The sequence below is a fragment of the Streptomyces sp. NPDC006326 genome (assembly GCF_040612915.1).
In the GTDB taxonomy this organism is placed as follows: Bacteria; Actinomycetota; Actinomycetes; order Streptomycetales; family Streptomycetaceae; genus Streptomyces.
This window is the reverse complement of record NZ_JBEXRC010000009.1, coordinates 57,672-115,342: the sequence shown is the minus strand read 5'-3', so window position 1 is coordinate 115,342 and position 57,671 is coordinate 57,672. Positions and strand designations below refer to the sequence as shown.

The 57,671-nt window shown below is 68.2% G+C and carries 47 protein-coding genes, 2 pseudogenes and 1 CRISPR repeat array (2 of these 50 cut by a window edge); of the genes and pseudogenes, 30 read left to right on the top strand and 19 right to left on the bottom strand.

The genetic code is table 11. The features are described 5' to 3' along the window. The 3 genes from ABZ128_RS10250 to ABZ128_RS10240 all read left to right on the top strand — a co-directional run. Positions 1-1,006, top strand: partial view of a type III polyketide synthase gene (locus tag ABZ128_RS10250; RefSeq protein ID WP_356847346.1) — the 3' portion only. Its footprint begins 107 nt before the window's first position; the window shows 1,006 of its 1,113 coding nt (coding positions 108-1,113); the start codon falls outside the window, past its left edge; the stop codon is at positions 1,004-1,006. 58 nt (positions 1,007-1,064) lie between these two features. Continuing rightward, positions 1,065-1,997 (top strand): acyl-ACP desaturase, encoded by a 933-nt coding sequence (locus ABZ128_RS10245; protein WP_356847345.1) that lies wholly within the window; start codon positions 1,065-1,067, stop codon positions 1,995-1,997. A gap of 68 nt (positions 1,998-2,065) precedes the next feature. Further along, positions 2,066-2,668 (top strand): isoprenylcysteine carboxyl methyltransferase family protein, encoded by a 603-nt coding sequence (locus tag ABZ128_RS10240; protein WP_356847344.1) that lies wholly within the window; start codon positions 2,066-2,068, stop codon positions 2,666-2,668. Between the two features lie 106 nt (positions 2,669-2,774). Here the strand turns inward: ABZ128_RS10240 and ABZ128_RS10235 are convergent, their stop codons facing one another. Next, a complete protein-coding gene (locus ABZ128_RS10235; protein ID WP_356847343.1) occupies positions 2,775-4,118 on the bottom strand; it encodes a hypothetical protein in 1,344 nt (447 codons plus the stop codon). A gap of 145 nt (positions 4,119-4,263) precedes the next feature. On the opposite strand from ABZ128_RS10235, the gene ABZ128_RS10230 reads away from it, so the two are divergent. From ABZ128_RS10230 to ABZ128_RS10205, 6 genes are all read left to right on the top strand, one after another. Then, positions 4,264-4,749: a hypothetical protein gene (locus ABZ128_RS10230; RefSeq protein ID WP_356847342.1), complete on the top strand. Its 486-nt coding sequence runs from the start codon at positions 4,264-4,266 to the stop codon at positions 4,747-4,749. Positions 4,750-4,931: 182 nt separating this feature from the next. Continuing rightward, positions 4,932-5,792: a hypothetical protein gene (locus tag ABZ128_RS10225; protein ID WP_356847341.1), complete on the top strand. Its 861-nt coding sequence runs from the start codon at positions 4,932-4,934 to the stop codon at positions 5,790-5,792. Continuing rightward, the gene (locus ABZ128_RS10220; RefSeq protein WP_356847339.1) at positions 5,737-7,251 is read left to right on the top strand and encodes a radical SAM protein; all 1,515 of its coding nucleotides are present in this window, start codon (positions 5,737-5,739) and stop codon (positions 7,249-7,251) included. The genes ABZ128_RS10225 and ABZ128_RS10220 overlap by 56 nt, the downstream gene beginning before the upstream one ends. Beyond that, positions 7,248-7,910, top strand: a complete 663-nt coding sequence (locus tag ABZ128_RS10215) for a dTMP kinase (RefSeq protein WP_356847338.1) — start codon at positions 7,248-7,250, stop codon at positions 7,908-7,910. The genes ABZ128_RS10220 and ABZ128_RS10215 overlap by 4 nt, the downstream gene beginning before the upstream one ends. Positions 7,911-7,914: 4 nt before the next feature. Continuing rightward, the gene (locus ABZ128_RS10210) at positions 7,915-8,358 is read left to right on the top strand and encodes an NUDIX domain-containing protein (RefSeq protein WP_356847337.1); all 444 of its coding nucleotides are present in this window, start codon (positions 7,915-7,917) and stop codon (positions 8,356-8,358) included. 278 nt (positions 8,359-8,636) lie between these two features. After that, a CRISPR array of direct repeats spans positions 8,637-9,335; the repeat unit is 29 nt; unit sequence CTGCTCCCCGCACGCGCGGGGATGACCCC. Positions 9,336-9,573: 238 nt separating this feature from the next. Then, positions 9,574-11,241: a VCBS repeat-containing protein gene (locus ABZ128_RS10205; RefSeq protein WP_356847335.1), complete on the top strand. Its 1,668-nt coding sequence runs from the start codon at positions 9,574-9,576 to the stop codon at positions 11,239-11,241. Positions 11,242-11,552: 311 nt separating this feature from the next. Here the strand turns inward: ABZ128_RS10205 and ABZ128_RS10200 are convergent, their stop codons facing one another. Next, positions 11,553-14,762: a DNRLRE domain-containing protein gene (locus ABZ128_RS10200; RefSeq protein WP_356847334.1), complete on the bottom strand. Its 3,210-nt coding sequence runs from the start codon at positions 14,760-14,762 to the stop codon at positions 11,553-11,555. 483 nt (positions 14,763-15,245) lie between these two features. Here ABZ128_RS10200 and ABZ128_RS10195 point away from each other — a divergent pair, with 483 nt between their 5' ends. From ABZ128_RS10195 to ABZ128_RS10185, 3 genes are all read left to right on the top strand, one after another. After that, positions 15,246-22,589, top strand: a complete 7,344-nt coding sequence (locus ABZ128_RS10195) for a ricin-type beta-trefoil lectin domain protein (protein WP_356847423.1) — start codon at positions 15,246-15,248, stop codon at positions 22,587-22,589. Positions 22,590-22,663: 74 nt separating this feature from the next. Next, on the top strand, positions 22,664-23,338 hold the full coding sequence (locus tag ABZ128_RS10190; RefSeq protein ID WP_356847332.1) for a hypothetical protein: 675 nt from the start codon (positions 22,664-22,666) through the stop codon (positions 23,336-23,338). Between the two features lie 203 nt (positions 23,339-23,541). After that, a complete protein-coding gene (locus ABZ128_RS10185; protein WP_356847331.1) occupies positions 23,542-24,291 on the top strand; it encodes a transposase family protein in 750 nt (249 codons plus the stop codon). Between the two features lie 42 nt (positions 24,292-24,333). Here the strand turns inward: ABZ128_RS10185 and ABZ128_RS10180 are convergent. The 5 genes and pseudogenes from ABZ128_RS10180 to ABZ128_RS10160 all read right to left on the bottom strand — a co-directional run. Next, positions 24,334-24,972: pseudogene (locus ABZ128_RS10180) on the bottom strand (site-specific integrase); the annotation flags it as partial. A 153-nt stretch (positions 24,973-25,125) separates the two neighbouring features. After that, entirely contained in the window at positions 25,126-26,334 is a 1,209-nt protein-coding gene (locus ABZ128_RS10175) for an integrase (RefSeq protein WP_356847330.1), read from the bottom strand. Between the two features lie 262 nt (positions 26,335-26,596). Next, on the bottom strand, positions 26,597-26,977 hold the full coding sequence (locus ABZ128_RS10170; RefSeq protein WP_356847328.1) for a hypothetical protein: 381 nt from the start codon (positions 26,975-26,977) through the stop codon (positions 26,597-26,599). After that, positions 26,971-27,837: an MFS transporter gene (locus tag ABZ128_RS10165; protein ID WP_356847327.1), complete on the bottom strand. Its 867-nt coding sequence runs from the start codon at positions 27,835-27,837 to the stop codon at positions 26,971-26,973. Before ABZ128_RS10165 ends, ABZ128_RS10170 begins: the two co-directional genes overlap by 7 nt. A 668-nt stretch (positions 27,838-28,505) precedes the next feature. Beyond that, a complete protein-coding gene (locus ABZ128_RS10160; protein WP_356847326.1) occupies positions 28,506-28,748 on the bottom strand; it encodes a hypothetical protein in 243 nt (80 codons plus the stop codon). 83 nt (positions 28,749-28,831) lie between these two features. Between ABZ128_RS10160 and ABZ128_RS10155 the strand changes: the two genes are divergently transcribed. The 5 genes from ABZ128_RS10155 (at position 28,832) to ABZ128_RS10135 (ending at position 32,785) form a co-directional block, all read left to right on the top strand. Beyond that, positions 28,832-29,521: a hypothetical protein gene (locus ABZ128_RS10155; RefSeq protein WP_356847325.1), complete on the top strand. Its 690-nt coding sequence runs from the start codon at positions 28,832-28,834 to the stop codon at positions 29,519-29,521. Then, a complete protein-coding gene (locus ABZ128_RS10150) occupies positions 29,481-30,089 on the top strand; it encodes a hypothetical protein (protein ID WP_356847324.1) in 609 nt (202 codons plus the stop codon). Before ABZ128_RS10155 ends, ABZ128_RS10150 begins: the two co-directional genes overlap by 41 nt. 542 nt (positions 30,090-30,631) lie before the next feature. Further along, positions 30,632-31,633: a Ku protein gene (locus ABZ128_RS10145; RefSeq protein WP_356847322.1), complete on the top strand. Its 1,002-nt coding sequence runs from the start codon at positions 30,632-30,634 to the stop codon at positions 31,631-31,633. A gap of 425 nt (positions 31,634-32,058) precedes the next feature. Beyond that, the gene (locus tag ABZ128_RS10140) at positions 32,059-32,424 is read left to right on the top strand and encodes a hypothetical protein (RefSeq protein WP_356847321.1); all 366 of its coding nucleotides are present in this window, start codon (positions 32,059-32,061) and stop codon (positions 32,422-32,424) included. Between the two features lie 4 nt (positions 32,425-32,428). Beyond that, entirely contained in the window at positions 32,429-32,785 is a 357-nt protein-coding gene (locus ABZ128_RS10135; protein ID WP_356847320.1) for a DUF6233 domain-containing protein, read from the top strand. A gap of 755 nt (positions 32,786-33,540) precedes the next feature. Here the strand turns inward: ABZ128_RS10135 and ABZ128_RS10130 are convergent. The 4 genes from ABZ128_RS10130 to ABZ128_RS10115 all read right to left on the bottom strand — a co-directional run bounded on the left by ABZ128_RS10130 (position 33,541) and on the right by ABZ128_RS10115 (position 37,009). Further along, on the bottom strand, positions 33,541-34,164 hold the full coding sequence (locus ABZ128_RS10130) for a hypothetical protein (protein WP_356847318.1): 624 nt from the start codon (positions 34,162-34,164) through the stop codon (positions 33,541-33,543). A gap of 288 nt (positions 34,165-34,452) precedes the next feature. Next, the gene (locus ABZ128_RS10125) at positions 34,453-34,830 is read right to left on the bottom strand and encodes a hypothetical protein (RefSeq protein ID WP_356847317.1); all 378 of its coding nucleotides are present in this window, start codon (positions 34,828-34,830) and stop codon (positions 34,453-34,455) included. Positions 34,831-35,551: 721 nt separating this feature from the next. Next, positions 35,552-36,721 (bottom strand): hypothetical protein, encoded by a 1,170-nt coding sequence (locus ABZ128_RS10120; protein ID WP_356847315.1) that lies wholly within the window; start codon positions 36,719-36,721, stop codon positions 35,552-35,554. A gap of 60 nt (positions 36,722-36,781) precedes the next feature. Next, a complete protein-coding gene (locus ABZ128_RS10115; protein WP_356847313.1) occupies positions 36,782-37,009 on the bottom strand; it encodes a hypothetical protein in 228 nt (75 codons plus the stop codon). Between the two features lie 370 nt (positions 37,010-37,379). Between ABZ128_RS10115 and ABZ128_RS10110 the strand changes: the two genes are divergently transcribed. After that, positions 37,380-37,856 carry a hypothetical protein gene (locus ABZ128_RS10110; RefSeq protein ID WP_356847312.1) on the top strand — a complete coding sequence of 159 codons (477 nt, stop codon included), beginning with the start codon at positions 37,380-37,382 and terminating at the stop codon, positions 37,854-37,856. Between the two features lie 104 nt (positions 37,857-37,960). On the opposite strand, the gene ABZ128_RS10105 is transcribed toward ABZ128_RS10110, so the two are convergent. Together ABZ128_RS10105 and ABZ128_RS10100 are read right to left on the bottom strand one after the other, a co-directional pair. Then, on the bottom strand, positions 37,961-38,365 hold the full coding sequence (locus ABZ128_RS10105; RefSeq protein ID WP_356847310.1) for a hypothetical protein: 405 nt from the start codon (positions 38,363-38,365) through the stop codon (positions 37,961-37,963). Between the two features lie 650 nt (positions 38,366-39,015). Then, positions 39,016-39,717, bottom strand: a complete 702-nt coding sequence (locus ABZ128_RS10100; RefSeq protein WP_356847308.1) for a transferase — start codon at positions 39,715-39,717, stop codon at positions 39,016-39,018. Positions 39,718-39,803: 86 nt separating this feature from the next. Between ABZ128_RS10100 and ABZ128_RS10095 the strand changes: the two genes are divergently transcribed. Further along, positions 39,804-40,679: a glycosyltransferase gene (locus ABZ128_RS10095; protein WP_356847307.1), complete on the top strand. Its 876-nt coding sequence runs from the start codon at positions 39,804-39,806 to the stop codon at positions 40,677-40,679. On the opposite strand, the gene ABZ128_RS10090 is transcribed toward ABZ128_RS10095, so the two are convergent. Beyond that, on the bottom strand, positions 40,676-41,770 hold the full coding sequence (locus ABZ128_RS10090) for an NAD-dependent epimerase/dehydratase family protein (RefSeq protein WP_356847305.1): 1,095 nt from the start codon (positions 41,768-41,770) through the stop codon (positions 40,676-40,678). The two genes, ABZ128_RS10095 and ABZ128_RS10090, sit on opposite strands and share 4 nt — an antisense overlap. Before the next feature lie 228 nt (positions 41,771-41,998). Here ABZ128_RS10090 and ABZ128_RS10085 point away from each other — a divergent pair, with 228 nt between their 5' ends. Both ABZ128_RS10085 and ABZ128_RS10080 read left to right on the top strand, forming a co-directional pair. Further along, complete coding sequence (locus ABZ128_RS10085) at positions 41,999-42,466, top strand: hypothetical protein (RefSeq protein ID WP_356847304.1); 468 nt, start codon at positions 41,999-42,001, stop codon at positions 42,464-42,466. A 145-nt stretch (positions 42,467-42,611) separates the two neighbouring features. Next, a complete protein-coding gene (locus ABZ128_RS10080; protein ID WP_356847303.1) occupies positions 42,612-43,544 on the top strand; it encodes a hypothetical protein in 933 nt (310 codons plus the stop codon). 1,274 nt (positions 43,545-44,818) lie between these two features. Here the strand turns inward: ABZ128_RS10080 and ABZ128_RS10075 are convergent. Then, on the bottom strand, positions 44,819-45,793 hold the full coding sequence (locus ABZ128_RS10075; protein ID WP_356847302.1) for a hypothetical protein: 975 nt from the start codon (positions 45,791-45,793) through the stop codon (positions 44,819-44,821). Between the two features lie 320 nt (positions 45,794-46,113). Here ABZ128_RS10075 and ABZ128_RS10070 point away from each other — a divergent pair, with 320 nt between their 5' ends. Then, positions 46,114-46,758 (top strand): hypothetical protein, encoded by a 645-nt coding sequence (locus ABZ128_RS10070; RefSeq protein WP_356847301.1) that lies wholly within the window; start codon positions 46,114-46,116, stop codon positions 46,756-46,758. A gap of 665 nt (positions 46,759-47,423) precedes the next feature. Here the strand turns inward: ABZ128_RS10070 and ABZ128_RS10065 are convergent. Next, on the bottom strand, positions 47,424-47,867 hold the full coding sequence (locus ABZ128_RS10065; protein ID WP_356847299.1) for a hypothetical protein: 444 nt from the start codon (positions 47,865-47,867) through the stop codon (positions 47,424-47,426). A gap of 329 nt (positions 47,868-48,196) precedes the next feature. On the opposite strand from ABZ128_RS10065, the gene ABZ128_RS10060 reads away from it, so the two are divergent. Both ABZ128_RS10060 and ABZ128_RS10055 read left to right on the top strand, forming a co-directional pair. Further along, positions 48,197-48,631 carry a hypothetical protein gene (locus ABZ128_RS10060; protein WP_356847298.1) on the top strand — a complete coding sequence of 145 codons (435 nt, stop codon included), beginning with the start codon at positions 48,197-48,199 and terminating at the stop codon, positions 48,629-48,631. Positions 48,632-48,762: 131 nt separating this feature from the next. Continuing rightward, the gene (locus ABZ128_RS10055; RefSeq protein ID WP_356847297.1) at positions 48,763-51,906 is read left to right on the top strand and encodes a tetratricopeptide repeat protein; all 3,144 of its coding nucleotides are present in this window, start codon (positions 48,763-48,765) and stop codon (positions 51,904-51,906) included. On the opposite strand, the gene ABZ128_RS10050 is transcribed toward ABZ128_RS10055, so the two are convergent. Beyond that, positions 51,876-52,436 (bottom strand): SsgA family sporulation/cell division regulator, encoded by a 561-nt coding sequence (locus ABZ128_RS10050; RefSeq protein ID WP_356847295.1) that lies wholly within the window; start codon positions 52,434-52,436, stop codon positions 51,876-51,878. The two genes, ABZ128_RS10055 and ABZ128_RS10050, sit on opposite strands and share 31 nt — an antisense overlap. Here ABZ128_RS10050 and ABZ128_RS10045 point away from each other — a divergent pair. Together ABZ128_RS10045 and ABZ128_RS10040 are read left to right on the top strand one after the other, a co-directional pair. Further along, on the top strand, positions 52,363-52,713 hold the full coding sequence (locus ABZ128_RS10045; protein ID WP_356847430.1) for a hypothetical protein: 351 nt from the start codon (positions 52,363-52,365) through the stop codon (positions 52,711-52,713). The two genes, ABZ128_RS10050 and ABZ128_RS10045, sit on opposite strands and share 74 nt — an antisense overlap. Positions 52,714-52,802: 89 nt before the next feature. Then, on the top strand, positions 52,803-53,168 hold the full coding sequence (locus ABZ128_RS10040; RefSeq protein WP_356847294.1) for a hypothetical protein: 366 nt from the start codon (positions 52,803-52,805) through the stop codon (positions 53,166-53,168). On the opposite strand, the gene ABZ128_RS10035 is transcribed toward ABZ128_RS10040, so the two are convergent. Together ABZ128_RS10035 and ABZ128_RS10030 are read right to left on the bottom strand one after the other, a co-directional pair. Beyond that, entirely contained in the window at positions 53,128-53,601 is a 474-nt protein-coding gene (locus tag ABZ128_RS10035; RefSeq protein WP_356847428.1) for a hypothetical protein, read from the bottom strand. The genes ABZ128_RS10040 and ABZ128_RS10035 overlap by 41 nt on opposite strands. 416 nt (positions 53,602-54,017) lie before the next feature. Beyond that, positions 54,018-54,923 (bottom strand): annotated as a pseudogene (locus ABZ128_RS10030) (IS481 family transposase); the annotation flags it as partial. A gap of 152 nt (positions 54,924-55,075) precedes the next feature. Here ABZ128_RS10030 and ABZ128_RS10025 point away from each other — a divergent pair. The 4 genes from ABZ128_RS10025 to ABZ128_RS10010 form a co-directional block, all read left to right on the top strand. Then, the gene (locus tag ABZ128_RS10025; protein ID WP_356847292.1) at positions 55,076-55,261 is read left to right on the top strand and encodes a hypothetical protein; all 186 of its coding nucleotides are present in this window, start codon (positions 55,076-55,078) and stop codon (positions 55,259-55,261) included. Between the two features lie 80 nt (positions 55,262-55,341). Beyond that, positions 55,342-55,686 (top strand): hypothetical protein, encoded by a 345-nt coding sequence (locus ABZ128_RS10020; protein WP_356847290.1) that lies wholly within the window; start codon positions 55,342-55,344, stop codon positions 55,684-55,686. 51 nt (positions 55,687-55,737) lie between these two features. Further along, positions 55,738-55,962, top strand: coding sequence for a hypothetical protein (locus ABZ128_RS10015; RefSeq protein WP_356847288.1), 225 nt, complete (start codon positions 55,738-55,740; stop codon positions 55,960-55,962). A 766-nt stretch (positions 55,963-56,728) separates the two neighbouring features. Continuing rightward, a protein-coding gene (locus ABZ128_RS10010) for a response regulator (protein ID WP_356847422.1) crosses the window boundary here: on the top strand, positions 56,729-57,671 show its 5' portion. It continues 122 nt past the right edge of the window; 943 of the gene's 1,065 nt are visible here — the first part of the coding sequence; its start codon is at positions 56,729-56,731; the stop codon falls past the right edge of the window.

Below are 57,671 nucleotides of genomic sequence, written 5' to 3'. Positions count from 1 at the left end.
CCTGGCCGCTCTGGCCCGCACGACGCTGCTGGAGTCCGAGATGGGCGCTCTGGTACTCCGCAAGATTAAGGCCAGCTCGGGTGTGGAGACCCGCTCGCTGGCCCTGCCGTTGGACAAGCTCGTCGATCTCGCCCGCCGGGAGGACTTCACCGAGCAGAACCGCGTCTGGCTGGACACCGCCATGGACCTGGGGGAACGGGCGCTGACCGGCGCGCTGCGCACCGCAGGGGTCCGGCCGGAGGAGGTCGACGCGGTGATCAGCACCACCGTCACCGGGCTGGCCGTGCCGTCGCTGGAGGCTCGGCTCGCCCACCGGGTCGGGCTGCGGCAGGACGTCAAACGTATCCCGCTGTTCGGCAGCGGCTGCGCCGGAGGCGCTGCAGGTCTGGCCCGGCTCCACGACTACCTACTGGCCCACCCCGACCACGTGGCCGTCCTGCTCGCCGTGGAACTGTGCACACTGGCCTACCAGCTCAAGGACGGCTCCGTGGCGAACATCGTCGCCGGCAGCCTCTTCGGGGACGGCGCGGCCGCCGTCGTGGCCGTCGGAGCCCACCGGGACGGCGGCCCGGCCGGGCCTGAGCTGGTGGACACCCACAGCCTGCTGGTCCCCGGCACCGAGGACGTCCTTGGCTGGGACATCGGCTCCCACGGCTTCCGGATCCTGCTGTCCCCCGAGGTCCCGACGCTCACGGAGAAGCACTTGCCCACGGCCGTCCAAGGCCTCCTCGCGCGCCACGCACTGACCCCGCACCAGATCACGAGCTGGATCATCCACGGTGGCGGACCGAAGGTCTTCACCGCTGTGGAGCAGGCCCTGGACCTGCAGCCTGGCGCCCTGGAGCTCACCCGGCGCTCCGTGGCCGAGCGGGGCAACCTCTCGTCCGTCTCCGTACTGGACATCCTGCACGCGGCCATGGAAACACCGCCCCCCGCGAACGCACCCGGCCTGGTCGCCGCCATGGGGCCGGGGTTCGCCGTCGAACTGGTCCTCCTCCGCTGGTAGGGGCCGCCCGCCGCCACCGAAACCTGCCGACCGCATGACAAGAAAGGTGTCACGGACCGTGCCCGCCATCCCCGCAGACGTACGCATCCTGATCGACCTCGAACCGGTGGTCACCGACGCCCTCGACACGCACTTCCGGACCAGCGTCGACTGGTACCCCCACCAGTACGTCCCGTGGAGCCAGGGCCGTGACTACGACGGTCTCCTCGAAGGGGAGCCATGGGACCCCTCCCAGCAGACACTGAACGCGGCCGCTCGGGACGGCCTCCTCTACAGTCTGCTCGCCGAAGAAAACCTGCCCAGTTACCACCGCGTGATCGGGGAAATGCTGTCCCTCGACGGCCCTTGGGGCACCTGGGTCAATCGATGGACCGTGGAGGAGGCCAGGCACGGCACCGCCATCCGCGACTACCTCGTGGTCACCCGCAGTGCCGATCCGGTGCTCTTGGAGGACGCCCGCGCCGCGCATGTGCAGCACGGCTACGAGATCGACTACCGCGGCGACCTCATCGCCTCTCTGGTCTACGTCACCATCCAGGAACTCGGCACCCGCGTCAGCTACCAGGGAATCCGCCGACTGTGCGACGAACCGGTGTGCGAGGCCCTGATGCAGCGCATCGCCCATGACGAGAACCGGCACATGCTCTTCTACCGGACCGTCCTGCAGGCGTGTATGCGGATGCACCCCGACCGAACGCTTCAGGCCGTGGCCAAAGTCCTCACGACATTCCGTCCCCCCGCCCACGCCGCACCCGGCTCCGGGCGGCTGATCAGCTCCATGGCCAGGTCGGGCATCCTCTCACCGGAGAACTACTACACGGACATCGCCCTTCCCTTCGTCCGCATGCTCGGCGCCCTCGACACCACCGGACTCACACCGGTCGGGCAGCACGCCCAGGAACAGATCGCCGCCCACATGGAGGAATCAGCGGACCGTGCCGGCAGATACCGCGCCCTGGCCGAACGCCTCGACCGACTCGCGAATGCGTAAGACGCGGATTCCGCCGTCCTGAAGTGAGAGGACCATCCGGCATGTCCCTGGGCTGGCTAACGATCCCCGTGAGTCTGTTCGTTCTCGTGACCGCTGTGGCCGTCGTGCGCCTGGTCGAACTGACAAAGGCCCGCCGCAACGCGCGCTGGGCCATCGACCGCGGCGGCATCGAGTACGGGCAACGCCATTACCCCGTCATGATCGCCCTTCATGTCTGTCTGCTCGTCGGGATCGTTGCAGAGGTCGCCCTCGCCGACCGCGCCTTCGTCCCTCTGATCGGCTGGCCGGCACTGGCCGTCCTCGTCCTCGTGCAGGCAGGCCGCGCCTGGTGCATGAGGGCGCTCGGCCCCCGATGGAACACCCGCGTGATCGTCGTGCCCGGGTTACCGCTGGTCACCACCGGGCCCTACCGCTGGATGCGACACCCCAACTACCTCATCGTCCTGTTCGAAGGCATCGCCCTGCCCCTCGTCCACACCGCATGGATTACCGCCATGCTCTTCACCATCGCCAACACGCCTTGGCTCGTCGTCCGCGTCCGCACGGAGAACGCCGTGCTATGGCCTGCGGTGGGGCGAGCGGAGCAGGGCAGTTCGCGGAGCCTTTCGCCGACCTCGTCGACGGACCCCTGCTGTTCGCGCGGTGCGTCTCCTACCCCCACATCGTCGTGAGCGTCGACCGGCGAGGCCCCTGCGCGTGGACCTGCGGGACGCATTCGGCCGGTGCGCGCGGGCCGAGTCGGCCTGCCGCCCCGACAGTGAAGGCGCGGCCCCCGGGTCATCCCTTGAGTGCGCCCACCAGCTGGGCTCGTTCCCGCAGGTCTCGTACCGCGCGGACGCTGCCATAGGGACGCAGGCGCAGGTTCATCACCTCGAAGTGTTCGTCACCGCGGGCCGATGACAGGGCTTCGTAGTCGTCGAGGAACTTTCCCCAGGACTCGCAGGCCGCCTCGACATGGCCGATGGCGAGCTGGCGCTGCGCCAGCAGTCCGTACGCGTGAAGGCGGCCCTGCCGTTCGTTCGCGGGCTGGACGCGGATCGACTCCCGCAGCGTGCGCACCGACCCCGGCATGTCCTTGGTCGCCGCCTGTACATGGGCCACGTGGAAGAGGTAGGCGGTGCGGTCGTAGCCGCCCACGGACTCGCGCCGGTCATCCGCGCGTGCGAGGGCTTCTTCCGCTTCCCGGAGCCGGGTGAAGGCCTGTCGCGTGTCCCCGACCATGGCGGCTCCGTGTGCCTGTTGGCCGCGGAGGAACGCGACCAGCCGGGGCCCCGCGGACGGCGCCGCCTCCGCGGCCGAGTCGGCCAGTTCCAGAGCGCGCCGCCCGTAGCCCAGGTTCGACGCCTGCAGGGACATGCCGCGCAGGGTGCGGCAGTACGTCACGTGCTCCTCCGCCTCTCCTGCCAGTCGCAGCGCGGACACGTAGTACTCCTGTCCGAGCCTGTGCTGCCGCTCGTACATGGCCATCCACCCCGTCAGGTAGACGAGGTCAGAGGCCGCGGCGAGCATGTTGCGCCTGACCGGCGCGGCCGCCTCGGCCTTGAGCCAGGGGCCGACCGTGTTGACGAGGAAGGCCGCCGCCATGGGGCGCGCGTGGCCTGCGCCCAGCTCGTCGAGGATGTCGGCGATGCGGTCCGTCATGGTCTGGATGGCCGCGACCTGTGCCTGGCCCACGCGGGTCGTGGCTTTCCCTGGCCGTATCGGATCGGGGCTGTCGGCCCGGGCGAGCGAGGGGAACAGGGGGATGGCGAGCGCTGCGGAGAAGACTCCGGCCGCGATGACGCGGCGTCGGGACGGATCCATGTCGGCCCTTCCGAGGTCTACGAGGTCCCGGACAGTGTCCGCCTCCTGGAGGCCGTCCGGCGGCGTGAGCCCGGCCTCCGCGTAGGTGACGGGACGTCCCAGCTTCCGCTCGAAAGCCTCGATGATCAGGGCCCTGACCTGCGTACGGGGCTGATGACCGGCCACCCACTGGGACACGGCAGGCTGGCCGTACTTCAGGGCGAGGCCGGCCTCGGCGCCCATGCGATTGATGATCGAGGCGAACTGCGCCCGAGACCATTTCGCCTGCTCAAGCAGCGTATCCAGGTGGGGGTTCGGTGTGCGTGAGTGGCGCGCCATGTGCATCTCCCGACAAGTGCATGGCTTGCATACTTCTCCGACTCCCCAACGGTACTCGCGGTACGTGGTCGTGCGGTTACCTCTTCGTACCCAGCAGCCGGCGGAAGGGATTTCCCGCCCGCTTATGACGGTAGGGAGTTCCCTCATGGCCGAAAGCACCACCTCTGATTGGTACGCGCACAGCCTTGCCGACCCGGAAGACGCTTACGCCGAGTGGAAGGCTCACGGGGTCGCCGTCCTGCCGCTCGGCGAGTTCTTCGAGGCGGTGCGCATCCCCGAGGAGCTGGCCAACGCGGCAGCAGACAGCGATGCGACGGCCGTGGTCAACTACGCCCTCGCGGAACTGGAAGGGCCCGTCATCCACGACTCCCGTAACCGCAACTACTACGCCCTGGTCGAGCCCGGCACGCGGGACCACTGGTCCCCGCGGCACGAGGTCGAATGCCTCGGCCACGGGACACAGCTCGGAGTGCCGGAGCTCGACCGGCACCGGCCCGACCCGAGCCATCCGATCTACTGGGCCGCCGCCCCGGGGCCTGGCGCCTTCTTCTGCCGGGTAGCTGCGCTGAAACTCCTGATCCGGATCGGTACCACGCGGCTCGCGGACCGGGAAGGACAGGTCGTCCGGTGACGCAGCAGACGGCCGTTCGCGCGGGGCGCGTTGCCGGTCAATCTCGGCCGTCCTATACGTCCCGTCCGCAGGCCGCGCCGTGCTCGACGGTGTGATGAGTCGGTAAACGCCGGAGCGCCCGGCTTCTGCCGCAGCAGACTGTGAAGGCCCATCCCCGCACCACCGGAACGGACATCGCACTCATGCGGACGACACTCATCACCGAACACCCCGCGTGGCGCAAGACGCCCCAGGGCGAGCCCGTGCGGATCATCGAGCACCTGGACACCGCATGGCTCGCCCGCTGGGACCCGCACCACGAGCAGCTGCTGCTGTCCCCTCTGACCGGCGACCGGCACGGTCCGGCGCAGCCTCCCGTCGCCTACACGTCCGCCGTCGAACTGCCGGCTGCCCCTGAAGGGGCCGTCCCCCTGTTCGACGCGTTGGGGCGCCTCGGCACCGTTGCGCGGCTCACCAATCCCTCGTTGTGGGACGCGATGGTGACGGCGATCCTCCGCCAAGTCGTGACGGCGAAGCAGGCCAAGAAGCGGCACCAGTCGTTCTACGCCTCATACGGGCGCAGCTTCGCGACCGCGGCGGGCGAGCTGTCGCTCGTACCGACCCCTGACAGGGTGCTCAGGCTCAGTGACGAGGAATTCGCCGCCGTTGGGGCCAAGTTCAACCGCACCGCCCTGCAGGCCGCCGCAAAGGCCTACCTCGACCGCGGGGAGCACTGGTCCGCCCTCGATGCCGAAAGCCTGATCAAAGAACTTCTCGAAGTGCCCCGTATCGGCCCCTGGACCGCGGCCGCTGCCGCGGCCGACTTCACCGGCGACCACTCGGTCTACCCGCACGGTGACCTCGCCGTACGCACCTGGGCGGCCAAGGCCGCACCGGGCCTCACCCTCCCGGGTTCCGAGCGCGAGTTCGAGGCCCTGTGGCGCCACTGGGCGCCCGCCCGCACCCACCTCCACGCCCTGACTCTCTTCACTCTCACCTGGGGGAGCAATGACCGCATTACCGGCCCCGGCCCCGGCCCCGAAGGACGTACGCCCAGCCCTTGATCTGATCGTCGCCGGTGCCGATCCGCACCGCGTGCTCGACGCCGTGTTCGTCAACGCTCCGCTGCGCGACTACTCGGTCAGGCCGCGCACCAACGACTACACCCTGCCCGTACTCGGCCTCGGCTACATCGCGACCTACGCCGAGCAGCAGGGGTTCAACGTCGGCGTACTGGACGCCGAGGCCCACGGACTCGGCGTCGACGAGACGGCCGCGCTGATCAACCGGTTACGGCCGCGGTGGGTCGGCATGAACCTGCTGGCACCCACGTACGAGATGTCGGCCCGGATCGCCGAGAGCCTCGACGACGGGATCGCTCTGATGGTCGGCGGACACCACGCCCGCGCCATGCCCGACCGCATCCTCGCCGACCCCAGGATGCGCCTCCTTCGCGCGCTCGTGATCGGCGAGGGCGAGACGCGCGTCGCCGCGCTGCTCGGCGACGAGCGGCGCCGCGCCGAACTGCCGGGGGTCATGTGGCGCGACCGCCTGCTCGGCACCCACGCCGCGGGCATCGCACGCGGCGCCACAGCGCAATGGCTCGGTCCGGACATCGACGCGCTGCCGTTCGTGGACAGGAAGTTCCTGCCGCAGGACCCCTACCTCGCCGAGGACGGCCGGGTCGAGGCGAACATCGTCGGCTCGCGCGGGTGCCCGTACGACTGCGGCTTCTGCGGCGCGGCCGTATCGGCGAACCCCGAGGTGAAGATCCGCGCCCGCTCTCCGCAGAGCATCGTCGCCGAGCTCGACCACCTCCACGCCACGTACGGTGCGACCGCGTTCCGGTTCGTCGACGACCTCTTCCTCGGCGCGCGGAGGGTGATCGTCCCGCAGATGAGGGCGTTCGGCGAACACAAGATCGGCGAGCGGTACGTGTGGGACGCCACCGGCCGGATCAACGTCCTGCACCGGCTCGACGACGACATGCTCGACGTCCTGAAGGCGTGCGGTCTGCGCGAGGTCGCCCTCGGCATCGAGTCGGGCAGCGACCGCGTGCTGGCCGGCATGGACAAGCGCATCACCGCCGAGATGACCGAAACCGTCGCGCACCGCTTGCTCGAACGCGGGATCGGCGTGAAGGGGTACTTCATCCTCGGCTACCCGGGCGAGCAGCGCGACGACCTCGACGCCACGGTGCGCCATATCCACAACCTCTGGGGTATCGCCGACCGCCTCGGCCGCGGCAGGTTCCGGGCGAGCGTGTTCGAGTTCCGCCCCTACCCCGGTACCCCGATCTGGCAGAAGCTGATCACAGGTGGCCACGGACCCGAGCAGCTCCTCGCGTACGGCGACGTCGACCTCACCGCCGACGGCGCCGACGAGTCGATGAGGCAGCGCGACGAGTTCAATTTCTCGGTCGGAATCCAGTTCGGCGGCACCCCCCTTCCCGAGCTGCGCGCCACCCTCGCGAACCTCACCCGGGAGCAGCACGACCGGAACCGCATGGGAGTCGCCGCGTGAACGGGCACGCACACCACGGGCACCCCGGCCTCTTCATCTCGGTCGACGGCCCGAGCGCGGTCGGCAAGTCGACCACGGTCACCGAGCTCGGCCGCCTGCTCGCCGGCCGCGGCGGCAGCGTCCACACGACGACCGAGCCCTCGACGAGCGAGCTCGGAAGTTTCACCCGGGCCAAGGCGGATCACATCCGCGGACGTGCCCTCGCCTGCCTGGTCGCGGCGAACCGGTACGAGCACATCGAGAACGAGCTCGCTCCGCTGCTCAGGACCGGCGAGACGGTGGTCTGCGACCGCTACCTCGCCTCCAGCCTCGTACTCCAGCAGCTCGACGGCGTGCCCGAGCCGTTCGTACTCGCGCTGAACCGGCACGTCCTGCTGCCCGACCTCGCCGTGATCCTCACGGCGGCTCCGGACACCATCGCAGCCCGGCTCGCCGAGCGCGGGCGGCGGCACCGCTTCCACGACGACCCTGGAGGGCCGGCCCGCGAGGTCGAGCTTTACGGCGAGGCGGCGGAGACCCTGGCGACCCTTGGCGTGAGGGTCCTCGTACTCGACTGCACGCGGTCCACCCCTACGGACGTAGCGCAGCAAATCGCCGACACCCTCCCGCAGTCGGCGGTAGCGTCGACAGCCCCACCAGACCCGACGACCACACGGTGAACCCATGAACGCAGCACCAGCAACGCCCGTCATCGACACGCACGTGATCCTGCGCGACGGCGACAAGATCCTGCTGTCACAGCGCGGCGGACCGTACGGCTATGGCAGGTGGCACGCCCCCTCGGGCAAGCTCGACCAGGGCGAGCCGCTCAGCCGGGGCGCCGCGCGGGAGCTGCGTGAGGAGACCGGCGTCGAGGTCGATCCCGACCATCTGCGGCTCGTGCACGTGGTCCACCACAAGCAGAGCACCGCGGTGGAGCGCATCGGCCTGTTCTTCGAAGCGACCGAGTGGCAAGGCGAGCCCGTCAACCGCGAGCCCGAGAAGTGTCTCGACCTCCGGTGGTGGTCTGTCCACGAGCTCCCAGAAGACATCATCGAGTACCCCGCCGCCGGCCTCCTCGGCTACCTCGGCGGCGCACAGGCGCTGACGGAACACGGCTGGCAGTGACTTCCCCGTCAGCTGTAGGGGCATCTATTGGGCTACAGGGAGTGTCCAGGCCGAAGGTCCGGCAACGGCCCTGGCACCGTCACGGAGACGTGGTGCCCCAGGCGGCCATGGAGCAGCAGCTAGCAGTCCATACCGGCGCCCAGCCATTCTCACGACTCGCAGCGAAATCTCCCCAGCATGGGAGGACGGCTCGATCATGCGATATGCCAGAAAAGCCCGATCCGGTGAAAGTGATTCAGAATGGCCTCATCCCTGCATAACGTTGCAGGTCGGCAAGCCTGCTCCCCGCACGCGCGGGGATGACCCCACGCCGACCCCAGGCCGGCCACCCACCACGGCTGCTCCCCGCACGCGCGGGGATGACCCCTACGAGGACCACACCGTCACTGGCACCCACCCCTGCTCCCCGCACGCGCGGGGATGACCCCTCGTCGGCCGTCGGCTGACGCTTCAGGCGGGTCTGCTCCCCGCACGCGCGGGGATGACCCCGCCCGGAAGCAGGCCGACGCCAATTGGGCCGACTGCTCCCCGCACGCGCGGGGATGACCCCGAGGGATCGGGTTTTTTCGGCGATCCGCCGGGCTGCTCCCCGCACGCGCGGGGATGACCCCTGAACTGCGCCCAGCTTTCCGGCGCCGGTGAACTGCTCCCCGCACACGCGGGGATGACCCCAACCCGGCCGTGCAGGCACTCCTTGCCCAGCACTGCTCCCCGCACACACGGGGATGACCCCGAGAACCGGATCTACGCGTACTGGCGCGACTCCTGCTCCCCGCACACGCGGGGATGACCCCCTGTCGCAGGCACCCGGCCAGGTCATCACAGCCTGCTCCCCGCACACGCGGGGATGACCCCGCCCAGTGGACGCAGTACGCGACCACGCAACTCTGCTCCCCGCACACGCGGGGATGACCCCTCCTTGATTGCCTTGTGGATCATGCTCACAGACTGCTCCCCGCACACGCGGGGACGACCCCGGGTTCCAACCAAGTTCGCCAGGTTCCGCCCGGTGTCCGTTGGCGTCCGCGGGGATGACTGACCCGGCGAACGAGGAGACGCGTAGGCTCCCAGCATCTGCGGAGATGAGCTGGAGCTGCGGACGAAGACTGCGCGCACGGCCACCGACGTCCGTAAACCCTCTGGCATGCTCCATGGGTCCTGTTGTCCCCTTGGGCTCGTACTGATCATCAGTCACTTCTTTGGGGGGAATGCACCATGCACCGTGCCCGCACACTCGCGGCGGCGATGCTTGCGCTGGCGCTCGGCCAGGCCGTCGCTTCGCCGGCTTCCGCAGCCGGCGAAGATCCAGCAGCGCCGAGAACCATCGCGCCCCGTACCAGCCCCACGCCCGGTTTCGCCGGCGAAGACCGCTTCTCCGACTGCGACACCGATCCGTACTCCGGATCCGGTGCCGGCTGGATCGGCCACGGGGACGTCACCTTCCGGGCCACCACCACTTCCGCGTCGGCCACCCAGCTCCAGACGACCTTCCAGCTCTGGGACACTTCGTACGGCGGTCCGCGCACCGACTACACAACGTTGTGGGCACCGCCGGGTGAGGCGCGCGCGGACATCCCGCGCGACCGTTTGACGGACGGCGGGCTGTACGCCTGGCGTGCCCGCACCGCCGACGGCAAGCTGACCGGCTCCTACACCGCGTGGTGCTACTTCCGCGTGGATCACACCTCGCCGACGGCGGACGTCACGACGGACGCGACGCCCAAGAAGGTGGGCGAGGAGGCCGTCTTCACGCTGCATGGCTCCGACACCGGCTCGGGAATCGCCTGCGCACGCTGGCGGACAACGAGCACGCCAAGTGTGGGCTGGCGCTGCTCAAACGAAGCGACCGACAACCACGTCGTCCGCCTCACCGACGGCTCGCTGGACATCAAGGTCACACCGGCTACCTGGGGCAGCCAGTCCGTCTACCTTGAGACGATGGACAACGCGGGCAACGTGTCACAGTCGGCCCGGGTGGACTACTACGCCCAGCCGTCCACCGCCCGCGCCTCCTTCGGCGACATCGACGCCGACGGCAAGCCCGACGTTCTGGTCCCGGACGCCGACGGCAACCTGCGCAAGCCGGGATCCGACCCCCGGGCAACTGCGAACGCGCGCCACGCGGCAGCTCCTGGCGGCAGCGGCAGTTGGGCGGACGTCCAGTACACCCACCGCGGCACGCTGAGCGGCGATCAGGTTGACGACCTGATCGCCCATGTGCCAGGCGGCTCTGCCCTGTACCTGTTCCGCAACGACGGAGGCGGTCGCTTCACCGATCAGGGCCCGGTGCTCCTGCGGAAGCCCCGCACATGCCAGGACGTGGCGGGCCAGGTCATCGGCTGCGCACAGCACGGTTTCGGCCCCGACTGGACACAGGTCACGCAGATCGCGGCGTACGGATCGCCCCAGGGGGACACCGCGGTGGACGGCATACTGCCCCCCACCTCCCTGTTGTCGGTGGAGAACGGCCGTCTGTGGCTGACGCAGACGGGCGGCGTGGGTCTGGCTTGGGAATCCACCCTCATCTCGCCCGACGACGACAGGTGGGCAGGGTACGAACTGCTCACCCCGGGGACTGCGCAGGGCACGGCATTTCCGACCCTCTGGGCCCGCTCCCGGGCGGACGGGACGATCCGCGCCTTCTCCGTCAAGGGAAGCCCGGACGCGCCGGACTTCTCCGCCTTCGCCGACCCCGCCGCCGGGCCTGTCCTGGCCACGATGCCGACTGCCGCAAACCCGCGCATCGGCTCGGACGGAGACCTCACAGGTGACGGTCTTCCCGACCTGTGGTCCGCGGATCCCTCCGGCAAGCTCACCGTCTTCCCCGGCGTGGGAATCGCCGGCCCCCACCCGACAGTGACAAGCTTCGGGCCGGCCGTCTGATCGCTGCGCGTGTGTGCCGGAAGCCGCGCAACTCTGTCTTGTAAACCTGCCTCAGTTCGGCGTAGTCAACCTACGGTGGCAGCTCAGCAGCACTGCTCCCCGCGTCCGCGGGGATGAAGGTGCCGTTCGTTCGGCTCATCTATCCGATTACTCCCGTATCCCGGAGTGCGGCTGCCATTCGATGTCGCCCGCACGTGTGTACGAGTATCGTGGAGCATCGGTCGATGCGTCCCTGAAACGGGGCGACGCCCGGCCGGGACTGGTGTCCCGGCCGGGCGCCGTTGGGGTTGTGCCGTGATGTCGTGGAGCGGCTATCCGATGGTGAGGAACTTGTTCCAGCCGTCCTCGTCCCTGCCTGCCGCCGCACCGAGTGTCGTGGATCCCCCTTGGAAGAGCCACTCGTTGCCGAGGCTGTCCACGGCCCAGATGTCGGGGATGCCGTCGCCGGTGGCGTCGGATGTGCCGAGAATCCGGGGCATGGCGTCGCGGCCCCAGCCGGTGGTGGCGTAGGTGTAGTCCTGGGCGCCTTCGGCGTTGGCGGCGGCGGACAGGGAGGCGAGGTCGACTCCGCCGTTCGTGCCGGCCTTGCCCTTGCGCAGGAGGAGGCCCTTGCTGGCGTTGGCGTTGTCCCGGAAGATCAGGTCGGGGACCTTGTCTCCTGAAACGTCGCGGACGCCGACGAGGTCGCGGGGGTCCCAGACGACGCCGGCCATCTTCTTCTGCTTGGTGAAGCTGGCACCGGTGTATCCGGAGAAGGACCAGAGACCGTCCGGGTTGAGTGCGAACATGTCGGCGAAGCCGTCACCGTCGATGTCTTCCGTGGCGATGATCTGTCGGAACGACGCAGGGTCGGGTGCACCGGCAGGGAGAAGGATTTCCATACGGCGGCCGACATCGACTTGGCCGGTACCGATGCCCGGGTACATGTAGAGCTTGCCGTCGGGCATGCGGGCGATGAGATCGGTCAGACCGTCGCCGGGGAACCAGTCGGTGGAGTGGCCGATGAGTACCGGCCTGTCGTTGGCGGTCTTCCAATAGCCGTCTTCCACCGGCACGCCGTCCCTGACCGCGCCGCGGATGTAGTCGTCTGTGTCGCCGGCGGCGTCGCCGGCGTAGGTGCGGAGGTTTCCGTCCCCGTCGACGGCGAAGAGGTCGGGGTGTCCGTCGCCGGTGGCATCCCCGGGCTTGTCCTGGCCGGGCCTGGGGCTTACGAGGAACGGGTAGGTCGCATAGTCCGAGATGTTGCCGTACTTGTTCACGGTGCGCGCATAGAGGACGTTCGGGCCGCTGATGTCCACCTGGATGTTGAAAGTACCGAGAGCGTCCACCCCGGCAGGGACGACCTTCTTGTCGAACAGGGGCCTGTTGAGGCTCCACTGGTATTCCCGGATGTCCTCGACCTTGGTGCCGTTGCCCCGGAGCTCGAACACCTGGTTCGGTGTGCTCGCGGGATTGACACTCCACTCCGTGTGCTGGTCGCCGCGGGGCGGGAAGTGCGGCGAGGAGATCGCAGGGCTGGTGGGCACGTCATGGTTGACAGTGAAGGTGCACCAGCCGCCGCCTCCCGAGTCGAGCGGACCGCTGCCAGGAGAGTTCCAGTTGTCCGCGTCGGTCGTGCGGGAGAGCCAGTAGTACTTCCTGCCCGAGGTGAATTTGTCCATGGGCACTTCCACGGAGAGCACACCGTCGCTGTTGGGCGGCAGCACATCGTTGCGGATCTGCGCACCGCTCTCGGCGTCCCACACCTCGATCTGGACCGTCTTGAGGGTGTCGGCTCCGTCGCGGTCGGTGCCCTTGACCTGGAAGGTCACATTCGTCTTGCCGATACTGGTACCCGGGCTGGTGGTCTGGCACGGGCCTCCGGGAAACGTCTGCATGTTCGCCGCGATGGGGACGTCCGGCGGGTGGTTGTAGAGGATCTCGATGTACGGGGCGGTCTCACCGTTGGCGAGCAGCTTCTTCCAGTAGTACGAGTCCGACTCGTTCGGTGCGGCAAAGCCCAGCGACAGGGCGCCCCAGCCGCTGGCGGCCGCGTCGGCCACCAGGCCCTTGATGTCGGTCGCGATCCAGTTGTCAGGGCACGAGCTGTTGTACCCGTACCCGGCGTACTCGGTGGCGACCCTCCGGCCCCAATACGCCGCCGTGTTCGTGTTGTTCCACGTACTCGACGAGGTGATGTACGGAGTCGAGTAGATGTCCATCGCTTTTCGGTCACACGACCATGAATACGTCTGCAAAGCCCGAACGCTTGCGGAAATGATGCCGGTGCCGTAGAGCTCGCTGCCGAAGTCGAAATTGAATATGGAGCGGGAAGTTCCGCCCGTGGTCGACTCGTACCCGACGCGAGCCTCGTTCGTGCCGCTCGCGTTGTAGTTCTGCCCGTTGTAGAAGCTGGAGTTGCCCTCCGTCTTGTAGAGCAGTGTCCAGGAGTGCTTGTGGCCCTTGAAAGAGGGGTCGATGAATACCGGGAACACCGTCTCCGCGGCGTTCAACAGGGAGCTGTCCGGCGTCACGGAAAGCACGTTCTCCGCCAGGGCGACCTGGGCGGGCTTCAGGCGCGCGCCTTCGGCGCCTGCCAGGCCAGGCAGGGCGAGTGTCGGATGCTGCGCGGCCACAGTGGTCGGCTCCCAGGCCGGCTCACTGTCGGTGGTGGCCACCTTGCCGCTGGAATCCCACATCATCGGGGTCGGTGAACCGGCGACTTCCACATCCTGGGCGTTGCGGGCGCTGACCGCTCCCGACTCGGCGTCCAGCTTGAAGGCCATGTCGGGCGAGGCGAGACGGTACTTCAGCTGCCCCACAAGCGGATCTGCTGCGGCCTGCTTGTCCTTGACGACCAGCAGGTGCGAGTAGCCGCCGTCTTGTGCCGTCAGCACCAGGTCTATGCCCGGCCTCACGTTTTCGTACAGCGCCCGCGGACCGTCGATGACGGGCTCGGGCAGGAGGCCCGGCCAGCTGACCACCATGTCGTGCCCGTCGGCGGTCAGCCGGACCAGGTCGGTCCACGCCTCACCAGGGGTGTCCCGCTTCAGCGCCACGCGGCTCACGCTGCGCGAGGACCGCTGGCCTGCGGCCGACGGCTGCTTGGAGCCGGCGCTGAAGACGACACGGCCGTTGACGGCCTTGGGGGCATAGCCGCCCTCGACCCGCTCCAGGCGGGTGTCGATCGGCTGCCACCGGCCATCCGCCTTGGCGCGGAAGGCAGCGCTGAAGACCTGCTTGCGGAACGTCCCGTCAGGCTTCGCCCACGTCGTCGTGTTCGCGCTGCGCGCGGCAGTGACCTCGACCTCCTTGCCGGTCTTCTCCGCCAGCCGGCGAGCTTCCGGTTCCGCGACAGGCGCCTTGTCGGCCGACCCGGCCTGAGGCCTGTAACCGTCGGCCACATGCACGCCGACTGGCAGCGCGACAGCCACCGCGAGGAGCGCGGCGAGTCCGCCCAGTGCCTTCCGGCGCTTGAACCACCGGGTTGCCGGTGCAGCAACTTCTTTTTCCGCAGCCGCAGTTGGCGGGCTGCCGTCCACGGATTCACCAACAGACACGAATGTACTTCTCCCCCCTCGGGCGCGTGCGTCCGCGGCCCTCGGTACTCATTAGTGGTTCGGGCTCGCCCCGGCAACGTGAAAAGGTCCGCTCCCCGCTCGCCTTTCACGCGATGGCGTGCGAGCTGAGCATGAGCCATCAGACGCCGATCGTCACGCCAGCGCGGCACGCAGTAGCCCGCCGTTTTCCACCTATCTGAGCCGTTCGTCCTGAGATTCGCTGACGATAAAGTGATTAAGGCCACACTGACGGGCTGTTTGGTGGCTTTTCAGCTTCAGGAACCACAGAATCAGCTGGCAATTTGTCAGTCTCCTGCCGTACGCGCGCGATACGTCGCCACGGCAGAGCGTGGGGGGTCCAACATGTCGCCGTTGTCGGCGGACAGTTTTCGCCTGCCCGGAAATAGAAAGGCGCGTGCACTCCGCTCGCGCCTGGCCGGGCGAACCGGTATCACCTTGTCCGTGATGCTGGTCGCATCTCTTTTGCCCGTTCAAGCCTGGGCGGCGCCACCGGGCGACCGCACGGGCGTCACTCTGCCGGGCCTTCAGCAAGACCTCAAAGCGAAGCTCGACAAGCTCGAAGCCGCCAAACTCGAAGGCTGGGCCGGGACGCCATCTGCGCCGCCGCCAGGGTATGAACCGTCCAAGGTGACTCCACCCGCCGGCGCTCCCGTGGACGTGCCGCTGACGACCGCCACGGGCGACCAACTGGTCCAAGCAGGGTCGCTACCCGTCAGCATTGGCAAGGCGTCACCGACTGAGAGCAACCCCACGCCACCAGCACCGTCGGGGACGTGGTCGGTGGCGGTAGAGGCTCGCGCTGCGACTGAAGCGGCAGACGTCGATGGTGCGATCATCACGGTAACGCCGCCGTCCGGTGGCTCGACTCCAGTCGACGTTCAGTTGGACTACAAGCAGTTCAAGGACCTCTTCGGCACCGAGTGGTCGACGCGACTCCAGATCAAGCAGCTGCCACAGTGCTTCCTCAGCACCCCGACCCTGCCCGAATGCTCCGTCGCCAAGGATGTCCCGAGCAGCAACGACCCGGGCAGCGGGACGGTGCGGGCAACAGTCGACCCGGCGACGGCACCCAACCAGGGTCTGCGCACCATGGCAGTCGGAGGCGGTGGTCCGGTAGTTCTAGCTGCCTCTGACAGCGGATCGGGGGCGGGCGGCACCTACACGGCCACGCCCCTGGCCGCTACCGGCAGCTGGACTGCTGGAGGCAGCGGCGGCGGTTTCACGTGGAGCTACCCGCTCAGTGTCCCCGCTCCGCCCGCAGGACCGTCCCCGAGTATCGCCTTCTCATATTCCTCGCAGGCCGTCGACGGCAGGACGTCAGTGAGCAACGGCCAGGCCTCCTGGATCGGCGACGGCTGGGACTACGAGCCGGGCTTCATCGAACGCCGGTACCGTTCCTGCTCGCAGGACAGGAAGGCCTCTCCGAGCGCGCCTAACAACGACAACAGCGCAGACAAGAAGAAGAGCGACCTGTGCTGGGCCGGGGACAACGTGGTGATGTCGCTTGGCGGCAGCAGCACGGAGCTCGTCCACGATGCAAGCAGTGGACGGTGGATACCTGCCTCGGATGATGGCTCCCGCATCGAACTCAAGACCGATACCACCGTGCCCAACGGTGCCAAGGACGGCGAATACTGGGTTGTCACTACACGGGACGGCACACGCTACTTCTTCGGACGACATGACGTGGACGGCGCGGGAACCCGGCCCGTGACCAACTCCGTCTTCACGGTGCCGGTCTTTGGTAACCACCCGGGAGAGCCCTGCTACAAGCCGGCCTTCGCCGACTCGTCCTGCACCCAGGGTTGGCGGTGGAACCTCGACTACGTCGAAGACGTCAATGGCAACGCCATGATCATCGACTGGAAGCCTGAAACCAACTACTACGCGAAGAACGAGAAGTCCAAGGAGAAGGTCCCGTACGTGCGCGGCGGCTACCCGGCACAGATCACGTACGGCCTGCGCGCTGGCAGCCTGAACGGCCCTCCGGCGGCCAAGGTTGACTTCGGCGTGGACGAGCGTTGCATCCAAGAGGGCGGAGTCAAATGCGGCGACCCCCAGTTCGAGTCCAAGAACTACGCTGACAAGCAGCCCTGGTGGGACACCCCTTCCACCCTCAACTGCAAGTCAGATGTTAAGGACTGCTACGTATCCGCACCCACCTTCTGGACACGCAAGCGCCTGACCGCGGTCACCACCTCTGCACAGCGCACTCCCGGGTCCACCGAGCTGTCCCTCGTCGACAAGTGGCAGCTGACCCAGTCCTTCCCAAAGCAGCGCACCGACACGCATCCGCCGCTGTGGCTGGAGTCGATCACCCGGACGGGTTACGGCACGGCCAAGGATGTTGCCGGCAATCAGCTGAGCACGAAGCTGCCGGCCGTTTCCTTCCTGGCGAACGTGAAGGACATGCCAAACCGCGTCGCCAAGAGCGCAACCGACGCCACCCCGGACTTCGACCGCCTGCGGGTGGAGACCATCCGGAACGAGACCGGCGGCGAGGTGTACATCGACTACTCCGACCCCTGCCCGGTCGGTAGCTCCCACCCCAAGCCGGAAGAAAACACCACCCGCTGCTACCCAGCGCACTGGTCCCCGGACAGCGACCTGGAGACCCCGCCTCTGGAGTGGTTCAACAAGTATGTCGTCGAGAAGGTCGTCGAGAAGGACCGCGTAGCGCGACAGCCCGATGTAACGACCAGCTACGCCTACGAGGGGGGTGCCGCCTGGGCCAAGGACAACGACGAATTCACCAAGCCCGAGCTGCGTACCTACAACCAGTGGCGCGGCTACGCCTCCGTCGTGACACACAAGGGCGTGACAGCCAATACGGGCAAGACCAACGCCACAGAGGAGTCCCAGACCCAGACCCGGTACTTCCGCGGCATGTCCGGCGACGCCGGCCGCCCGAAGATCACGGTGAAAGACTCCACCAACAAAGAGGATCTCGGCGAGGACCTGCCCCAGCTACAGGGCCTGGCCGCGGAGACCATCACCTACGCTAAGACCGGCGGCGATGTCGTCACCCGGCAACTGACCTGGCCCATGAGTGAGAAGACCGGCTCACGTCCCAGGGACGGCACCACCGCTTTGGACGCCTTCCGTTCCGGCACGTCTCGAACCGATGAGATCGAGTCGATCAGCCAGGGTCGGACCCGTGTGGTGCGCACACGCAACGAGTACGACAAGACTTACGGCCTGCTGGAAAAGACGCAGGTCGAAGCCCTCACGTCGAACGGCACCGGCTGGACCACATCCGAGACGAGTTGCACTGCCACCTCGTATGTGAACAACCCGGACAAGAACATCATCGGTCTTGCTCAGCGGGTGCGCGTCACCGCCGGTGACTGCACGAAGACCGCTACCGGGTCCGTCCTGTCCGATACCCGCACGTCGTACGACGCTCTGAACGCCTTCGGCACGCCGCCGGTGAAGGGGCTGCCCGTCCAGATAGACACCATCGACGCCGCCGGCACCGGCTGGATCCCAACAAGCAGAACCGACTACGACGCTCTCGGCCGGCCGGTGAAGGTTCTCGACGCCGCAGGCAACCCCACCACTACCAGCTACAGTCCCGCCACCGGTCCCGCCTTCAGCACGACGGCAACCAACCCCCTGGGCCACGCGGCCACAACCAAGGTCGATCCGGGACGCGGCAGCATCCTCGAGATCACCGATGCCAACAGCCGCAAGGTGACCTCGGCCTACGACAACCTGGGCCGCCTTACCTCCGTGTGGACCCCGTCCCAAAAGCCGACCGACAAGCCCGCGCACGCGTTCGCGTACCAGATAACCGAGCACGAGCCGCCAGTCGTCATCAGCAGCACACTGCGCGACAACGGCACCTACGAGAACGCCCTCGCCATCTACGACGGTCTGCTCCGGCCCCGTCAGACCCAGAAAGAAGGCCTCGGCGGGGGACGTCTGATCACCGATACCCTGTACAGCGAAAACGGGACCGTCAGCCGAACGAAGAACAACTACTACGCGGAAGGCGAACCCGAAAGCAAGATCTTCGTACCGGAGACGGACTTCCACGTCCCCAACTCCACCGACACGGCGTACGACGGCATGGGACGCGTCGTCCGCTCGACCACCCTCTACAGCGATCCGGCGGAGAAGCCAACCTCCACGACGATCGAGTACGGCGGCGACTGGACACTCACCCGCACCGGCATGTCGGCAGACACCGTACCCGTACCCCTCCAGGGCTCCCGCGCCGTCAAATCCACGACTGACGCGTTGGGCCGCACCACACTCATCCAGCATGCCGCGACCGTCACCAGTCCCATGACCTGGCGGGACACCGCATACACCTACGACAACCGCGGGCAGCTCACCCGCGTCACCGACCCCGCCGGCAACAACTGGACGTACGCGTACGATGCCCGCGGACGCCGCACCGGCTCCAGCGACCCCGACATGGGAGCGTCGTCCTTCGGCTTCGACAACCTCGACCGGCAGATCTGGACCAAGGACGCTGCCGGCCGCGCCCGCTACACGAGCTATGACGCCCTTGGCCGACCCACCGAACTCCGCGACGACGCAGCCGATGGTCCGCTCGTTTCCTCCTGGACCTACGACTCACTTCTCGGAGCGAAGGGCCAGCCCGTCGCCTCCATCCGCTACGAGGGTGGCGCGCAGTTCAAAAACGAGGTCACCGGATACGACGCCGAGTACCGTCCCACCGGCACGAAGATCACTATCCCCGACGTTCCTGTAGCCAAAGGCCTGGCGGGGACCTACGCCTATAGCACCACATACACCGCCACAGGCAACGTTCAGTCCACGACGCTGCCAGCCACCCCCGGCGGCCTGGCAGCAGAAAAGCTGATTAACCGTTACAACGCCGACGGCGCGCTCCAGAGCATGTCAGGCCTCTCGTGGTACACCGCCGATACCATCTACAGTCCGTTCGGCGACGTCCTGCGCACCACTTCGGGTGACGCCCCCAACCGGGTCTGGTCGACCAACCTCTACAACCCAAATACAGGCCGAGTCCGCGAATCCACCACCGACCGGGAGACCACGAACTTCAACCTGGTCTCCCAGCTCTCCTACCAGTACGACCCGGTCGGCAACATCACCTCGGTTACTGACACACAGCCCCAAGGTCGCGTCGACCGTCAGTGCTTCACTTACGATCCCCTGGGTCAGCTCACCCAGGCCTGGACGGGCAAGACCTGCACCGGCGCGGTCAAGGACGACGTCACGGCAGGGCCCGACAAAGACGGCTTCTGGAAACAGTACTCATTCGACACCATCGGCAACCGGACCAAGCTCATCGACCACGACCTGGTCGATCCGGCGCTGGACGACGAGCAGACCTATACCTACGGTGCGCAGCCGCACGCCCTGGCCAAGGTCGACACGGTGACCCGGAAGCCGGGCACCACCATCACTTCCCAGTCGACGTACGCCTACGACTCGTCGGGCAACACCATCCGGCGCACCATCGGCGGCGACACCCAGACGCTGAACTGGGACCGCAGCAACAAGCTGACCTCGGCCGCAGGGGCCGGCGTCGGCGCAGTGGCTGTGACCGGCCTGTCAGGCAAATGCCTGGACGTCGAAGGCGGCAACGCTACCGACGGCACAGCAGTCCAGCTGTGGTCATGCAAGGAGGTCAACGCCCAGGAGTGGCGTCTGACAGGCGACACCGTCAGAGCACTCGGCCAGTGCCTGACTGCCGAAAGCGGCCGGGCACGCCTGTTCACCTGTGACGGCAGCGAGCGGCAGAAGTTCGTCTACAGGGCAGCTGACAAGTCGCTCTACAACCCCGCTGCGAACGCGTGCCTCGACGTTCCCGCTTGGGACGCAACCGACGGCAACGACCTGCTTGTCTACGCCTGCTCCAGCGGAGCCGCGAACCAGCAGTGGAATGTAGCGGACACGACGACCAAGTACATCTACGATGCCGCAGGCAATCGGCTCCTCGAAGAGACCGGCACCTCGCGCACCCTCTACCTGGGTGAAACCGAGATCACTGTCAACAAGGCAGGTGAGGCGATCGATGCCGTCCGGTACTACGGCAGTCCGGGCAGCCCGACCACGATCCGCCGGACAGAAGGCAGGTCACAAAGCCACCAGCTCAGCGTCCTGGTGGCCGACCATCACAACACTGCCACGGCCAGCATCGACCAAAACGCAAACCAGAAGGTCACTCGCCGCAAGAACGACCCCTACGGCAACCCACGGGGTAACCCGACGGCGAACTGGTCCGGTGACCGCACCTTCCTAGGGGTGGGCGTCGAGGACGCCAGCACGGGCCTGACCCACATCGGTGCCCGCGAATACGACCCCACCACAGGCCGCTTCATCTCCGCCGACCCCATCATCGACATCAGCGACCCGCTTCAAATGAACGGGTATACCTATGCCAACGGCGATCCGATCAACCGGGCAGACCCGACTGGCCTCTGCCAGGGTAGGGACGCGCACGGCTCCGGTTGTTCCGCAGCCACCCCTGGGAAGGACTACGTAACACCCGACAACCCGGCCACCACCAAGCCCCCCAAGGGCAACAGTGGCGGGAAGAGCACGGTCGTCATTCAGAAGAGTGGCAAGTCGATCGTGGTCAACAATGTCTATATCCCGACACACGATCAACTGGTGGCGCAGTACAAGTGGGCCACCAAGAATCACACTTACGCTCAGGACCTGGAGACCTGGACCCGCTCGCAGTGCCAGCCTGCCTCGGTGCCAGAGGGCAACGAATCATTCTGCGGCGCCGCAAGCGCAATGGGTTGGATGGGGTCCACCCAGGACGCCGACATCCTGGAAATCATCGGACTTCGAAACCAATATGATTGCCTGGGGGGAGATGGTGGAGCATGTAATGACGCGGCGACTGACGCAGCTGTAGACTACGCCATCACCGTGCTCACCAGAGGTTTGGGGAAAGCGGGGACGATTCTTTTCAAGATGATCAAAACGGGAATGAAAAAGGGAGACAATCTTCCCGTTGAGTGCCTCGCGAAGGCGTTGAACAGCTTTCCGGCGGGCACGCTCGTACAGCTTTCCGATGGCACGGTCAAGCCTATTGAAGCCCTTGAAAACGGTGACGAGGTACTCGCCACCGACCCGGAGACTGGAGAGACAGCAGGCCAGTCCGTCACCGCGATCATCGTCTCGGACACAGACAAGCACTACGTCGAGCTGACGCTGGCCGGCGATGGCGCTTCTGTCGTCACGACGGACCACCACCCCTTCTGGTCGGAATCGGAAAAAGCTTGGGTTGACGCAGGCTCCCTCAAGGCGGGCATGCAGCTCCGTACCGACGATGGATCCGTGAGGGCCGTTGCGGCAACGCGAGCGTTCGATACCCGCGGGCTGACCTACAACCTGACCGTGGCTGACGTCCACACGTACTATGTCCTCGCGGGGACGACACCGGTATTGGTGCATAACACCAGTCCTGTTGGGCCTGGATGTGGTACAGGTAAGGCTCCGCGTACGCCTGATGGCAAATTCTCGAAGCGAAATGGGGAGCCAGGAACGGATGGTTCTCTCGATGAGAGAACAGTCTTGGATCAGCTTGAACTGGATGGTGCTCCGGTAATTCGGGGCCAGGTTTATGCAAGGGTTCCAGGATTCCCTCTGCGTAAGTATGACGGTGCTGTTCAGATCGATGGGCGCTGGCTTGGTGTGGAGACAAAGGGGGGAACTTCACCCTTGACTCCGCCGCAGAGGGCATTTGATAACTGGCTGAACACGCCGGGGAACTCGGTTACGACCAGCGGGGGCATCACCCTGGAGGGGACCTTCAACGCCTGGGTGCCAAGGTGATTGGCCGGGGGCAGCCTACCTAGGTAGGCTGCCCCCGGCAGCGCCGAGTGGTTGTCTCTACAGGGAGTGATCTCGTGAGCTTTGATCTTGGATTTTGGTGGGAGGCGCAGCCCGTCTCTTCCGCTGAAGCGGGGCAGAAGTACCTTGCCATGGCTGAAGGCGGGACTGGCATCGTGCACGAGCACTCCGCCCTGGCGACCTTCTACAACGAGCTGACCAGCCAGTTTCCAGACTTGTCGGAGGAGAACATGGACACCTCTCCTTGGGCTTCGTCCTTGTATCGCACCGACGAATGCGTGATTGTTTCGATCTCTTACCCCCGAAAGCTGGAAATGTCCAGCTTCCTGTTTGGGCTCGCCAGTAGGTGCGGGCTCACGTGTTACGACCCGCAGGAAAGCAGGGTGCATTTCCCCGAGGGCGGGAATGCGGCAAGCCTGGAACTGGCCGATGGATCAATCGTCGACAGTCCGAGTCGAGACGATGTGGCCCGAGCGCTTAATGGGCTTTCGCTGGACGACTGGTATGTCATCGTTGAACTTGAGCCTGGGTGGTTTATTCAGGTGGGCTTCGGTGTCGCTGCTGGAGTTCCAGAAGGGTTCTATGCTTTGGAGGTTCGAGAAGGCGCCAAGGAAAGGCACTTCCGGGCCGTAGTGGGAGAGCTGGCGCGAGTCGTTGACGCCTTCGACCGGTTCATTGCGGGCGATTCCTCCTGGCAGGCAGGGCTCCAGTTCTCCCCGGTTTCCTATTGAGCATCAGCGCCGTCGGATGAGTCATTAGATCCAATTTGGTTCCGCAAATAGCAATGGGCCCCTTCCAGAAGATGGAAGGGGCCCATTGAGCTCTTTCAGAGTGGCCACTGATCGGGTGACGGGCCGGCGTCCCGCAACGCACGAGGCTCCCGCGCCGTTGAGAGAGGTGTTCGACGTCTCAACTCATCAGCGCAGGAGCCTCGTTGGTTCCCTATCCTGCCGCACTTGACCTGCCTCACGCCCTGGTCGAGTGGGTATACATGCTCATCGTCACCCGCGAGGGTGACCGCCGCTGCAAGCTCCCGCCTCACCAGCGCGCTCTCGTGGGCCTTGTCTACCTCCGCCGGCATGACACGCTCACGCAGATCGCCGCCGGCTTCGGCATATCCGTCGGCACCGCCCACGCCTACGTCGCGGCCGTCGTCGATCACCTGTCCCACCGGGCACCCGGACTCCTGCGTGTCCTGCGAGAGGCCGATCCTGATCACGTCCTGCTCGACGGGACCCTCGCCGAGTGCGACCGCGTCGGCGACGGCCGGGCCGACTTCTCCCAGAAGCACCGCCGCCACGGCGTGAACGTGCAGGTCGTGGCCGATCCCGCGGGCAAGCTGCTGTGGATCTCGCCCGCGCTGCCTGGCCGCACCCACGACCTGACCGCGGCCCGCTCCCACCGCATCATCCGGATCTGCGAACGCCAAGGCGTCCCCGTCCTCGCCGACCGCGCCTACATCGGGGCCGGCCCCTGGGTGACCACACCGATCAGACGGCTTCCCCATCAGGACCTCACCACGACCCAGCGGACGATCAACCGGGCCCTGTCCGCGGCACGAGCACCGGTCGAACGAAGCATCGCGCGACTGAAGTCCTGGCGCGTCTTCCGCAAAGCACGCTGCAGTCCAAACCGCATGACCGTCATCGCCGCAGCCGTCCTCACCCTGGAGCGTCAACGCTGAAAAGGCTCATTGATCGTTTGACGGCAGTAGTTGACGGCAACGTCAGCGGAGGTGCTGCACAAAGTCGCGCTGGAGGCGAAGCCGGACGTGTGCGTAGACGGTGGCGGTGACGCCGATGTGGGCGCGGCCGAGGAGTTCCTTGGTGACGACGAGTTCGACGCCCTGCTCCAGGAGGAGGGTCGCGGTCGAGTGCCTCAGGTCGTGGAAGCGGATCTGGCGGAGGTGCGCTCGGCGGAGGAGTGCGTTGAAGTGGCGGGTGAGGGTGGCAGGCTCGATGGGGTGGCCGTTGGGCCGGGTGAAGACGTGGCCGCTGTTCACCTAGCCCGCGCCGGCCTTCTCCTTCTCTTGGGCCTGCTGCATCCGGTGGGCGCGGAGTGAGAGCAGGCAGGGGGCCGGGAGGGCGATGCGGCGTTCGGAGCTGGCTGTCTTGGTGGGGAGGGTGGTCAGGCCCGCCGGTGCGGGTGCGCTGGAGGGTGCGGCGGACGCTGGCCGTGCTGGCGTCCAGGTCGAGGTCTTCCCAGCGCAGCCCGAGGAGTTCGCCCTTGCGTAGTCCGGTGCGGAGGGCGAGTTCGAACAGGGCGTGGAGGCGGTGGCGGTGAGGAAGGTGCGGGCCTCGTCGGCGGTGAGGGGTTCGAAGCGGCGGGGCCGGGGTGTGCCGGTGCGGACGTTGCGGGCGACGTTAAGGATGGCTACGAGCAGCCGTTGTACCACTTGGAGCCGATGCTCCCTGAGGTTCGCTTCGATGAGACACGACCAAACTTCAGCGGGACGAGACACCGGTAAATTAGGACAAGCTCAGTAGGCTCAGGGGAACTCATGCGATGTCGCACAGACCTACGGCTCCCCATCAGGTTCCAGCGTGCCCCGCATATGGACCTTGTGCCACGGGTTCTGGGCGCGGGACTGTGCGCGGTCGAGGTACTCCCGCTTTACCGTTGCCGAGCCGGGTTTCCAGCGGCCCTGCTGGGTGGGGTCGCCGCCGGCGTCCGCGATTTGCTGGGCGCCGCCGCGGCGTAGGCCGTGTGAGGTGATCAGGTGCCAGCCGGGCAGTCCTGCGAGGTAGGCGCGGTGGCGGATCCAGTCGTTGAGGGCGTCGCCCGTGACGTAGTCGCCCCGGGTGGTTGCGGCAGTGCGGTTCTGGAGCCTGCCCTTCGAGGTGAGGGCGCGCATCAGCGGGCCGTCGTGGACCCCCATGCGGTGCAGGCAGTGCAGCCAGTCCCGTACGGCCGACACCGGGTCGTACAGCGTGGGACCCGCGGGGTCGGCCGGGATGAACGTGCTCTCGCCCTTTCCCTCATGATCCGTCTTGGAGTACGCGATCCAGAGGTCGACGCCGCTGTCCTCCACCTCGACGTCGTCGATGTCCAGGTCTGCCAGCTCGATACGGCGGTTCAGCGCTCCCCGGCCCACCAGGAGCGCGCACCGGTCCCTGAGTCCTGCCGGTGTGCGCAGGTCACAGGTGTCGACCATGGCGCGCAGCATCGGTTCGGTGATGGGCGGGGCCTTGCGTACGCGGTTCCGCTTGCCCCACTCCTTGCGGTACTCGGCCAGCATGCCGCGGGCCTCGCTGGTGCCCGGACGCTGGTCCTCCGGCATCCACGTACGGACGCCCGACATGTACGTCCGGATCGTGTTGGGGGCCATGCCCCGGGCGATGAGGCCGGCGACCCATTCCACGTACGTGGCCGTCGTGCACGGGCGTGCCACGCGCCCCATCGCCTCGCACCATTCGGCGAAGTTCTTGCGCTGGCTGCTGTAGTTGCGGTTGGTGTTGGCCGGCGCGGCCTTGTTCTTCAGACGCTCCGCCGTGGCCGGCGACACCTCGAAGTCCCGGCGTGTGTAGGTCGGGGCGTCCGCCTCGGTGGGTACGGATTCGCCGGGGTGGAGGATGGTGTGCCGGTCGAGCAGTGGGCGGAGCGCGGCAGCCGAGGGGATGGTGGCGGGCAGCAGCGCTTCGTCGACGAGCTCCGCCTCGAACACCTCGGTGTCCTCGTCGACCACCGCCATCGACGCCTCGCCCGCCGAACCCTGATGCGCGGTCATGCGGCCCTCCCCTGACGATCGTTCCTGGACAATCACCCTTGTATAAGCAAACTTATACGAGGGTGGCTTCACATTCGGTCGGAAGACCGCCGTCGGGACGTGATATCCCACCCGGGACCGTCTTGCCCAGGGGGTCGTCTGAGGGCCCAGCCTTGCCCTCCACGATGGAACCGGCATGCAGGTGGGCGTCGTAGCCCGTCGACGGTCGGCCAGAGGGGCGCCGGTATCCGCCCGCACGTCCTGGCCGACCCGCCCGTCCGCCTCAGGCAGTCGCCGCGGCCTCCTTCGCCGTGTCCCCGGGCCGGGCCGTGCCCGCGTAGCCGCGGCGTCGGGCCCAGGCCACGGCCGGCGGGGCGGCCAGGCCCGTCACGGCGAACAGCGCGCCCACCACGTACCAGCCGGGCCGCCCCCAGGTAATGCACAGGGAGATCAGCAGGGCCGGCCCTACCGCTTCGGCGAGGCCGGCGCCGAGGCCGAAGACGCCGAGGTACTGACCGGTGGCGTGCCGCGGGGCCAGCGCGAAGGAGATCTCGAACCCGGCGGCGGAGTGCCACAGTTCGCCGAGGGTGTGGACGGCGACAGCGGCGAGCAGCAGCGCCGCCGCGGCCCAGGCCGGGATCCCGGCGGACAGGGAGATCAGCACGCAGGCGGCGAGGAAGGCGACGCCGGAGCGGCGGTAGGCGAGGGCGCCCGCCGCCGGGTTTCGATGCTGCGGCTGGCCCGTACCTGGCAGGTGACGACCAGGACGGTGTTCAGGAGCATGGTCCCCGAGATCAGCCACGGCGGCGCGTCCGTGGCGGCGACCAGCCACAGCGGGATGGCGACGGTCAGCACCTTGAACTGGATGGCCATGATGCCGTCAAGCGCGGTGAGGGCGAGGTAGGGCCGGTCGCGCAGCGCGATCCAGCGCCGGCCGTCGGCGGCCGGTTCGGGCGCGACGGGCCGCAGGCGCAACACGATCACCGCCGAGGCCGCGAAGGCGAGGGCGTTGCCGATGACAAGGAGGCGGTACGCGTTCTGCGTTCCGGCCTGGACCGCCCAGCCTGCCAGCACGGCACCGAGGGAGATGCCGATGTTGGTCACGGCCCGCAGGTAGGCGCGGAACTCCTGCGGCCGCTCGCCCCCGTGGTGGCGGATGATCGGGCTGCGCGCCGCCAACCCCGCACCCTTCGCCGCGGTGGCCGCGCAGACCGCGGCCACGAACGGCCAGAAGCTGTCCGCCAGCAGGAAGCCGGCCGTGGCGAACGCCTGCACCACGAGCGTGGCGGCGTACACGCCGCGCGCCCCGCGCCGGTCCGCGAGATGGCCGGCGGCGATGCCGACCGCGAGGGCGAGGAGCCCGGCGATGCCGAGCCCGAGGCCGACCTGGGCCGCCGGGAGCCGGACGGCCTCGGTGAAGTAGAGGACGCCCGCGGTCAGGTAGAGACCGCTGCCGACGGTGTAGACGAAGTTCGAGGCGGCGATGGTGCGCTGCGGTCCGGGCTCCGGCAGCAGGTGGGGCATGGTGCGCTCCGTATCCTGACAGGACTGACGGTAAGGGGCGTTGGTCGAGGGCTGAGGTTACAACTACCGTCATTGGATTGCATGGTGGTTGCTATTGCCAGAGTTACGCAACAAGAGTGGTGCCGTGGGCCCCGGTTGACGAAGCCGCAATTGCGCCCTGAGAGGTGCGTGGGCGGCAAGCCGAACCCGCCGAGTCCGGCTGCCTGCGGTGAGTCGGCCATGATGGAGCGGTGAACCCTCGACCTCGACCTCGTCATCGCCGCAGCCCATGCCGTCGGTCCGTGCCCGCCGGGCGAGGAAGCGGACTGGACGGACCGCGTCCGCGAACGTGCCGTCAGCCTCTACGTCCTCGGGGACACGGTCGGTCAGGACATCGCCCGGCTGGATGCCGCGAAGCAGTTCACGGCGACGCTGCTGGACGTACGGGTGGAGGCGTCCAGCACACGCGGTGTCCTGGTGCTGCGCAACACCTCCGGGGAGCTGGAACAGCCCATCCGCACCGACCGCGGTGACTTCGAGGCCGGCCGGGCGATGATCGAACGCGCCCGGTCCCTGATCGGCCACCGGGTCCGCGTGTACCGCCTCAACGAGCGGATGGCATCCAATCCGAAGCTGGAGGTACGCATCGTCGTCCATCTCGCGGACTTCGGCCTCGACATCGACCTGATCTACGAGAACAGCGCCAGCTCGTCGCGACCCGCCGAGGCAAAGCCAAGATCGGAACCCCCGAGGACGTCCCCTGGCTGTTTCCCGGCGGTCGCCCAGGACACCCCCTCGGCGACGACCGGATCGGGCAGCGTCTCCACAAGATCGGAATCCGGCCCCGGCAGGACCGCTCCACCGCACTGGTCACCCTCGCCGCCGAACTGCCCGCCGCCATCCTCGCCCGGGTACTCGGCGTCCACATCCAAGTCGCCGTCCAATGGCAGAAGGCATCAGTCGGCAACTGGGCCTCTTACGCCGCCGATGTCAGCCGCCGCGTCCCGGAGAACCAATGAAGCTGCCCATCACCATCCACCAAGCACGGCTCGGATCCACGGAGTTCAAGGTCATCCGTCCAGCCCGGCCCCTGGTCCACGCAGTGCTCATCGACCACGATCGGCACCTGGACACCTACCTCGATCAGGACGCCGCCCAGCGAATCGGTGGGCTATGGAAGCTCGCTGCCTCTTCACCGCGCTCGCTGGTCCACCTGCAGATGCGGGGGAACCGTGGCCCCTCCCGCGAGCTGCCAGAAGACGGCACACGGCAGCTTGATCTCGTGCTGCTGCACCACTCGCTCCAGTTCGCCCCCTCACGCTGGAAGGAAGTACGAGGACGGCTCGGCCCAGGGCGTCCGCAGACCGTGACGCTGCCCGGCCCAGGACACACCGACGAAGCCGTGATTGATCAGGAGGCACGGCACTACAAGGAGAACCGGGATCTGTTCCACCAGCATCTCCACGCCGAGACCCTGTTCATGACCGGCAGCGCGAAGGTGTTCAGGGATACCGCCTGGCACTTCTTCGACGTCGCCCAAAACGGCCCTGGATACGTCCCCGTCCATCCGAGCTACCCGCACTTCTGCACCGAGCTCCACTCCAACGACGGCATCTCGGCGACGCGCGCGAGATCCACATCGAGTACTGCGACCAGTGGGACTCATGACCCTGACCGACAGGACCCCGCCGACCATGACGTTTAGCGATCACCTCCAGCATCTCGTCGAGAGGGCCCTCTCATCCATCCCGGCCGCCGACGCCGGCGACATCTACGCTGTCTCCTTCCGCATCGACAACGAGGACGACGACCCTCGACAGCCGACCTTGACGATCGGCTACAACACTGAAACTCAGGCCCGGCGCAGCATCCAGGACGCCTCTGACCAGGCAGAAGCCCGCTGGAACTACGCTTTCTGGATCCAGAACGAGCTGACTGTGGTCGGCGACCTGACCAGCGACCCCGCCGGGGCCACAGCTCGCCAGGAGTGGATCACCGAACTCGGACTTTGGTACGACGAGCCGACCGACCTCGCCGACTGGGATTCAGTCATCGGGCCACTCGCCGCGCAGATCGAGGCCCGCTTCAACCAGACCTGCTGCCAGCTCGCCCGAACCCTCCACACGACCGGCGTCATCGCGGGATGTATCGGCCGAACCGTGCCGGTGATCGTCCACGAGCTGGAGTACTACGAGGCGATCGCCCGGCAGACCGAGGCCGCCAACCCGCCTGGGCTCGCCGCCGAATTCACCTCATGGGTCCGCAATGGCTGAGACATTCGGACAGTTCCCATACCCGCCTCCACCATTAGCCGTCTACCCCACCGAGACGATCGAGGCCCACCGCGCCTTCATCGCCCGCCGCCGCACACTGCGCCCCGCCGAGGAGTACCGCACCCCCACCGACCCCCACCGACGCCGAGTGGGAAGACTTCCTCGGACACTTCGAACGCCGCAAGCTCTCCGTCGGCACCTGCGCCCGCGCCTACGGCACCACCTGCATCCACGAGCACGCGTGCGTGCGCTGCTCGCTGCTGCGGCCGGACCCCGCCCAGCGCGGCCGGCTGGTGGAGATCCGAGACAACCTCCAGGCCCGGATCGCCGAGGCCGAGCGGGAAGGCTGGCTCGGCGAGATCGAGGGCCTTCGCATCAGCCTCACCGGCGTCGAGTCCAAGTCGGCCAAATCGACTCCGCGTCGCCTACGGGCCGATCCTGCTGGGGCTGCCGGCGCCCCGTCCGACCCGGCAGGGGTGATCAGGGGCCGGGCAGGGAAGGGGCCAAGGGCACGACATCGCAGGTCGAGGTGGTGATTCACGATGGCCAGACCGGTGTGGACGGGGGTCGTCTCCTTCGGGCTCGTCTCCCTACCGATCGCGCTGTACACCGCGACCGACAGCCACACGATCCGCTTCCACCAGCTTCAGCGCGGGACCGCGGACCGGATCCGAAATCGGCGCGTCAACGAGCGCACCGGCGACGAGGTCGACCTCGGGGAGATCGTCAAGGGCTTCGACACCGGCAGCGAGTACGTGATCGTCGAACCGGGCGAGCTCGACGACATCGCGCCCGGCCGGTCCAAGGCCCTGGAAGTGTCGGGGTTCGTCGATCTCGACACCGTCGACCCGATCTTCTTCGACAAGACGTACTACCTCGGACCCCGCGGCGAGCAGTACGGCAAGGTGTACGCCCTGCTCCAGCGAGCCCTGGCCGAGTCGAACAAAGCCGGCATCGCCACGTTCGTAATGCGCGGCCGCGAGTACCTCGTCGCTCTGAAAGCCGAGGACGACCTGCTGACCTTGCACACCCTGCACTGGGCCGACGAGATCCGCGACCCCCACCAGGAGGTCCCCGACCTGCCGGGCAAGGCAGAGCCGACCGCGGCCGAGGTGAAAATGGCCCACCAACTCATCGACGCCCTCACCACCGACTGGGACCCGGAAGCCTTCCACGACACCTTCCAGGAGAAGGTCAAGGCACTGATCGAGGCCAAGGCCGCCGGTGAGAGCGTGGAGAAGGCCGAGCCGGCCGCCCAGCCCACCGGCGTCGTCGACCTCATGGAGGCCCTGCGCGCCAGCGTCGAACGGGCCCGCAGCCCCAAGGACACCGGAGAGAAGGCCAGCACCTCCAAGACGAAAGCGCCTGGGAAGAAGCCCGCCACGAAGAAGAGCACCACCGGGTCTTCCGAAGCGCTTCGGTCACTCACCAAGACCGAGCTGTACAGGAAGGCCACAGCCGCCGGCATCGAAGGCCGCTCCACCATGACCCACGACCAACTCGTAGACGCTCTCGCCCACACCAGCCGCAGCGGGCACAAGTAGTAGGAGATGCAGAGCCCTCGGCAGGCCCCGTGGTTCGCACGTTGTCGCGCAGCGTAAACAGAGGGGGTAGTCCGCCGTTGTGCGCTCCTGCGGTTGGCGAGGCGGAATCGATTCCTCGCACCCCTCACGGGTGATCTTCGGGAGCGAGCAGTGCTCAGACCGCCCAGGGATTCACGAGGTATCGGCCGTCTCCCCAGTTCAGAGAAGTGACCAAGCCGAAGGAGATCGCACCGGACCAGATGGGACGCACTTCCAACCTCCACACACGGGCCCCTGCATCCAGCGTCGCACCGTCTCGCCCGGGCGTGTGGGGGATCACGGCTGTCCGGGGACGGTGCCCGCGCTCGGGTCAGGTCGGGCCAGTCCGGGGGACAGAGCGGAGCGGCGGGCTCCACCCCCAATTCGAACAGGTTTACGATGGCGGGGTGACCTCATCCGACGCGCGCTCCTTCCCTGACGATCTCCTCAAGCTGCAGGAGCAGCTGCACCGTGCCCATGCTGAACACCGCGCCTACCTGGCAGCCCTGCCGTGGAGCGTGGAGCCGATGAAAGGCTGGGCTCGCGGAGAGCGCTACTCCCACCGCGGGGACGTCCCGGACAGCCCCGGCTGGAGCCAGGAGGAGAAGGAGACCGTGGACCGGATGTGGGCGGAGCTTCGGGAGCTGGCGATCGCCGTGGCAGACCACCCCCACTGGGAGACCGTGCCCCGCGAGGGAGTCGTGGCTGCCCGCATGGAGCTGAAGAAGCAGGCTTGCCCGACGAACGCTCCCGCCTCCTCGGAGGCGGCGTAGACCGGTGTCCGGCCCCGACCCCCTCCTCCCTCTGCCGCCCGCGCTGGATCAGCTGCTCGTCATACGCCGCTGGCTGGAGCTGACCCTGGCCCGGGTCGACGAGAAGATCACCGCAGTCCGCACGGCCGACGCCGAGAAAGCACGCCGCCGACCGCTCCCGGAGAGCCCGCAGTGGTGGATCGAGTACGGCATCGGCGCCCGCCGCACCCCGGAGCGCGTCCACACCGGCGACTGCCGCATGACCAGCCGAGGCCGCCCCGCCACGGCGCAGAGCGTCCGGGAGATCCTGCTGACGGCGCCCTCCGTCGTGGCCTGCCCGCTTTGCCGGCCCGACAGCGAACTGGGTCTTCTGGAAACGTGAACTTACCCGCCGGCCGGAGCTGGCGAGGCCGCCCGTCAGCGGTGACCAGTCCGATGTAAGACCGCGGTGATGGTGGGCGCTTTGCGGCCGTGGCCAGCCGTCCTCCACTCAGAGGTTGGGTTTCAGTCCTCATAGGCGGATGCTCTAGCCGCCGCGAGCTCGGGCAAAGCCTCGCATCGACTACCTCGTGCACCACCCTGACTGGGACGCGGCCGAGACCCTGGCGCAAGACGATGGGCACTTCATGGGCCCCGTCCTGTCCTGGGCCGAGCTGACCGCCGCAGCGAACAACGGCCTGCTCGGCGGCAGCACCACCGACCCCCCCCGCCCGACTACTGCCCCTACTCTCGGCATTCGGCGACGACGCCGTACCGGATGACGCCGTCGAGCGCCTGACCGCGGCGCTGCGCGACCGCACCCGTGTTGAGGCGCCCGAGCAGCTTGCCGCCGCGCGCAGCGCGTCCTCTTCACGTTCCACGGCCTGCGGACTGCGTCCGACAGCCGGGGAGTGGAGTTCGGAGATCGCTGCGTGCTGATCGACTCCTTGTTCCCCGGCCGTGCCGTCAGGGGGTCAGCGCGGTGGCGACTTGGGCGAGGCGGGCGGTCGGCCAGGCGTGAAGCGGTTGGTGGGGTTGCGGAAAGAGTAGCCACCGTCGTTGACCAGGTAGCTGCTCTCGGCTGTGGTCCAGCGACCGCGAGACCCCTGCCCCGCAGCCGTCGGACGCGCAGCGCAGGACGACGCCCCGGACCGGACATCACGGTGAGAGGAAGACAACCCCGCTGCCGTCTTCCTGCATCCGGGCGACCCGGACAGCAGTGCCGAAGGCGATGCCACGGAAGTACTCCGCCTTCACCTGCTCGACCGGAATGATGTCCTCCTCCGCCGCAGCACTCAAGTGCGCCTTGACGCCGTTCTCCCACACGACGGCCGACACGCAGGGACGGGAGATCCACGCGTCGAAAAGGACCGCCTGGGCGATCTTGGCCTCGCCCTCATGCGCCATGATCCGTTTCCGGACCTGCGCTTTGTTCTCCTTCTTCGTCCGGCCGACCTTGACGTACGACAGCTTCGAGCACATGGAACGGAAGAACAGGACGTACAGCCGGTCACCGACGAGGTCGAGCGAACCCCCCTTGTGCTCCAGGTCCCTCCACGACTGGTGCCGTACTGCCGCGACGACCTCCGCGGGCGGCAGACGCCCGGTGTCGAAGTAGTCGCCCAGCCGTACCTTCGCCGTCATGGAGTCCAGGTACGGGTTCCTGTACTGCACGTTCAGCCTCGTCGTCGGCAACGCCTGCTGCTCCCACTGCGGCGCATCGGCGACGGATTGCTGTTCGTCGCCGAAGTACTGCTCGGTGTAGAGGTCCTCTTCTCTCATGTCCGAGATTGTGGTGCGGCAGCGCCGCCCGCAGAAGAGCACCTCGGCCAAGGGTCCGGATACCCCGTCCCGGCAAAGGCGATGCCCCCTCCCCGGTGGCTGAGCAGGAGGCCCGTCGCGCACTGGCCGGGACTGACCGGGCGGCCGCAGACTGGTGGCATGGCCTCTGGGCTGCGCGTGATCGGGTGCCACGTCAGCGCGCTCACACCGGCTGGACCATGATCATCGGCTTAGGGTTAGCGCTGTACCGAGGTTCCCCGGGGCTGAGGTCCCCCGCGGCGTGGTTGATCAGTAGTCCGGACCGTCGGGTGCATCCACGTCGACATCTCCGTCGGTAGACGGGCCGCCTCCGGGCTCTGGTTCATCGGCGTAGCGGCCCTCCTCACGACTTGGCCACTCGTACGCCCTGGCGTCGGCATGTTTCTTATCCCGTCGTATCGCCAGGGCCTCGAACAGCGACAAGGCCGCCCATATCGCCAAGGCCGCGAGCAGCAACAAGGCCGCCCCGCAGACGAACGTGGCTACGACACGTAGCTCTACTCCGGGCCCGACCCACACAGCAAGGCACAGGACGACCAGGCCAACTATGACGCGAAGACCCTTCTGGCCCCACCTCGTGCGGGAGTTCCGCCGTACCATCACGGCCTCCTCAGCAGCGCTGTTCAATGGGCGCCGCAATCCTGACGCTCACGGCCCCCGAGCCGCTCGGGGCCGGCAGCGGCTATGAGGCGGCTCCCCGCGCGGGGAGCCGCCCTGGTGTCGGCGGTCCCGCGTCGACCGCCCGGCGTGGCGCAGACGTCCACCCTCAGCGGCTAGCGCGGGCTCTACCTCAACCGTACGCTCACCTGCGTCTTGGTTGACTAGCGATCAACCCCAGGTCGCCTGCGCGCCCCGCCGGCCGAAACCGGTAAGGCGCTTGCTCTAGGGCTTGTCGCATCGGCACTTCGGCTGCCGGCAGATGCCGCAGCGTCGGTATTCCAGGTAGGACAAGCACAACCTGGCGAAAGCAATTGCTTCCGCCACCCACTGAGCGATCTGTCCAGGATTGGACATGGTTGCTCCCTAGCCATGAGCATTACCCGGAGGTCACGCTCGGGATGGGTGGGGCGGTTGTGAGACAGCCCGATCCCTACCCGCTGTGGCCGTAGCTGTGGGTCGGCCTAGAGCACTTCCATCGTCGCGCGCCGGTAGCGGCACTGCTCATACGCGCGCACGGGGCCATCCAATTGATCAGAGGGGCGTAAACGGCCGTTTTTGCCCCCTCGGCCGATCCGATCCGATGAATCGCCTAAACCGGTGAAAACCGGGGAACCTAGAACGGGCTGCGAAGGCGTGCCACGCCTTCCCCGACGCCGGAGACACCCCCGCGGCGCGCGGCGGGGCTGTCCTACTTGGCCGGCAGACGGAGCATCGGTTCGAAGGCCGCGTCCTCCTCGCCCTCGACCGAAGGGAGGAAGCCGTCCGGGACGGTGCGGGCGGCCGTGGTGAGGAGGCGGGCCAGGACCTCGGGCTCGGTGGCCGGGGGGAGGCGGAGGGCGGCGAGGAGGCGGTCGCGGACCTCGGGGTGGTCCGGGTTGTCCTCAAGGTACTCGGCGTTGAGCGCGGGGGGACGGAAGCCGGCCAGGGCGTCGTGCCAGGAGGGGAGGACGATGGCCAGGGTCAGGGCCTCGGCGAGGGACTCCGCGATGAGGGAGGCCTGGCCCTCGGAGTGGGTGTAGAGGACGGGGCGGACGCGGTCGGAGCCGACCGGACCGCAGAGGTAGTGGGTGCCTCCCGCGTTGCAGCCGGCCACGGGCTCCACCGGGAGACCGGCCGGCAGGGCGATCGACTCGATGGGGGCGGTCCGCGTGAGGTCGAACTCGCCGTCGCAGGCGAGGTACGCCTCGACCTCGGGGTCGGCGGCGATCCGGCGAAGCAGGGCCTCGTCGGAGAGGGCGGCCGGGTTAAGGCCGCGGGCGGCTTCGGGGGTCAGGGGGTGGCCCGCGAGGACGTGGCGGACGGTGTCGAGGGGGACGGGCCGCCCGTAGTCCTCCTCGAAGTGCGCCTGGACGGCCTCGGGGGAGCGGTCGGTGAGGAGGCGGAAGAGGTGCCCGGAGCCGTCCGGGTCCGGGCTGCCCGAGGGGAACTCGATGCCCGAGCCGGTGCGCCAGGCGCTGCCGCCGGTCTCCCACCACAGGCAGGCGGTGACCCGCGGGGCGCCGAGGCCCTCGTCTACGAAGGCCGGGTCGTCCAGGAGCGGGCGCAGCGCGGCGGGCACCTCGTCGATGACACCGGGCCAGACCTGTTCGTCGTCCGTGGCGTACGGGCTCATCTCCGACTCGTGGTCGAAGCCGCGGACGAGCACACCGGCCGGGGTGAAGAGGACGGAGAGGTCGTCACCCGAGCCGTTGTCCATCAGGGCCGCCTCCGTCCCAGGCCCCCAGGTGGTGGAGAAGGAGTAGCGGGAGAATCGCGGGTCGCGGCAGATTGCCTGGTCCAGCACGGCCAGCGCGCGCAGGTGCGCGCGGAGCTCGGCGGGGTCCGGGAGGAGGGCGGCGGTCGTGTGCACGGTGTCCATGGGCTCATGTAAGCAGCCGGTACTGACATCCGGGGCGGCGGTTCAGTCACACCCGCTCTCTCACTCAGGGAACGAAAAGCCCAGCTCACGCAGGCGGGGCAAGCACACTGCGAGGCATTGCTCCACAGACTCGGCATCGGTTCGCACCAGGACGTCCTCGCGCAACGGCGCTCCACTGGCGACGAAGGTCCAAGGCTTGCCCCGCTCTGCCATCCGCTCAGCGTCGGCCTTGAACAGCACCGTTACGCCCTGTTCAACCAGTGCTTCCATAATCGCGACGACGTCCACCGGCACTCTCCCCTCCCGAAGCGCTTTGAACGCGCCATCGAACGAACATACTCACTCCGGGCCGGACCCTGGACACCGCCCGCATGCCCCAAAGTGACCGATCGGGGCGCTCTGAGCTGGAATACGCGATACCTCAACATGCGAGACCACCAGTCCCGAGGCCGAGGTCGTGCGTGGTACTTACCGTTCACGCCGGTCGGCACCGGGGCCTGGTAGACGAGTGCGGGCGGTGTGGTGGAGACGGTTGTTGTTCTGTTCGTCGGTCGAACTCAGCTGGCGTGGCAGAAGCCCCGCGAGGTGCGTTTTTCCCGTGTAGAAGGAACACAGGAAGTCGCATCTGCGCAGCGCCATCGGAGCTAGGGGGGTAGTCGTGAGCCGTCAACCGTGGCCCACGTTCGCAGCGTTCGTCCATGTCGGGGACGGCAAGGTCGTCGAAGCATCCCTGATGCCGCACGGCGGCTGGACCTACACCAAGGTCCGCCTGACCACGAACCTGGCAGCGTTGGAGATCATCCTGAGCCGCCTCAGGGCCGGCGAAGGCATACGCGTGACTATTCCGGATCCACCGACACCACCCCGGCGGATCATCGTGACGCGAAGCGCCGACCGGGGGGCCCTTGTCGCCGGGTCACAGCGTGGGTCGGGCCAACAGATGCTGATCGACCTCGTCGCATCTGCGGTTGAAATGCACACTGAGACGAAGGCCAGCCGAGAGGCGGAGGAAGCAGCTAAGGCCCGCGAGACCGAGCGGGAGCTAGCGGCGCGCAAGCCGCGGGACGAGCGAACCCCCACCGTGAGCCTGCGTACCGTGTCCGGTGGTCTGCCCACTCTGGGCCGCCGAAGGTGACCTCGGACCACCTCGCCCCCCGGAGCCGCGACGCCAAGCTCCCCAACATCCGGAGGCCGAGGCCGTGACAAGTGGATGTCAGAGCCTCGGTGACTTCGTGCTGATCAGCTGGAGGTTGAGGCCGCGCGTGCCCGCAAGGTGGCGGCGCTGATCCGGAACGGGTCGTGCTGGGAGGTGTCCTCGGTAATTTTCAGCATGGCCGTCCGTGTGGGCTCGGGGCGGTCGAACAGGGTCAGGGGGCGCTCGGGGTCGGGGTGGGCCAGCACCGCGAAGGCCAGGGCCTGGGCGAAGACATCCGGGCCGGTGCCGCCGTAGCCCCAGGTGATGTCGTCGAAGGTGTAGCGCGGGTCGGTGGGCAGGATGTCGCAGCGGCCGTCTGGCAGCAGAACGAAGGCGGTCATGTTGCCCGGGGTGGCCAGGATCTCGGCGGTGTCGGGGTACGGCGCGGCCGGAAGCCCGCGGGGGCGTTCAAGGGCGAGGGCGCCGGTGGTGGGGTTGTGCAGGACCATCCGGCCATGCGGGTCGTAGCCGGTGCGCAGGTCTTCCCGGTCCTTCTCCCAGATGTGGCCGAGCAGGGCGGCTTTGCGGTGGGCGTCGCCGCCGGCGGGTTCCCACCAGGAGATGGTGGCGAGGTAGGCCTTCTCGGCGTCGCCGAGCTGCGCGAGTCCAGCCGCGGACTCGGACCGGAGTGGTCCGAGAGGTTGTCCAGAATCGAGGGGGACGCCGTTGCGATCCTGGCGCCCGTGGACGTCCAGCGGCTCGCCCCGGCCTGGCCGACACCTGCGGCAGCCCGGTTGCGCAGCACCACCACCGCCAGGAAGCAGCCCCAGCCCGGGCGCAAAGCCTCCCCTGGTGAGGCTCCTGAGCGGCGAGCACCCCAGCGCCGACCGGACGGTCCGGAGGCGGGACGCGGCCGTAGCCGGTAGTCGGCTGGGGGTCCAGCCAAATGGGCACGCACTTGGAACGCAGTGGGTCAGCCCGCCAGCCCTCCGCGCCAGTGTCGAGGCCGAGGCCGCCGGCCACCTCTCCTCTCCGCTGGAGGCGGCCTGAACCGAGGACGCCACACAGCTTCAGCCGCACCAGCGTGCGGGCCCTGCCGTCCCCTCGTGCGAAGGGGACGGCAGGGCCGCGGGTTATCTGGCCAGAATGACCACTCATGTCAGCACACAAAGGGGCGACGCCGACGGCGGACGCTGACTTCCATGGTGTGCGGGGCTGTCACGGTGCAGTCCTTCGGCACGGTCCGGATGGCCAGAGTCACGCCGCTGGTGATCTGGCAGCGGCGGCCGATGGCGACGCCGGGCCCGATGCTGATGTTGTTGCCGGTCTGGGTGTCATCCCCGATGACGGCTCCGAACTGGGTCGTGCCCGACCGGTACAGGCCACTGGCGGTTCGCATGATCACTTCTCGGTCGGGCCTGCGCATGTCGGTTGTCATGTTGATCGCGGCCACAGTGACGCTGGCGGACAGATGGGTTCGAGCTCCCAGGATCGTGTGGTTGACACCGATCCGGTGCCCGAGAACGGCGCCTTCTGCGACGAACGTGGCGGTGACTTCGCAGTTGAAGCCGATCTGTGCGCCGGCGCAGAGGACACTTCCCTTCCGCACGTTGGTGAATTCGTGGACCTTGACGCCCGGCCCAATGATCACGTCGTCCCCGATGATCGCCGTGGGGTGGATGAAAGCGGAGGGGTGGATGCGCTGATCCTTCCCCAGCATGACCAGCGCTTCGCGCTGCAGGCCCTTCCACTGGGCCAGGAACTCGGTCAGCTCGAACTTCTCCAGGCCGCCGTATGCGGTCGTGGCGATGGCTCCCTCGGTGGGGGCGGTGACGTAGTCGCCGAGATTGATCCGTTCCATGGCGTGTCCTCTCGTAGGTCCGGAACCCGGGTCCGGCGGAGGTAGGCTCGCCGTTCATTTGGTCCCGGAAGGAAGTGGTGGTGGTCGTGACGCGGCCGCGTGTGGGTGTCGCCGTGCTGACGATGGGTGACCGGATGCCTGAGCTGCTGGCCCTGCTGGCTTCGGTGGCCAAGCAGGACGAACCGGCGTCGCGGGTCGTGGTGGTCGGGAACGGGACGGCCCTGCCGGGCCTTCCCGAGGGTGTGACCGTGGTGGAGCTGGAGGAGAACCTGGGGGTGTCCGGCGGCCGGAACGTCGCCTGGCGCCGCCTGCGGGACTTCGGTGACGTCGATGTGCTGGTGGACCTGGACGACGACGGCCTGTTGACCGAGACCGACGTCTTCCGGCGGATCGCCGACCTGTACGCGGCGGACCGCCGGCTGGGTATCGTCTCGTTCCGGATCACGGACGAGACCGGGACCACGCAGCGGCGGCACGTGCCCCGCCTGCGGGCGGCGGACCCGATGCGGCGAGGCCTGGTGACGACGTTCCTGGGCGGCGGGCACGCCCTGTCGATGACGATGCTGGAAGACACCGGCGGCTGGCCGGACGCCTTCTTCTTCACCCACGAAGAGACCGACCTGGCCTGGCGGGCGATCGACCGCGGCTCGGACATCCTCTACGAACCACAACTGGTGCTTCAGCACCCCAAGACATCGCCGGCCCGGCACGCGGTCTACTACCGGATGACGGCCCGCAACCGAGTCTGGCTCGCCAAGCGGCACCTGCCCGCCCCGCTGGTGCCGGTCTACCTCGGCGTTTGGGTGGTGCTGACCGTGGCCCGCACCCGCTCCATGACGGGGCTGCGGGCCTGGTTCATAGGGTTCGCCGAGGGCATCCGGACATCCGGCGGCCCCCGGCGCCCGATGCGCTGGCGGACGGTCTGGCGACTGACCCGGCTGGGACGCCCCCCGGTCATCTAGGCGGCGACGATCTCCCGCCTGAGCCAGTCGGGGGCCGCCGCCGGGGTGTCCTGGAGCCACTGCACGTAGCGGGCTACCCCCTCGGTGATGGTGACCTTCGGCTTCCAGCCCAGGATGTTCTCCATCCGGCGGGTGGCCGCGTACCCGCCGAGTGGGTCACCGGCCGGGAGCGGCGTCTCCAGTAACGGCGTGCTCGGGTAGTGGGCCTGGACCAGCTGGGCGACGTTCCTGACGCTGGTGGGGACGCCGGTGCCGATGTTCACTGTCTCGGTGTGCGCGCGGGGGCTAGCCAGGGCCCGCAAGGTGCCCTCGGCGATGTCGTCCACGTGGACCATGTCCCGCACCTGCCGGCCCCCACCGTTGAGGTGGAGCGGGAGACCGAGGTGAGCCCGCGCGACGAACCAGGCCACGACCCAGGAGTGGGAGTCGGGCTTGATGGTCTGCGGTTCGCCGTAGACGGAGAAGTACCGGACGATCGCGTACGACGTGCCGACCTGGCCCAGGACCAGAGCGGTCTGCTCCTCGCCCCACGCCTTCGTGTTGCCGTACACGGACTTGGGGCGCATGCGCGTGGACTCGTGGAACTGGGGCGGGATGCGCCCCTGGACGGACTCCAGAAGCTGGCGCATGGTCAGGAGCTCGGGGCTGTCGGTCTCCTCGGGATTGCCGTCGCCGTAGACGCTGGCAGAGGAGACGAACACCAGGCGGCGGACGCGGTCCGTCGCCGCGACGGCGTCCAGGACGGTCTGGGTGCCGGCCACGTTGGTGTCGATGGCGGCCAGCGGGTCGCGCGTACAGGCGGCCACGTCCGCCAGGGCGGCGGCGTGGATCACGTAGTCCGAGTCCGCGACCAGCTTCCGCATCAGCACGGTGTCCCGGATGTCCCCCAGAACCACGTCCGGGTCTCCGGCGCGGACGCCGAACAGGTCGGCGTACACCTGCTCGGGGTAAGCGTTCATGGCACACAGGACCAGAGGGCGGGCGCCGAGATCCCGCAGCTGTGCGGCGATGCGCGAGCCGATGAGTCCGGCGCCGCCGGTCACCAGGACGGTGGCGGCGGCCAGGGCGTCGAGCTCTGAACGATGGTGCACGATGCCTCCAAAATCAGGGTTTGGTGAAAGTGACAGGGGCCGAGCCGACCCACCGACAGCGCCCACTGGCGCTGACGGCGGGCTGCGGGCCAGAAAGCCAGCGCTGGGAGACGGTGCTGCGGACCCCGGTCGGCTTGCAATCAGTGAAGCGGCGCTCACTGTGCGCGGGTACCGTAGGCGGTACAGCAGCCTGTTCAATCTGTTCAAGATCGGTCCAGGGAGCGCCAGTTGCCGGAAAGCCGGAATCCGAACACCGCTCTGGCGGCCGTCATCGCCGAAGCCGGGTGCACGTACGAGTCCCCGGCCAGGGAGATTCGTACCGTCGCCGCCGAGGCTGGGCAGAAGCTGCACACCTCCCGCTCGGCCGTTCACTCCTGGGTCACAGGCGGTATGCCGAGCGGTCAGACCCGCTCGTACATTGCCGAGGCCCTCACCAGAAGGATGAAGCGGAAGGTCACACTCACCGAGATCGGTCTAGGCTGCGCAGGCATCGGTGAGGCCCTGGGGGCTGACCCGCTGGCCAGTGCCACCGACCTCGGGAGATTCGTGATGCTCCGTCGCAGGGACTTCCTCAACGCCGCCTTTGCGACGGCCGCCGTCGGTTTGCCGCTGGCCTACGACCACCCCTTCACAATAAGAGCAAGAAGCCCCCTTCCCACTCCTTCGCCTCGCGCACGGGTTCCGGGAGCCCGGTGAGGCGCGCTGTCCGGTTCGAAACTGCACGGTGCGAATCGGTTCGACACGAGCCGACACGATAGGCCAGCTGTGAAGGGGATCCCTGGAGCTTGGACGCTTCTTGCTCTTATTCTTCTGGTGACACCGTTCGAGCCGGGAGGATCCGATGACCCAGAACACGAGCCGGAGCGCCCGAGGCCGCTCCGCCCGCGCGGCCGTCGCCGCCTTCCTCTCCGCGATCCCCGGCGAAGCCACCCGCAGCCTGCGGCGCACCTACCTGGAGGAGTACGCCGCCCACCTCGCGACCCTCAAAGACTGCCCTGAAGCCGCCCTCACCCAGGCCGACCTCCTCGACCCCGCCCACGCCGGCGCCTGGCTCGACGCCGCCGCACGCGGGAAGACCCGTAGACGCACCGGCCTGCGCGGCCCCCGCACCCCCGCCTCCGCCAACTCCATGGCCGCCCGCACCACCACCCTCAACACCTTCTCCGCCCACCACGGACACCCCCTCGCCCTCACCGTCCCCAAAGCCGAATTCGCCCCCCGCCTCACCCCCGAAGAAGCCCACCGCACGCTCCGCCTGCTCACCGCCCACCAGCCCGACGGCATCCTCACCTCCACCTGGGAACGCACCGTCGCCCTCATCGCCCTCGCCGTCACCACCGGCCACGGCCTCGCCCACCTCCAGCCCATGACCCTCGACGACCTCCAGCTCGACCGCCCACTCCCCCGCGCCCGCGTCGGCCGCACCTGGCACCCCCTCGACACCGTCACCCGGCGCGCCCTCACCCGCTGGACCGACACCCACCACGCCCTCACCGCCGGCCACCTCAAGACCCTCCGCGGCGGCAACGTCCACCAGCTCTGGGTCACCACCACCCCCGGCCGCCCCCGCCAAGGCCGCGACGCACCCCCCGCCGGCCTCCCCGCAGCCCGCCGCACCCTCGAAGCCGCCCACCGCCGCCTCACCACCCTCGCCCTCGGCACCCCCCTGCTCCTGGAGCAGTTCTGCCCCGCCGACCCCGACGAAGCTCCTGCCACCAGGGCCGGTAGCGTCCAGACAGCAACCGCCACTACGCGCCGCACTCCACACCACTGAGCCCGCCGAAGGTCCCCGCACGAGCTGCATCACGTGCTCGCGACGCAGGCGGGACCGCCCAACTCGTACAGCCCGAGGTTCCGCTCCGGCACCGGCAGCTGAGATCCACTGCACTCCATGGTCGAGGCGGGCCGTCTTCAGGAAGTCCGCTTCCCTCGCACCACCACGACCAGCCTGACGAGTCACCAGCCCTGCCAGCATCGGGACGGACCAGCGGCCGGCCGTCCTAGGAGCCGGCCGGGCGGCCGACCGGAGGAAGGTCCCCCTGCTCGGGGAGAGCGGATGAGCAGCGTCCCTCGTGTGCCCTTCGCATGGTCGAGGGCGTCGGCGAGCTCGTCGCGTTCATGTTCGGTCGGCCGCGGATGCCAGCCGTGGTCGCCTTCTCGTACAGCTCGGCCTTGGTAAGCGACCGAAGCGACTGGGAGTGGGAGGTCTCCGGCGCTCTCCGTCATCTCAAGCCGTTCCTCGTCGAGTCCGACCCCGCGTCGCTGCTCCGCAGATGGCACCCGCTGCACGACGAAGGCCCGTGTTCCCACCGGAGGGGGGTCTTTTGCGTTTTCGACCTCGGTTCAGAGACACCTACACGTGCATGCCGCGACACGACGCAGATTCAAGGCGGGGCATCGCGCCGACAGAGCGCAACACCCGCACCTCCAGCTCTTACGAACCTTCTGGGACGCACGGCGCAAGAGGGACCCTCCCAGGGCAAGGAGCACGGTCGCCAAGACGTTTCCGCGGACTTCGTGGAGCAGAAAGCCCGTGACGTTCTCCGCGATGGGGTTCATGCACCACAGCGTCGAGCAGGGTTCGGGAGCCTTCGCAACTGCCGGCAGTTCCGCGAAACCTGAAACCAGGTGATGGCGGCCTTGGGATGATCTGGGACCAGTTATGAACGTCGGTGGAAAGTTGAGCGGTGGTCGCGTGGCACAGGGGCGGGCGGGAGACCTGAAACTGCGACCCCTGGCGCTCAGCCTGCCGCTCTACTGCTCCACACCGTGTGCCACCAGCGCAGCCCGGCTGTCCGGCGTGAACCTGCCCTTGCCGCCTACCCGCGACTGAGATCGAGGGCACGGCGGACACGCGGTCCCCCGTGCCCGTGATGTGCGGGGCACCAGTCCGTGATCTTCGCGGCCTTCGCAGCTGTTACTCGTTCGAATCCTGGCCGCGGGCTTCGTGTCGACTGCGCAGTTTCCTCAGAAGAAGGGCACTGACGGAGACAGTGGCGGCAGTGGCGAGGCCGCCGAGAAACTCGGGCAGCGCGGCGATGAGGAGGTTCACGGCCGGCCGCCCTCAGCAGCACACACCTCGTGATTCGCGGCCACGCTTGCTCGCCGCTCCGTGCGGAGGTGGGCTGAGGCTGCTGCTTCCCTGCGGGCGGTATGCCGGGTGCCGAGGCGGCGGAGCTTGCGACGTACCCGTTCACCCAGTGCGGCTGCATCCATGCCGCCTGGTAGGTGGGGGGCCGTCGCGGTGACTGTGGCGGCGGCTTCGGTCCAGGTCGGCATAGAGGGAGCGGCGTACGCGACGGCCACTGCTCGCTCGATAGGAGTGAGCTGCGCGAGGACGGTGTTGATGCACGGGTCATCGACCACGGCGCCAAACAGCACTTCCTGCGGGTCAGGACCCCCTCGGAGAATGTCGTACGTGGTCATCCCGTCACCGAGGTCACGGTCGAGGCTCCACAGCCGTACTCCCCCGACCTTGCGATGCCACATCGGGGTGAGTTGGCGGTGGACGGTCCTGGCCTCCGCGCGCAACTGGTCCAGATGCACGGAGGTGATACGGCCTCCCGTGAGCAGCGGGGCCGACCAGGAACCGAGCAGTGCGGTGGAGACGGCCTCGCGCCATCGGGCACCGTGTCCCCGACGGCCGGGCCACAGGGTGGCGGCTTCACTGAAGGAGTAGATGACGCTCTCCTTGCCGGCAGCTGCCGCCTTGAGCGCACCCACCGCTCTCACCAGGTCGGGTTCTTCATCGAGCGGAATCGAGAGCCCCACTTTGCGGCTGCCGTCGGGCAGCTTGAGAGCCTCCACGATGTTCAGGCCCTCCCCAGATGCTCCGGCCGGCAGCCACTTGGCCCGGTAGACACGGTGAGGGTCCGCGGGAATGGTCACGAGGCTGGTAGAGCTCGCCTCGAGGTAGGCCATTGGGCCGTCCTCCAGGTCGTTGTGCCAGAACCCCTCGATTTCCAAGATGTGGGAGAGCGGCTGCCTTTCGCTGATAGTCGGCTGCGTGCCGCTGGTGGCCACTGCGCCTTCACCTCGCGCCACCTCGGCGGAGCCGCCTGACGAGTAGAACCTCTTCCCACGTGGGGAGGAGGGAGCTTGAGTGGTCATGGATTCTCCAGCCGGTTGCAGTGTGAGCCTCGACCTCTCGGTCTCGTCAGGTCAGCCCACCGGCAATAAATCTTGGAAAACTTTCCTCTGACTGCTGGCATACCCGACACCGCAGCCCTGTCCGCACTGCCCCGGCGATGACCCTTGGGCCCACCGGCGTACCAAGGTATGGCAGCGCCATACCTCGACGGACTTCAAGATCATCAACGTGGGAGGGGGCGAGTAGAGATGGCGTGGGTGACCTCACTGGACCCGGACATGCAGCAGGTCGAGTACCGGCTGACCGGGAGTGCGGATGCGACCTGGAGCAGGAGGACGCGGAGCAGAAGAAGGACGCGCAGGTCGACTACCGCCTCGGCGATGCGCGTGATCTGGAGTGGATCGGCGGCGGCCTGCGCGATGTCGCTCTGGTCCCTGCGCAGTCCGTCGACAAAAACCAGGCGCAGCCGCTGACGGACGGCCGGCACCCGCTGACCGTTGAGCTGCTCGTGACGCCGAAGGTCGCCGTCGACCCGCGCGGCAAGGCAGCGGCGCGCCCGCTCGCCGAGGCGATCGAGACGGCGGCCACCGAGCGCGGCGTGAGCGTCACCGACTTGCTCGGCGACGACGGGAAACTAGCGAAACGCCTCGCCCTCCTGGAGCGCGGCGTGCACCGCGAAGGTGACGGCCACCGCGCCCCCTTTCGCGCGGCCGAGAACCATGCCGAGGCAGCCGGCGTCGACCTCACCGAGCTGTACGGGTGCGCCAGTGTGGCGAAGGCCCGCGAGCACGCCGACGCCTGTGTCCGCGTCGGGATCCGCGGCTACGACGTAAGGAGAAGTCCGAAGAGCTACGGGCTGCGTTCCTCGACGAGGCGGCCCGCGAGACGTTCGGCGTGATGGAGGGCTGGGCCGCGTGCGATGGGCGGCGGGGCGCAGATCCCCGGCTCCGACAAGGCGGAGGACTCCTCGGGGTCATCCCCCGGTCGCGGGGAGCAGGCGCGTACGGATCGCTGGACGAGGAGGACGCGGGGTCAATGTGCTTAGGGTCATCCCCGCGGGCGCGGGGAGCAGACCGAGGCCATCGGTTGGGGTCATCCCCGCGGGCGCGGGGAGCAGTGGCCCTGGAGTACTGCGGTCGCGGCAGACTCGGGGTCATCCCCCGCAGGCGCGGGGAGCAGCGTGCCGGTACCGGCACGCAGGTCAGTGCCCTGGCGAGCCGCAGACGAGCCGAGCGGTGATCGAGGCCGGCCGTCCGCGCCTCCATCCCGTGACAACGGCCTTGGGCCCGGGAAGCGCCGCATCGCCGCTGCTCCCCCGCAGTAAATGCCGGCGAGCTTCCCCGTTGTGGGGATCGACGACTCCGCGCTATCGCGCCGGGCGACCTGCCGCCGTGGCGGCCGCCCTCCCCAGCCGAGCCGCCCGAGTGGCGTACCCGCATGCGGGACTGGCTCGCGGACCGTACCGCGCTGATGGCGATGAGCCATGCGCTCAACTCCGGCCGGGCCAGCGTGCTGCCGGTCGTGCCCGACTGACCGGCGCCCGGGTGGCACCGGGTCCGAGCGCTATTGAGCGGGGTGGGCGTTGAGCCACCGGCTCAACTCGTGGGCTGACCCCAGTACGGCTGGCCGGTTGCTGAACCGGTCCTCGCCGGCCGCCATGCCGCCCTCCATCTTGTCGATCAAGGAGTACGCCTCGGACCAGAACGCCGGCCCGGCCGAGTGCGCGTTCATGGCCTTCCGCAGCTCTCGGGCCGGCTCCATGACCGCGGTCATCTTGTCCCAGCAGGAGCCAGTCTCTTTCGGGCAGCCGTCGGTCAGGTCGAACTTGGTGACGGCATCCTGGAAGCGTGTGGTGGCAGTGCTGAGGCTCACCACGCTCGGCTTCGCCGTGGCCGCTTGCGGCTCGGCGTCGGCTGCTCCCCCGCACCCCGTCATGGTCACTGCGGCCGCGGCGGCGAACGTGATGCTCGCGGCGGCCCCCCACCCCTTGATCATGGCGTCGATCATGCCACGGCCCTACTGGAACGGGGCCGCGTCTGTTCGATTCAGCCGCTGATGGTGGCTGAATCCCGGTTCGCGGTGGTCGCCGCTGGCGCCCGGCGAGTGAGTTCGGGCACTAGGTGTTCGAGGAAGGCGCCTTCAGCGTTCCGAGGGTGGGAGCAGGGTTTGTCGACCAGTCGCAGGGGCACACCGCGGCGACGCCGCCCTCACTGGGGAAGTGGCGGATGGCAGGCCCCCCTGCCGCCCTGCCGTACGTCGCGGCGAGCCGCGTCACGGGTCTGTCACCGTGCGCACGAGCGGGTGTGCGCGTGCAGCTGGCGGGCGAGGATGAGGGGATGACGGCTCGGGTGCAGACGTGGGCGGGCGGCGTGGTCGCGACGGCGGCGCTGGTGGGTCTGGCGGTCTACCTCACGGTGGTGGGGCTGGACGCGGCGGACAAGTGGGCCAGTGTGTTCGGTCTGTTCGTGGGGCTGGCCGGACTGGGCGTGTCCGTCGCCGGGATGCGCCGCGGTGAGCCCCGGCCGGACGGGCAGTCCGTGGATGGCGGCACGGTGGGAGGCGGCATCGCGCAGGTCTCCGGGACCGGTGGGAGCGTACGGATCACCCGCCGCGGTACGTGGTCGACCAGCCCGAGCTCCACACCGCCCACCCAGCCGGACGGTGTGGAGCAGGGCAGCGGGGGTCAGCGCGTGCGTGGCGCCACTGCATCCGGTCCGATCGACCAAGTGCAGGGCACCGCAGGGGACGTCGACATCGAGGAAGGCCCGTGACCGGCCCCGGCCGATGGAGCGGCCGGTTACACCTGCCCGGACCAGCCCCGGACGCTGTAGCGGCCGGTTCCGGAAAACGCGGCACGAGGAAGCCGGGACAGTGGGTGGCGGGATCTGTGGTGCACGGGCCCGTGAACCAGGTTTCCGGCACCAGGGGCGACGTGCACATCACCACGCATGTCGGCCCGGAGCACGCGCTGTACCGGGTGGATGCATTCCCCCCAGAGCGTTCCCGGCCGACAGTGGCGAAGGCCCTGGCGCAGCCCGCGCGCCTGCTGCAGGCGGGGTACGCACTGGTGGGCTTCACCGGACGCCGCACCGAGCTGAGTCAACTGGCCACCTGGCGGGATGCTGCGGGGCCGGTATCGGTTCTGCTGCTCCACGGGGCGGGCGGTCAGGGCAAGACGCGGCTGGCAGCGCACTTCGCCGACACCAGCAGGAACTGCGGCTGGGAGGTCCTCCAGGCCCGGCACATCAGCGACCCCGCCCCTGCAGGTCCCCTGCCCGGCGATGCTGGTGACGGAACGGGCCGGGGGGTGCTGCTGGTGGCCGACTATGCCGAGCGCTGGCCGGCAGCCGATCTCCTGGCCCTGCTCACCCACGCTGCCGTGCAGGCTCGCCCGGCCAGAGTTCTGCTGGTGGCCCGTCCGGCCGGGCTGTGGTGGCAGACCCTCGCGAGCCGACTGGACCGCCTCGACCTGGACACCGCGGAATTGGCGCTCACCCCGCTGACCGACGATCCGGACACCGGTCCGGAGGCGCTGTTCACCGCGGCCCGCGACAGTTTCGCCGATGCCCTGGAGCTCGGTCAGGCCCACCGGATCACCGCGCCCGCCACCTTGTCCAATCCGAAGCGTTTCGGGCAGGTCCTGGCCATCCACATGGCGGCGCTGGCCGCCGTCCACGCCAGCCGCACCGGCACCACCGCCGGCGAGCTGGACTCCCCGCGCCGCATATCCGCCTACCTCCTGGACCGCGAACGCGACCACTGGCAGACCCTGAAGGACAACTGCCGCGTCACGGCGACCGTACAAACCCTGGGACGTGCGGTGTACACCGCCGCCTTGACGGGTGCCCTCGGACACGACACCGGCTGCGCCGCCCTCGCCGCGATCGGTGTCTGCCCTGACAACGCCGCTCCCCAGGTCCTGGACGACCACGCCGTCGCGTATCCCCCAGCCGACCTGCACAGCGGTACGGTCCTCGAACCCCTCTACCCCGACCGCCTGGCCGAGGACTTCCTCGCGCTCAGCACGCCCGGCCATCACCTGCCCTACTTCGCACCCGACCCGTGGGCCACGAACGCCCCGCAGCGCCTCCTCCTCCCCGGCGACCACCCGGACGCCACGACGACACCGACCGCAGACTGGGACCGTCAAGCCCTGACCGTCCTGATCGCAGCTGCCGCCCACTGGCCGCACCTCACGACCCGGCAGCTCATCCCACTGCTGACCGCCCGGCCGGAGCTGGTAATCCACGCGGGTGGGGCCGCCCTTGCCGCCCTGTCGACCCTCAAGGACCTTCCCTTGGCAGTCCTGGAAGCCGTGGAGGCCGTCCTGCCCGAGGACCGTCATCCGGACCTGGACCCGGGAACGGCCGCCCTCACGGCCCGCCTCACCCCTCACCGCCTCGCCTCCACCGACGACCGCTTCCTGCACTCGCACTTCCACAACGCACTGGCGCTGCGCTATGCGAACGCCGGCCTCTACGAGCAAGCCCTCACAGCCAGTGAGGAAGCCGTCGGCATTCTCCGGCTGCTGGACCGGGAGCGTCCTTCCCGCTACGAAGCCGACCTCTCAGGGGCACTGAACAACTTGGCGGTGTGGTACGGATCCGTGGGACGACAGGCGGAATCCCTCGCTGCCATCGAGGAATCCGCTCAGGTCGCGCGGCGGCTGGCCGCGACCCGCCCCGAAGCCCACGAGCCTTCCTTCGCGTACGCGCTGAACAACCTGTCGATCCGATACGCGGAGGCGGGGCGGCGGGCTGAGGCCCTGACCGTCTCTGAAGAGGCGGTCGCCATCAGCCGGCGCCTGGCCAAGGACGCTCCTGCCGACCTTGAGTCCGACCTCGCCCGCGCCTTGAGCAACCTGTCGAACCGGTACGCAGACGTGGGGCGGTGGGCTGAAGCGCTGGCCGTCTGCGAGGAGGCGGTCGCGATCTACCGCCGCCTGACCGCGGCCAACCCCGCGGTTTACGAGCATGTACTCGCAGCTGCCCTGAACAACCTGTCGAACCGCCACAGAGACATGGGACGGCGAACGGAGGCCCTGACCGCCATTGCGGAGTCCGCCCGGATCCACCGCCGGATGGCCTCAGTGAACCCCGCCGCATTCGAGCCCAACCTCGCGAGCTCGCTGATCAACCTTTCGAGCCGGCTCGCGGCGGTGGAGCGGAGAACGGAGGCCCTACCGGTCATCGAGGAATCGGTCGCGATCCTGCGCCGTCTGGCCGAGGCACATCCCGCCGCCCACGAGTTCGAGCTCATCTGCGCCCTTAACGTTTTGGCGACACAGTATGCGGATGTGGGGCGGCGGACAGAGGCCCTGCCGGTCATCGAGGCGTCCGTCGCGATCGCACGGCGGCTGGCCGAAGAGGATCCTGCTGCCTACGAGCCCGCCCTCATGCTGCCTCTGGACATTTTGGCAAGCCAGTATGCTGGTGTGGGGCGACAGGCGGAGGCTCTGCCGGTCGCGGAGCAGTCTGTCGCAATCGCACGGCGGCTGGCCGAAGGGGATCCCGCCGCCTACGAACCTCGCTTGGCGGCTTCGCTGAACAACCTGGCGGTCCACTACGCGGCCATGGAACGGCAAAACGACTCCCTGATCGCACTCGAGGAGTCCGCCACGATCTACCGCCGGCTGGCCACGGCCAACCCGGCCGCCTTCGAGCCCGGCTTCGCCTACTTGATGCAGAACCTGGCGCAGCAGTACACGGACGCGGAGCGGGCCCTGTCTGCCGTCGAGGAGGCCGTCGCGATCCGACGGCGCCTGGCGAGCCGGGATTCCGCCTATGAAGCCGACCTGGCGGAATCGTTGTGGGCGGCGGCAACCGTCCACCTCAGAGTGCTGCCGCAGCTGACAGTTTCGTCCCTGCGGTTCGCAGTGGAAGCAGTGAACATCATCGGCAGGTTGGCCAAGGAAGTGCCGGATGTCTTCGTTGCCCGCCTGCGGACCGCTCTGCTGACCCTCGCAGATGTCCTCGACCGGCTGGGCCACACCGCAGACGCGGAGGAGCTCCGCCGTCAGCTCGCGGGCGGCGGGGCAGCGGGCTGACCCGCGTGCCCGTGCCCTTTGGCAGCATGAGGACATAATCTCGGCGGCCCCCACCCGAACGCCGAGACCGGCAGATGACGGCCAAGATCAAGCCGCTTAGCGCCAAGGGCTGTACGGCGGGGTCTCCACGGCCCTGCCCCCGGGGAAAGGGTTGCCAAGGCAGCAGTCCGTGCCGCAGTCCTCTCAGTCCTTGCAGCCGGGCGACGTCGCGAGTTCGTGCACGTGCTCCTCCAGGTCCGCGAGTCTGCCAGTTTCAACTGCTCCGGTTCGGCTCCGAACGCGACCATGCGCTGGGACTGCTCCAGGAACTCCACCACCTGTTCCGTGTGCATGGAGAGCAGCGCCGTCCCGTTCGGCGAGGTGAGCCGGAGGTAAGTACGCCGACGGCCAGGCGCGGGCTCGCCGGACTGCACCTCCGGATCCTCGGTCCAGACCTGTACGTCTCCCCTGCCCGCTGTGCGGCTGAGGCCGTCCGACAGAGAACAGGGGCGGGACCGGGTCGTCGCCCAGCCGCCCGCCGACGTCACCATCGTGTCCGTCGGCCGCCTGCACGACGCCGAGGAGTCCGAGCACGCCGACGTCCTGCAGCGCGCCACCATTGCGCTCGACCTCCGCCGGCACTTCAGTGACCCGCACAAGCTCAGTAAGGAGATGCAGCAGCTGACCGCCCACGATCAGGTCGTGCGGGACACGGTGATGAGCACCGCGGGCATCCGCGAGGTCCTCGCCGCGACCGCCCTGCAGGTCGCGGGTTACCTCGCTGGACGCGAGCACCGCCCCGATCGCCGTGGTCACCCTGATGTGTGAGGGCTCAGGACATCCTTGACGCTTTGTCCTCATGAGTTCTTTGACGCATCGGGCCGTGTGGTGTCAGACCCGGGGGCGATGATCGGGCCATGCTGCAAGCGAGAGATGAACGTGGTCGGCTGGTGGGGAACCCGAAGCCGTCAGCGTTGAGCCGGATGGTGGCGAACCTTGGCCGGGGCAACGCCTTCGTGATCGTCGAGCGAGTCGACGATGAGGCGGACGGTGACTGGTATGTGCAGGTGTGGCTGAGGGATGACAACACCTACCAGCTGGAATTCCGAGATGGGACTGCAGCGGAGCACTACCAGACCCGGACGATCGCCCAGGAGAAGGTGATCGCTGCCTTGAGCGGCTGGGCTGGAGGGAGGCCGGAGTGGAAGGACGCCTTCATGTGGAACAACATCAGCACCTTGTTTACGGACGGGGCCGGGTCTCGGAGCTTGCCCAGGCCTTGAAACGGCTGACTGGCCGGTCGCTGGTGCGTGCATGGACCGCGAGTTCCTCACCGTCGTGGACGATCCGGAAGTGGGTGTCCTCGACGATGACGTTCACAATCTTCCCGACGTGGGTAGGGCCGACTCGCATCCGCTGTTTGGCCACCATGAGGAACCCGTCGATGTTGACGCGCCGCTGCACGATCAGCGGCCCCGCCGGCCCAGAGGGCGGTAGGAGCGATGAGGCCTGGCGGACTCCCCTGAGGCGGCCGCGTTGGTCGGCTGAGATGGGCAGCGGCATGGTCCGGACGACGCGGCCGTTGCTGATCGCGTGCAGGACGTGCTCGTCCATTCGCAGGATGACGCGGCTCCCGGCCAGGGTGACGGGCAGCTTGATGTCCTGCTGGGCGAGCGCGACGATGCCGTTGCGGTCAACAGTCCGTTCGACCTCCACGGCCATTCCGGCTGGTAGTTGAACCCGACCCCGGTGACGGGGCAGTGCCGGGGCTGCCGGTGGTGGCCCGGCTGGCCGGGTCTGTCGCTTCTCTCTGAGCTGGTGCAACTGCTCCAGCGACGTGCGGGAAGCCATCGTTTTGAGCAGGTGTCCGTCCATCGTGATGTGGATGCTGCGGTCGTCCGCCCACAGTGTGACGGTCTTGCCGGCGAAGGCCGGTCCGATCCAGATGTCCTGGCCGCCGTGGCTGAGGGCAAAGTGCCGCAGGGCGGCACCACAACGTCGAACTCGACCGCGCCGGCGGAAGTGGGCCGGCGTGCCGGATCGGGGTGCTCGATCTTGGGTGCCGTGCTTTGCCGGGGAAGGGCAAGCGCAAGCTGCCCGGCCCCTTGGAGGGAGGCGGCCGCGTCGGCCTTCGATGGGCGAAAGCGGCTGGCCGGGGCCATGTCGAGGGACTGATGCGGTCGCTGATGGTTGTAGGTGTGAACCCAGGTGTTGATCGCCTCCTGGGCGGCGGCGACGGACTCGAATGGTGCGACGTGGTCCAGGAACTCCTGGCGGAGGGTGCGGTGGAACCGCTCGATCTTGCCTGTCGTGGTCGGCGAGCGTCGCTTGGTCAGCCGTTGCACGATGCCGTTTTCCCGGCAAACTCGCTCGAAGAGGACTTCGGCCGGCCGCGGCTTAGTGAATCGGCCGGTGAACTGCTTGCCGTTGTCGGTCAGCATCTCCGTCGGTACTCCGTATCGCTGCATAGAGGCAACGAAGGCCGAGCAGACGTCCCGGCCGGTCGGCCGCAGTACGACTTCGGCGACGACCAGGAAGCGGGAGTGGTCGTCGATTCCCGTGACCAGCTTGCATTCGCGGCCGTCGGCCAGGAACACCCCCGAGACGATGTCCATCTGCCACAACTGCATCGGTGCATCGCGCTGCCAGCGGCGGTATTTCCGCTTGTGCTGCTGGTCCTGGTGGCTGACGAGGCCGTTGCGGGAAAGCACCCGGTGAACGGTGGCCCTCGATGGCAGCGGTTGCACCTTGCGCTGGCCGAGTTCGTGAACCAGGCGCCGGGCTCCCTACCGTGGGTGATGCTGCCGCAGTTCGCAGATCAAGGCCTCCACGTCCGCGGGCAACCGGCTCGGACTCGTTCGCGGGCGCCGCGACCGTTCGCGTAGCCCCTCGACGCCCTGGTCCTGATAGCGGTTCCGCCAGGCGTGGACCGTCTGCCGCGACACCCCGAATCGCAAGGCCACCTCGACCACCGGCGCACCATCGAGCACCTCCAGAACAGCCCGATACCGATGCTCCACCAGCTCCTGCGGCTCCATCCCGGCCCCTCCTTCCAGGCGGAACAACGAGCCAGCACCGTCAAGGATGTGCTGAGAACAGAACGTCAAGCATGTCCTGAGCCCTCACACATCAACCCGGTGCGCCGACGGACGTGAACGCGCAGCTACGACGGCGATGGCCCCTGCGCGCTGTGGTCTCCGGCGACGTCGAGCAGGCCGCCGCGTACGGGCTGGCCGACAGCGCGAAGCCGTTCGCCGGGCGGGGCCTGGTCGTCGACCTGGTCCACCGCGACCTCGACAAGGACGTCGTCGATGCTGACCCACGCCGCAGGAGAGGGCGCCCGCAGCCATTGGAGCTGACTGCGGGCGCCCTGTAGCCCGCCCCGCCCCGGTTCGGGCTCTTGACGATTTCCCTGGGAACGGCGTGCGGACCGTGGCCGGGCCGCAAGCTGATCGCATGACTACTCGCAGCCAGACGCCCTTACACACCAGCGCACCCCTGCCGTTCGCCGCCGCGCCCCACGGGTGGCGCCTCGCCTTTGGCGACCCGGAGCACCAGGACATCACCGTGACGCCGATCGTCGGCTGGATTTCCCTGCCCGTCGGAGCCCCGTCCTCCCTGTCCGACTCCCCGGTGGAACCGGTCATCCTGTGGGACAACGTGAAGGACCCGCTGATCGGCCCGGCCCTGGAGTACCTGCAGAGCAACCCCGGCGTCTACGTCCACCAGGTCCTCGCCCCCGGATTCGAGGTCCGGGACGCGCCGGCAGGCTGGAAGATCATGGAGTACGGCGACCGATGACCCCGCCCCGCCCCGGGTGCGCACCCGGCCGCCCGGGGCGAGCGTGGAGGCATGGTCAGGCACCCGGTCGTCGTGTACCCCATCGCCGAGGGCGAGGGCCGTCGCGTACGCGTGGACGGCACCATCCTGGGCACCGCGTACTCCGACCGCGACCTGTCCGAGTTCCTCCGCCGCGCCGGCGCCCCCGAGCCCGACGAGATGGTGCTGTCCGCCCTGATCGAGTGGCGCGAGGATCCGCCCCAGGACTACGGCGCCGGGCTGACCGCCCGCGGCTGACGCCGGTTCTCCCCGCTTCCTGGGTCGTGTGGCTTCGCCGGGGTCGGTAGCTCCTCAGCCCTGGGGGGCTTGCGGTGCCCCGCCGGGGTGGCGCGGACCGTACGCGGCTGCGGACCGCCCGGGGCAGGAGACATGGAAGTGTGGCTGAGCTGGTCCGTGGTGCGGATGGCCACTGCGGGCCGTCCGTCGGCTCCCGCGCCGTCGGGGCTGGCGTTCTGTGGTGCATGCTCCGGACGGCTCCACAGAGGGGACATCCATGAGACCAGGCCGCAGCGCGCTGACCTGGAAAAAGGTACATCTGCGGAATCCGTTAGACCGTCCTACGCACGCGCGCGGGCCGGCCCGCATCGCCACCACCGAGCCGCATGGACGTCCCTCCGGATCCGCCACTCCTTCGACGAGATCGTGCCCTCGGCACCGGGTCGTCGATGTAGGGCTTCCTAAGCCCCGTTCTCGTATACCTACGGCCGGGGTGGTGAGCAGCTCTGCGAATCTGCCCCTGGGAAGAAAGATCATCTCGGTCTGCGGAATTCCCGCAGCCGCCCTCGACGGGAGCGATCTATGGCAGACAGCACGAGCATGCAGAGTTCTCGGTTCCCGGATGGGACGAAGCCGGACGGCACGCCCTACCAGGTCCTGATCGTGGACGACTCCCCTTTGCAACCAAGGAGCTCTCCCAGATTCTGATCCCAGAGGGTTTCGAGATTGCCGCGACGGCCCGTGACGGAAAGGAGGCAGTCACACCTACAAGGAGCAAGCCCAGCGCATCGACTTGGTGGCCATGGACCTCGTCCTGCCCAGCATGGACGGCATCACTGCCACGGAGAAGATCATCGAGTTCGACGAGTCGGCCCGGGTCGTCATTATGAGCGACATCCGCTCGCAGGACTCGGTCAAGAGAGCCATGGCAGCGGGCGCGCAGAACTACATCGCCAAGCCGCTGGACCGCGAAAGGTCCTGGAGCGCGTGGTCCCGTTGCTGCGCTGACCGGCAGTCAGCCCACAGCGTCTCGGGGCGGACCGCCCGCACGATCACCGTTCTCAGCAGGAACTGCTGCACCAGCGCCGGGAACCGGTGTCATGCCCTGGCCTATGCCGCCCCGTCCTGGGTGCGGCAGGGGCGGCCACCGCCGCTGGCGGGGTGGTCAGATCAAGGTCGAGGCGCCGGTTCATACGGGAACCCGAGGATGGACTGTCCTGTTTTCGTCGGTTCGGCCTTCGGTTCAGGCGAACACGGGGGGGGGAGCGCGGAGCGGACCGCCCCCTCGGTAATCCTCACTGGGAACGGTGCTGGCATCGTACGAGTCATGAGAGCAGCAGGAACGACACCGGAACCGGAATCCTCAACACGGAGTGGCCTCACGTCTCTGGGCGAGGTGGCATGCCGTTATCAGGCGGATGAGATCCGCCCGGAGGACCTGCCGATGATTGCTGCCGAGGCACTCGCGGCCGGGCTGGACACCCCGATGTTGTGCGAGCTCGCCGGTTTGCCTCGCAACGCGGATGCCCGCGATATCCGCGACGCGTTCGAGCAAGCACTCTCCGAGGCCGGAATCGAGTTGCCGGATCGGGGCCTGGCACAGCGCCACGCGCTGCGTCGGGTGGCGGCGAGGCTGATCAATGGGGAAACCACTGCCGCCGACCTGGCGACGGACGACTGGTGGGAGGCGGAGGTCGAAACCGTTGAGGAGCGATCGTTCGTATCGCTGA

Bases quoted from the DNA above. Each gene is read 5' to 3' on its own strand.
- ABZ128_RS10235 (WP_356847343.1), bottom strand. From the start codon at position 4,118: ATGGCGCGCCACTCACGCACACCGAACCCCCACCTGGATACGCTGCTT.
- ABZ128_RS10230 (WP_356847342.1), top strand. From the start codon at position 4,264: ATGGCCGAAAGCACCACCTCTGATTGGTACGCGCACAGCCTTGCCGAC.
- ABZ128_RS10225 (WP_356847341.1), top strand. From the start codon at position 4,932: ATGCGGACGACACTCATCACCGAACACCCCGCGTGGCGCAAGACGCCC.
- ABZ128_RS10220 (WP_356847339.1), top strand. From the start codon at position 5,737: ATGACCGCATTACCGGCCCCGGCCCCGGCCCCGAAGGACGTACGCCCA.
- ABZ128_RS10210 (WP_356847337.1), top strand. From the start codon at position 7,915: ATGAACGCAGCACCAGCAACGCCCGTCATCGACACGCACGTGATCCTG.
- ABZ128_RS10205 (WP_356847335.1), top strand. From the start codon at position 9,574: ATGCACCGTGCCCGCACACTCGCGGCGGCGATGCTTGCGCTGGCGCTC.
- ABZ128_RS10195 (WP_356847423.1), top strand. From the start codon at position 15,246: ATGCTGGTCGCATCTCTTTTGCCCGTTCAAGCCTGGGCGGCGCCACCG.
- ABZ128_RS10175 (WP_356847330.1), bottom strand. From the start codon at position 26,334: ATGACCGCGCATCAGGGTTCGGCGGGCGAGGCGTCGATGGCGGTGGTC.
- ABZ128_RS10165 (WP_356847327.1), bottom strand. From the start codon at position 27,837: ATGCCCCACCTGCTGCCGGAGCCCGGACCGCAGCGCACCATCGCCGCC.
- ABZ128_RS10155 (WP_356847325.1), top strand. From the start codon at position 28,832: ATGAAGCTGCCCATCACCATCCACCAAGCACGGCTCGGATCCACGGAG.
- ABZ128_RS10150 (WP_356847324.1), top strand. From the start codon at position 29,481: ATGACCCTGACCGACAGGACCCCGCCGACCATGACGTTTAGCGATCAC.
- ABZ128_RS10145 (WP_356847322.1), top strand. From the start codon at position 30,632: ATGGCCAGACCGGTGTGGACGGGGGTCGTCTCCTTCGGGCTCGTCTCC.
- ABZ128_RS10130 (WP_356847318.1), bottom strand. From the start codon at position 34,164: ATGAGAGAAGAGGACCTCTACACCGAGCAGTACTTCGGCGACGAACAG.
- ABZ128_RS10120 (WP_356847315.1), bottom strand. From the start codon at position 36,721: ATGGACACCGTGCACACGACCGCCGCCCTCCTCCCGGACCCCGCCGAG.
- ABZ128_RS10105 (WP_356847310.1), bottom strand. From the start codon at position 38,365: ATGGTCCTGCACAACCCCACCACCGGCGCCCTCGCCCTTGAACGCCCC.
- ABZ128_RS10100 (WP_356847308.1), bottom strand. From the start codon at position 39,717: ATGGAACGGATCAATCTCGGCGACTACGTCACCGCCCCCACCGAGGGA.
- ABZ128_RS10080 (WP_356847303.1), top strand. From the start codon at position 42,612: ATGACCCAGAACACGAGCCGGAGCGCCCGAGGCCGCTCCGCCCGCGCG.
- ABZ128_RS10065 (WP_356847299.1), bottom strand. From the start codon at position 47,867: ATGATCGACGCCATGATCAAGGGGTGGGGGGCCGCCGCGAGCATCACG.
- ABZ128_RS10060 (WP_356847298.1), top strand. From the start codon at position 48,197: ATGACGGCTCGGGTGCAGACGTGGGCGGGCGGCGTGGTCGCGACGGCG.
- ABZ128_RS10050 (WP_356847295.1), bottom strand. From the start codon at position 52,436: ATGGTGACGTCGGCGGGCGGCTGGGCGACGACCCGGTCCCGCCCCTGT.
- ABZ128_RS10040 (WP_356847294.1), top strand. From the start codon at position 52,803: ATGCTGCAAGCGAGAGATGAACGTGGTCGGCTGGTGGGGAACCCGAAG.
- ABZ128_RS10020 (WP_356847290.1), top strand. From the start codon at position 55,342: ATGACTACTCGCAGCCAGACGCCCTTACACACCAGCGCACCCCTGCCG.
- ABZ128_RS10015 (WP_356847288.1), top strand. From the start codon at position 55,738: ATGGTCAGGCACCCGGTCGTCGTGTACCCCATCGCCGAGGGCGAGGGC.